General features: G+C 70.5%; 47 protein-coding genes and 1 pseudogene (2 of these 48 running past the window's edge). 25 read left to right on the forward strand and 23 right to left on the reverse strand.

Annotation, left to right across the window (positions count from 1 at the left end; translation table 11 throughout):
- Window positions 1-394 (forward strand): annotated as a pseudogene (locus ACFWI9_RS04580) (cupin domain-containing protein) (it extends 153 nt beyond the left edge of the window).
- On the opposite strand, the gene ACFWI9_RS04585 reads toward ACFWI9_RS04580, so the two are convergent.
- Both ACFWI9_RS04585 and ACFWI9_RS04590 read right to left on the reverse strand, forming a co-directional pair.
- Window positions 369-662: a hypothetical protein gene (locus ACFWI9_RS04585; RefSeq protein ID WP_387159025.1), complete on the reverse strand. Its 294-nt coding sequence runs from the start codon at window positions 660-662 to the stop codon at window positions 369-371. The pseudogene ACFWI9_RS04580 and the gene ACFWI9_RS04585 sit on opposite strands and share 26 nt — an antisense overlap.
- A 230-nt stretch (window positions 663-892) precedes the next feature.
- Complete coding sequence (locus ACFWI9_RS04590; RefSeq protein ID WP_387159026.1) at window positions 893-2,239, reverse strand: YhjD/YihY/BrkB family envelope integrity protein; 1,347 nt, start codon at window positions 2,237-2,239, stop codon at window positions 893-895.
- A 17-nt stretch (window positions 2,240-2,256) separates the two neighbouring features.
- Here ACFWI9_RS04590 and ACFWI9_RS04595 point away from each other — a divergent pair, with 17 nt between their 5' ends.
- The 15 genes from ACFWI9_RS04595 (at window position 2,257) to ACFWI9_RS04665 (ending at window position 15,876) form a co-directional block, all read left to right on the forward strand.
- On the forward strand, window positions 2,257-3,933 hold the full coding sequence (locus tag ACFWI9_RS04595; RefSeq protein ID WP_387159027.1) for an acyl-CoA dehydrogenase family protein: 1,677 nt from the start codon (window positions 2,257-2,259) through the stop codon (window positions 3,931-3,933).
- A gap of 254 nt (window positions 3,934-4,187) precedes the next feature.
- Entirely contained in the window at window positions 4,188-5,483 is a 1,296-nt protein-coding gene (locus ACFWI9_RS04600; RefSeq protein WP_387159028.1) for a GAF domain-containing protein, read from the forward strand.
- A gap of 70 nt (window positions 5,484-5,553) precedes the next feature.
- Window positions 5,554-6,126, forward strand: coding sequence for a GNAT family N-acetyltransferase (locus tag ACFWI9_RS04605; RefSeq protein ID WP_387159029.1), 573 nt, complete (start codon window positions 5,554-5,556; stop codon window positions 6,124-6,126).
- 178 nt (window positions 6,127-6,304) lie between these two features.
- On the forward strand, window positions 6,305-6,388 hold the full coding sequence (locus tag ACFWI9_RS04610) for a putative leader peptide (RefSeq protein ID WP_361290638.1): 84 nt from the start codon (window positions 6,305-6,307) through the stop codon (window positions 6,386-6,388).
- A gap of 126 nt (window positions 6,389-6,514) precedes the next feature.
- Window positions 6,515-8,212 carry a nitrite/sulfite reductase gene (locus ACFWI9_RS04615; RefSeq protein WP_387159030.1) on the forward strand — a complete coding sequence of 566 codons (1,698 nt, stop codon included), beginning with the start codon at window positions 6,515-6,517 and terminating at the stop codon, window positions 8,210-8,212.
- A complete protein-coding gene (locus ACFWI9_RS04620) occupies window positions 8,209-8,397 on the forward strand; it encodes a hypothetical protein (RefSeq protein WP_387159031.1) in 189 nt (62 codons plus the stop codon). The genes ACFWI9_RS04615 and ACFWI9_RS04620 overlap by 4 nt, the downstream gene beginning before the upstream one ends.
- Window positions 8,394-9,113 (forward strand): phosphoadenylyl-sulfate reductase, encoded by a 720-nt coding sequence (locus tag ACFWI9_RS04625; RefSeq protein ID WP_387159032.1) that lies wholly within the window; start codon window positions 8,394-8,396, stop codon window positions 9,111-9,113. Before ACFWI9_RS04620 ends, ACFWI9_RS04625 begins: the two co-directional genes overlap by 4 nt.
- Window positions 9,113-9,697, forward strand: a complete 585-nt coding sequence (gene cysC, locus ACFWI9_RS04630) for an adenylyl-sulfate kinase (RefSeq protein WP_387159033.1) — start codon at window positions 9,113-9,115, stop codon at window positions 9,695-9,697. The genes ACFWI9_RS04625 and cysC overlap by 1 nt, the downstream gene beginning before the upstream one ends.
- A complete protein-coding gene (gene cysD, locus ACFWI9_RS04635; protein ID WP_387159034.1) occupies window positions 9,694-10,632 on the forward strand; it encodes a sulfate adenylyltransferase subunit CysD in 939 nt (312 codons plus the stop codon). The genes cysC and cysD overlap by 4 nt, the downstream gene beginning before the upstream one ends.
- A 2-nt stretch (window positions 10,633-10,634) precedes the next feature.
- Window positions 10,635-11,975 (forward strand): sulfate adenylyltransferase subunit 1, encoded by a 1,341-nt coding sequence (locus ACFWI9_RS04640; RefSeq protein ID WP_387159035.1) that lies wholly within the window; start codon window positions 10,635-10,637, stop codon window positions 11,973-11,975.
- Window positions 11,963-12,085, forward strand: coding sequence for a hypothetical protein (locus tag ACFWI9_RS04645; protein ID WP_387159080.1), 123 nt, complete (start codon window positions 11,963-11,965; stop codon window positions 12,083-12,085). Before ACFWI9_RS04640 ends, ACFWI9_RS04645 begins: the two co-directional genes overlap by 13 nt.
- Window positions 12,086-12,215: 130 nt before the next feature.
- Window positions 12,216-13,325 (forward strand): aliphatic sulfonate ABC transporter substrate-binding protein, encoded by a 1,110-nt coding sequence (locus ACFWI9_RS04650; RefSeq protein ID WP_387159036.1) that lies wholly within the window; start codon window positions 12,216-12,218, stop codon window positions 13,323-13,325.
- A 52-nt stretch (window positions 13,326-13,377) separates the two neighbouring features.
- Window positions 13,378-14,175, forward strand: a complete 798-nt coding sequence (locus ACFWI9_RS04655) for an ABC transporter ATP-binding protein (RefSeq protein WP_387159037.1) — start codon at window positions 13,378-13,380, stop codon at window positions 14,173-14,175.
- Window positions 14,162-15,082 carry an ABC transporter permease gene (locus tag ACFWI9_RS04660; protein ID WP_387159038.1) on the forward strand — a complete coding sequence of 307 codons (921 nt, stop codon included), beginning with the start codon at window positions 14,162-14,164 and terminating at the stop codon, window positions 15,080-15,082. The genes ACFWI9_RS04655 and ACFWI9_RS04660 overlap by 14 nt, the downstream gene beginning before the upstream one ends.
- 5 nt (window positions 15,083-15,087) lie before the next feature.
- On the forward strand, window positions 15,088-15,876 hold the full coding sequence (locus ACFWI9_RS04665) for a sirohydrochlorin chelatase (RefSeq protein WP_387159039.1): 789 nt from the start codon (window positions 15,088-15,090) through the stop codon (window positions 15,874-15,876).
- 85 nt (window positions 15,877-15,961) lie between these two features.
- Here ACFWI9_RS04665 and ACFWI9_RS04670 read toward each other — a convergent pair whose 3' ends face one another.
- Entirely contained in the window at window positions 15,962-16,579 is a 618-nt protein-coding gene (locus ACFWI9_RS04670; protein ID WP_387159040.1) for a DsbA family protein, read from the reverse strand.
- Between the two features lie 68 nt (window positions 16,580-16,647).
- Window positions 16,648-17,172, reverse strand: coding sequence for a hypothetical protein (locus tag ACFWI9_RS04675; RefSeq protein WP_387159041.1), 525 nt, complete (start codon window positions 17,170-17,172; stop codon window positions 16,648-16,650).
- A gap of 179 nt (window positions 17,173-17,351) precedes the next feature.
- Here ACFWI9_RS04675 and ACFWI9_RS04680 point away from each other — a divergent pair, with 179 nt between their 5' ends.
- On the forward strand, window positions 17,352-17,543 hold the full coding sequence (locus ACFWI9_RS04680) for a DUF4236 domain-containing protein (protein WP_387159042.1): 192 nt from the start codon (window positions 17,352-17,354) through the stop codon (window positions 17,541-17,543).
- Here ACFWI9_RS04680 and ACFWI9_RS04685 read toward each other — a convergent pair.
- From ACFWI9_RS04685 to ACFWI9_RS04695, 3 genes are all read right to left on the reverse strand, one after another.
- The gene (locus ACFWI9_RS04685) at window positions 17,540-18,106 is read right to left on the reverse strand and encodes a DUF1697 domain-containing protein (RefSeq protein WP_387159043.1); all 567 of its coding nucleotides are present in this window, start codon (window positions 18,104-18,106) and stop codon (window positions 17,540-17,542) included. The two genes, ACFWI9_RS04680 and ACFWI9_RS04685, sit on opposite strands and share 4 nt — an antisense overlap.
- 81 nt (window positions 18,107-18,187) lie before the next feature.
- Window positions 18,188-19,417 carry a S8 family peptidase gene (locus tag ACFWI9_RS04690; RefSeq protein ID WP_387159044.1) on the reverse strand — a complete coding sequence of 410 codons (1,230 nt, stop codon included), beginning with the start codon at window positions 19,415-19,417 and terminating at the stop codon, window positions 18,188-18,190.
- 860 nt (window positions 19,418-20,277) lie between these two features.
- A complete protein-coding gene (locus ACFWI9_RS04695) occupies window positions 20,278-21,840 on the reverse strand; it encodes a beta-propeller fold lactonase family protein (RefSeq protein WP_387159045.1) in 1,563 nt (520 codons plus the stop codon).
- Window positions 21,841-21,987: 147 nt separating this feature from the next.
- Here ACFWI9_RS04695 and ACFWI9_RS04700 point away from each other — a divergent pair, with 147 nt between their 5' ends.
- Together ACFWI9_RS04700 and ACFWI9_RS04705 are read left to right on the forward strand one after the other, a co-directional pair.
- Complete coding sequence (locus tag ACFWI9_RS04700; RefSeq protein WP_387159046.1) at window positions 21,988-22,839, forward strand: phosphotransferase enzyme family protein; 852 nt, start codon at window positions 21,988-21,990, stop codon at window positions 22,837-22,839.
- Window positions 22,840-22,930: 91 nt separating this feature from the next.
- Entirely contained in the window at window positions 22,931-23,263 is a 333-nt protein-coding gene (locus ACFWI9_RS04705; RefSeq protein ID WP_387159047.1) for a hypothetical protein, read from the forward strand.
- Here ACFWI9_RS04705 and ACFWI9_RS04710 read toward each other — a convergent pair.
- Both ACFWI9_RS04710 and ACFWI9_RS04715 read right to left on the reverse strand, forming a co-directional pair.
- Window positions 23,260-23,997, reverse strand: coding sequence for a 3'-5' exonuclease (locus ACFWI9_RS04710; protein WP_387159048.1), 738 nt, complete (start codon window positions 23,995-23,997; stop codon window positions 23,260-23,262). The genes ACFWI9_RS04705 and ACFWI9_RS04710 overlap by 4 nt on opposite strands.
- Before the next feature lie 54 nt (window positions 23,998-24,051).
- Complete coding sequence (locus tag ACFWI9_RS04715) at window positions 24,052-25,296, reverse strand: SAV2148 family HEPN domain-containing protein (protein ID WP_387159049.1); 1,245 nt, start codon at window positions 25,294-25,296, stop codon at window positions 24,052-24,054.
- Window positions 25,297-25,731: 435 nt separating this feature from the next.
- On the opposite strand from ACFWI9_RS04715, the gene glgX reads away from it, so the two are divergent.
- Both glgX and treY read left to right on the forward strand, forming a co-directional pair.
- A complete protein-coding gene (gene glgX, locus ACFWI9_RS04720; protein ID WP_387159050.1) occupies window positions 25,732-27,852 on the forward strand; it encodes a glycogen debranching protein GlgX in 2,121 nt (706 codons plus the stop codon).
- Window positions 27,853-28,090: 238 nt separating this feature from the next.
- Window positions 28,091-30,433, forward strand: a complete 2,343-nt coding sequence (gene treY / locus ACFWI9_RS04725; RefSeq protein ID WP_387159051.1) for a malto-oligosyltrehalose synthase — start codon at window positions 28,091-28,093, stop codon at window positions 30,431-30,433.
- Between the two features lie 424 nt (window positions 30,434-30,857).
- Here the strand turns inward: treY and ACFWI9_RS04730 are convergent, their stop codons facing one another.
- Window positions 30,858-33,260 (reverse strand): glycoside hydrolase family 65 protein, encoded by a 2,403-nt coding sequence (locus ACFWI9_RS04730; protein ID WP_387159052.1) that lies wholly within the window; start codon window positions 33,258-33,260, stop codon window positions 30,858-30,860.
- Window positions 33,257-34,000 carry an HAD family hydrolase gene (locus ACFWI9_RS04735; protein WP_387159054.1) on the reverse strand — a complete coding sequence of 248 codons (744 nt, stop codon included), beginning with the start codon at window positions 33,998-34,000 and terminating at the stop codon, window positions 33,257-33,259. The genes ACFWI9_RS04730 and ACFWI9_RS04735 overlap by 4 nt, the downstream gene beginning before the upstream one ends.
- Window positions 34,001-34,278: 278 nt before the next feature.
- Between ACFWI9_RS04735 and ACFWI9_RS04740 the strand changes: the two genes are divergently transcribed.
- Window positions 34,279-35,943 (forward strand): serine/threonine-protein kinase, encoded by a 1,665-nt coding sequence (locus ACFWI9_RS04740; protein WP_387159055.1) that lies wholly within the window; start codon window positions 34,279-34,281, stop codon window positions 35,941-35,943.
- A gap of 63 nt (window positions 35,944-36,006) precedes the next feature.
- Here the strand turns inward: ACFWI9_RS04740 and zwf are convergent, their stop codons facing one another.
- The 8 genes from zwf to ACFWI9_RS04780 form a co-directional block, all read right to left on the reverse strand.
- A complete protein-coding gene (gene zwf, locus ACFWI9_RS04745; RefSeq protein WP_387159056.1) occupies window positions 36,007-37,557 on the reverse strand; it encodes a glucose-6-phosphate dehydrogenase in 1,551 nt (516 codons plus the stop codon).
- A gap of 3 nt (window positions 37,558-37,560) precedes the next feature.
- Window positions 37,561-38,592: a phosphogluconate dehydrogenase (NAD(+)-dependent, decarboxylating) gene (gnd, locus tag ACFWI9_RS04750; RefSeq protein ID WP_387159057.1), complete on the reverse strand. Its 1,032-nt coding sequence runs from the start codon at window positions 38,590-38,592 to the stop codon at window positions 37,561-37,563.
- Window positions 38,582-40,261, reverse strand: coding sequence for a glucose-6-phosphate isomerase (pgi, locus tag ACFWI9_RS04755; RefSeq protein WP_387159058.1), 1,680 nt, complete (start codon window positions 40,259-40,261; stop codon window positions 38,582-38,584). Before pgi ends, gnd begins: the two co-directional genes overlap by 11 nt.
- A complete protein-coding gene (tkt, locus tag ACFWI9_RS04760; protein WP_387159059.1) occupies window positions 40,258-42,342 on the reverse strand; it encodes a transketolase in 2,085 nt (694 codons plus the stop codon). The genes pgi and tkt overlap by 4 nt, the downstream gene beginning before the upstream one ends.
- 215 nt (window positions 42,343-42,557) lie before the next feature.
- Window positions 42,558-43,400: a universal stress protein gene (locus tag ACFWI9_RS04765; RefSeq protein WP_387159060.1), complete on the reverse strand. Its 843-nt coding sequence runs from the start codon at window positions 43,398-43,400 to the stop codon at window positions 42,558-42,560.
- A gap of 320 nt (window positions 43,401-43,720) precedes the next feature.
- Complete coding sequence (locus tag ACFWI9_RS04770; RefSeq protein WP_387159061.1) at window positions 43,721-45,817, reverse strand: bifunctional polysaccharide deacetylase/glycosyltransferase family 2 protein; 2,097 nt, start codon at window positions 45,815-45,817, stop codon at window positions 43,721-43,723.
- 975 nt (window positions 45,818-46,792) lie between these two features.
- A complete protein-coding gene (locus ACFWI9_RS04775) occupies window positions 46,793-47,341 on the reverse strand; it encodes a DUF1707 and FHA domain-containing protein (RefSeq protein WP_387159062.1) in 549 nt (182 codons plus the stop codon).
- A gap of 67 nt (window positions 47,342-47,408) precedes the next feature.
- Window positions 47,409-48,782, reverse strand: a complete 1,374-nt coding sequence (locus ACFWI9_RS04780) for a GH1 family beta-glucosidase (protein WP_387159063.1) — start codon at window positions 48,780-48,782, stop codon at window positions 47,409-47,411.
- A gap of 114 nt (window positions 48,783-48,896) precedes the next feature.
- Between ACFWI9_RS04780 and treZ the strand changes: the two genes are divergently transcribed.
- Window positions 48,897-50,648, forward strand: coding sequence for a malto-oligosyltrehalose trehalohydrolase (treZ, locus tag ACFWI9_RS04785; protein ID WP_387159077.1), 1,752 nt, complete (start codon window positions 48,897-48,899; stop codon window positions 50,646-50,648).
- Window positions 50,649-50,703: 55 nt separating this feature from the next.
- Here the strand turns inward: treZ and ACFWI9_RS04790 are convergent, their stop codons facing one another.
- The 4 genes from ACFWI9_RS04790 to ACFWI9_RS04805 form a co-directional block, all read right to left on the reverse strand.
- Window positions 50,704-51,825 carry an aminopeptidase P family protein gene (locus tag ACFWI9_RS04790; RefSeq protein WP_387159078.1) on the reverse strand — a complete coding sequence of 374 codons (1,122 nt, stop codon included), beginning with the start codon at window positions 51,823-51,825 and terminating at the stop codon, window positions 50,704-50,706.
- A 219-nt stretch (window positions 51,826-52,044) separates the two neighbouring features.
- Window positions 52,045-53,457, reverse strand: a complete 1,413-nt coding sequence (locus tag ACFWI9_RS04795) for an MmgE/PrpD family protein (protein WP_387159064.1) — start codon at window positions 53,455-53,457, stop codon at window positions 52,045-52,047.
- A gap of 214 nt (window positions 53,458-53,671) precedes the next feature.
- Window positions 53,672-54,631: a hypothetical protein gene (locus tag ACFWI9_RS04800; RefSeq protein ID WP_387159065.1), complete on the reverse strand. Its 960-nt coding sequence runs from the start codon at window positions 54,629-54,631 to the stop codon at window positions 53,672-53,674.
- 438 nt (window positions 54,632-55,069) lie between these two features.
- Complete coding sequence (locus ACFWI9_RS04805; protein WP_387159066.1) at window positions 55,070-55,693, reverse strand: nucleoside/nucleotide kinase family protein; 624 nt, start codon at window positions 55,691-55,693, stop codon at window positions 55,070-55,072.
- A gap of 88 nt (window positions 55,694-55,781) precedes the next feature.
- Between ACFWI9_RS04805 and ACFWI9_RS04810 the strand changes: the two genes are divergently transcribed.
- A complete protein-coding gene (locus ACFWI9_RS04810; protein WP_387159067.1) occupies window positions 55,782-56,180 on the forward strand; it encodes a VOC family protein in 399 nt (132 codons plus the stop codon).
- A gap of 178 nt (window positions 56,181-56,358) precedes the next feature.
- On the forward strand, window positions 56,359-57,433 hold the 5' portion of the coding sequence (locus ACFWI9_RS04815) for an alpha/beta hydrolase (protein WP_387159068.1). 596 nt of this gene lie beyond the right edge of the window; the window shows 1,075 of its 1,671 coding nt (coding positions 1-1,075); the start codon lies at window positions 56,359-56,361; the stop codon falls past the right edge of the window.

The raw sequence follows: 57,433 nt of genomic DNA on the forward strand, positions 1-57,433 counted from the left end.
CCGGGTCCCCCCGGCGCCGCCACCCTCCCCCCCCCCCCCCCGGTCCAGATCCCCGGCCCCCCCCGGCTCTGGGGTGCTCTCCCTTCGCCAGCCCCGGATCCGGACGCGGGACGACTGGCGGCACTGGGAGTCGCCGGCCGGGCGCCGCACGGTGCGAGCGGAGCCCGGCACGGTCATCGTCGTGCCGCCCGGCTGCCCGCACGCCTTCGCGAACCGCTCGGACGAACCGGCGAAGATGTTCTTCCAGGCGTCTCCGCCACCCGACCACGAGCGCTATTTCGAGGAGCTCCTGGAGATCCTCGACTCGGGCGGCCCGCCCGACCACGAGGCGATCGCCGCGTTGCGCGCCCGCTATGACATCGAGCAGATCACTCCCTTGCGGCACGACGCCTGACACCCGCCCCGGCTCCGTGAAGACCCGTCACCAGGTCGAAGAGCGCGGCCTCGTTGCCCGCGAAGCCCGCTGCCGCGAGGGCCAGGTCCGCCTCGGCCATGGGAGCGGTGAGCGCCAGAGGCGAGGGCGACGCGGGCGATCCGCTGGGTACGGGCGGGGCTGGTGGTCCGGGGGGATCGGTGAGCGCGGCGCGCACGGCGCTGAGCAGCCGCAGATAAGCCTGGGCCGCGGCTCGTTCACGGGACGTCATCACGGTGGTGGCACTCATGGGTGAGCCTCTCCTCTCGGATGGCGCGTCAGCGCGCTGGTACGGCTGGCGGCTGGTCCCACCCTGCCCCATGCCACTGACAACGCCCCCTGCCCCAGGCGTCGTTCGCCTACCGCGCAGCCGGCAGCGCCACCTCGACGCCGGCAGCCGCCGGGCGCTGTCCGCATGGGACCAGTCCGGTCCGACCGCACCGGCTGGGGGCACACCGCGACGGGGACGGCTCGGCCGCCCTATTCCCTCCCGCTGCCGTTGCCGTGGTCCTTGCCGGTGCCGGCGCCGTTGCCTTCGGCCTCGTCCTTGCCGGTGCCGCTTTCCTTACCGGTGCCGTTGTCCTTGCCGGTGCCGTTGTCCTTGCCGGTGCCGTTGTCCTTGCCGGTGCCGTTGTCCTTGCCGGTGGCGTTGTCCTTGCCCCAGTGCTCCCACCCGGTGTGCAGCCGGGACTTCACGTCGTCCGGGGGAAGGAACTTCGACCAGCGCTCCGGGAACTCCGACGGCATGGTGCCGTCGTTGTCCCCCAGGCCGTCGTCCTCGCCTTCGTCCTCCTCTGTGTCCCGATCGGCCCTGTCCTCCTGCGCCGCTGCCGCCGCCTGCGCCCGCGCCACCAGTTCGGCGGCGTGGGCCGCGCGCACACGCTCGTTCGCCGCGCGGGCGGCGGCCGCGGCGGCCGACGGCCAGACGCGGTCGATGGCGGCGTTCACCGCGGCGCCCACCAGGACGGCGAAAGCGGAGATTCCGATCCACAGCAGCACGGCGATGGGCGCGGCGAGGGAGCCGTAGATGGTGGGGCCCTCGACGGTGCTGGTGAGGTAGATCCTCAGCAGGAAACTTCCCAGCACCCACATCGTGAGGGCGACGAGCGCGCCCGGGATGTCCTCCACCCAGGGCGAGCGGACCGGCACCGACACGTGGTACAGCGTGGTCAGGAACGCGATGGAGAGCAGGATCACCACCGGCCAGTACAGGACGGTGACGACTTCCGTGCCGAAGGGCACGAGCTCCACCACCCTGTCCGGTCCCACCACCGCGAGCGGCAGTACCACCGCGCCGATGAGCAGGGCGATGAGGTAGAGCAGGAACGCGAGCAGCCGGGTGGCGACGATGCCGCGCTGCCCGTCGAGGCCGTACATCACGGTGATGGTGTCGATGAATACGTTCACGGCCCGTGAACCGGACCACAGCGCGATCGCGAAACCGATGGAGATCACGTCAGGGCGGCCCACCTGGGTCACGTCCTCCAGCAGCGGCTTGGCCACCTGGGTCACCCCGCGGTCGGAGAGCACCGTCCCCGCGGCCCGCAGGATGTTCTCCTGGATCGAGGCCACCGTGGTGGTGTCGGTCCAGTCGTCGACGTATCCGAGCAGTCCGAGCATGCCCAGCATCAGCGGCGGCAGCGACAGCAGCGTGAAGAACGCCGCCTCCGCCGCGAGACCGAGGATGCGGTACTCGATGCAGGAGTTCACGGTGTCCTTGAGCAGCAACCAGGCCAGCTTCCGCTTTGAGACATTGCGGTAGAGGACCTGGACCCGGTGGAGGCGGCCGGAGGAGGACCGCTCGGGTGTTTCGTTTGCTGCCTGCACCTCCTTACCGTATCGGCATGGCGACCAGCACCCACACCGTGACCAACCAGGCTCCGCCCCTGGTGGGGTACGACGTCTTCAGCTCGGACCGCGCCCTGGCCGAGGCGGTGGAGCGGCATCTCGCGCACCTGTCGGCCGACGCCGTCGGCGAGGCACGGCAGGATCTGGAGCTGCTGGGCCGGACGGCCGGTTCGTCCCAGGCCCAGCGATGGGGCGCGCTGGCCAACGAGAGCCCTCCGGTACTGCGCACACACGACCGCTACGGCAACCGGATCGACGAGGTCGAGTTCCATCCGGCCTGGCACCGGCTGCTGGGCAAGGCTGTGTCCTCGGGACTGACGGCCGCCTGGGGGCGGCCCGGGGGGCACGTACGGCGCGCGGCCGGCTTCCTGGTGTGGTCGCAGGTCGAGGCCGGGCATGGCTGCCCGGTGTCCATGACCCACGCGGCGGTGCCCGCGCTGCGCGCGGACCCGGAGCTCGCCGCACGGTGGAAGCCGCTGCTGACCTCCCGGACGTACGAGAAGGGTCTGCGCCGGCCGTCCGAGAAGCCCGGTGTCCTGTTCGGAATGGCCATGACGGAGAAGCAGGGGGGCAGCGACGTCCGGGCGAACACCACAAGGGCGCGGGCGCTGGCCGTGGACGGCGAGTACGAGCTGACGGGGCACAAGTGGTTCTGCTCGGCGCCGATGAGTGACGCTTTCCTGGTGCTCGCACAGGCGGAGGGCCGTGGCGGGCCGGGGGGCCTGACGTGTTTCCTGGTGCCCCGGGTGCTGGACGACGGTACGCGCAACGTGTTCCGTATCCAGCGGCTCAAGGACAAGCTGGGCAACCGGTCCAACGCGTCGGCCGAGGTCGAGTTTGACGGGACCTGGGCGCGGCGGGTCGGCGGCGAGGGCCGGGGGGTGCGCACCATCATCGAGATGGTGGCGGCGACCCGGCTGGACTGCGTCATCGGTTCGGCGGCGTTGATGCGGCAGGCGGTGGTACAGGCCGTGCACCACTGCGCGTACCGCGGCGCATTCGGCGGAAAGCTGATCGACAAGCCGTTGATGCGCAATGTGCTGGCCGATCTGGCCCTTGAGTCGGAGGCGGCGACGGTGCTGGGGATGCGGCTCGCGGCAGCCGCCGACGCCGCCGAAGCGTCCGGCGGCGGGAGCGAGGCCGAGCGGGCGCTGCTGAGGATCGCGGTGCCGGCCGCCAAGTACTGGGTCACCAAGCGCTGCACTCCGCTCACGGCTGAGGCCTTGGAGTGCCTGGGCGGCAACGGTTACGTGGAGGAGTCCGGGATGCCCCGGCTGCTGCGTGAGTCTCCGCTGAACTCGATCTGGGAGGGCTCGGGCAATGTCCAGGCGCTTGACCTGCTGCGGGTGCTGCGCCGGGAGCCCGGCGCGCTGGACGCGTATCTGCGGGAGATCGGGCAGGCGCGGGGCGCCGACCACCGGCTGGACGCGGCGATCAAGGGAGTGCTGACGGAGCTGGCCGCTCTGGAGACGGCGGAGGTACGGGCACGGCGGCTGGCGGAGCGGATGGCGCTGGTGCTTCAGGGCGCGCTGCTGGTGCGCTGGGCGCCGCCGGAGGTGGCGGACGCTTTCTGCGCCTCGCGGCTGGGCGGGGATTGGGGCGCCGCGTTCGGCGCACTGCCGCATGGGCTCGATCTCACGGCGGTGGTGGAACGGGCCCGGGTCTCTTTCTGAACCGCCGGTCCACAGGGGGACACCGGTGACGGCGATAACGCCTGTACCCCTGGTACGCCTCGCGAAGCCGAGGGTGGTGCTGCGCCGACACGGCACCACCCCCTGCGCACGTCACTCTCACGTATGGGACAGCGGTCCACCAGAGTTGCAGATGGTTGCGGACAGTTGCGCAAGTTATGCGAAGCGGGTCTCCGGACCGGGGCGCGAGCGGCAGGATAGTCCCTGAAGGCATGGGCCCCAAAGGGGGTTGGGCAATGCGGGACTCGGCTCTCGACATCAGGCGGATCGCGGCTATGGACACCGCGCACGCGACCCGGCTGCTCCATCAGGTGCGCGCCGCGATACTGGACGGCCGGCGTCCGCCGATCGCGCCGCGCCCGGTCATCGACGCGTCCTGGCGGCGGATGTTCCGGCTGGGGCTCGACCCCGACCGGGACACCAGCAGTGTGCTGCTCGCCCGGGACGAGCTGGAGCACCGGCGGCGGTCGACGGTGCTCGGGGAGATCATGCAGACCCTGAGCGGCGGCCTGGTTTCGATCGCCGACGCGTCCGTACAGATCATGGTGGTCACGGACGCCCAGGGGCGGGTGCTGTGGCGGGCGGGCAACGCGGGCGTGATCCGCCGGGCCGACACCATCTGTCTTGAGGAGGGCGCGGCCTGGAGTGAGGACTGCACGGGCACCAACGCCATCGGCACCGCGCTCGCCGCACAGCGCCCCGTGCAGGTCCACTCCGCCGAGCACTTCGTAAGGACCCTGCACAACTGGACGTGTGCGGCGGCGCCGGTGCACGACCCCCGCGACGGGCGGCTACTGGGCATCGTGGATGTGAGCGGCCCCGCCTCCACCTTTCATCCCGCGACGCTCGCCCTGGTGGACTCGGTGACCCGGCTGGCCGAGGCGGAGCTCAGAGAACGGCATCTGCGGACCGTCGAGCGGCTGCGTGCGGTGGCCGCGCCTATCCTGTGCCGGTTGCCGGGCCGGGCGCTGGCCGTCGATCCGAACGGCTGGACGGCGGCGGTGACCGGAATGCCGCCGCTGGACCGGTTGCCGTTGCCCAAGTCGTTCCGGGCCGGACGGGTCTGGCTGCCCGCACTCGGCATGTGCACCGTGGAACCGCTGCCGGGCGGCTGGCTGGTGCGGCCCGACGCGGCGCGGACTGGGCCGGACGAGGAGCAGACGAGCCGGGTGGTCCTGGATCTGAGCCGTCCCCGCCGCTGGACGATCGAGGTCAGCGGGCCTGCGGGGAGCTGGGCGCAGGAGCTCAGTCCGCGCCATGCCGAGCTGCTGTTCGTGCTGGCCACCCACCGGCAGGGGCGGACCGCGGCGGAGCTCGCGGCCGACGTGTTCGGCGACCCGACACGTACGGTGACGGTGCGCGCCGAGATGTCCCGGGTACGGCGGACCCTGTCGGGGGTGCTGGCACACCGCCCGTACCGCTTCAGTGAGGGTGTCCAGGTGGAAGTGGTGCGTCCGGGGAACCCGGACGATCTGCTGCCGCACTCGTCGGCGCCCGCGGTCGCCGGGGAGCGGCGGCAGACGCCCAGGTAGCCGCTCGCCCGCCCTGGAGCGCCTTCGGAGCCGTTTGGACCTCGGGCGGCGGCGTGGTTCCCTGGCGGTCATGAGCATCACCGTGACCACCTGGTCCCTGGAGCAGACCTCTCCCCACGATCTGCGCCCCGCCGCCGAGCCCGGCACCGATGTGCGGATCGTCCGGGCGGAGGTGCCGTCGCCCGAGTTCAGCCGGTACCTCTACACGGCGGTCGGCGGGGACATCCGCTGGACCGACCGGCTCGGTCTGACGTACGCGCAGTGGGACGAGATGCTCCGCAGGCCGGGGGTCGAGACCTGGGTGGCGTACGAGAAGGGGACACCCGCCGGTTACCTCGAGCTGGAAGCCCAGGGCGAGGGTGTGGTCGAGATCGTCTACTTCGGGCTGATCCCGGCGTTCCGGGGGCGGCGGATCGGCGGCCATCTGCTGGCGTACGGCACGGCGCGCGCCTGGGATCTCGCGGAGCGCTGGCCGGGGCTTGAGCCCACCAAGCGGGTCTGGCTGCACACCTGCTCCGAGGACGGCCCGCACGCGATGGACAACTACACGAGGCGGGGCTTCGGGCTGTTCGACACCAAGGTCGCGGAAGAGCCCGAAGTCGCGATGCCCGGTCCGTGGCCGGGCGCCGCTGTGGGCGGCTGAGGCGAGGCCGCCGGGGCGGCCGGCGCTGCCTGGAGGCGCCACACGGGGACGGTTCACCGGGAGGGGTGGGAGGGCCTCCGAGGTGATCCGGAACACACTGTCTCGCGATGCGGGACAGTGTTGTCCACATTCTGGATAACGGTGGACTGCGTCCAAAGTAGCGTGCCACGCTTCCGTCATGTCTCGAGCTGGAATTGCCTTGGTGAGTCGGCGGCACGTCGACCTCGGCCGCATGTCCAGCGCCATGTGTCCGGTGCGCTGACAACACAGCACCACCGCGATCCCGAGATATCCCCGCTTTCTGCGCAGCGCTGCGCCACACCCTTGGTCGGTGTTGCCCAAGCGCAGGTCAGAGCCGCCCTCCCGCAGTCCCGAAGGACGTATCGTCATGGCCGCCACCCCGGAGAAGCCCGCCACCGCCACGCCCCGCCGCAAGGCCGGTCGCCACCGCGGCGAAGGGCAGTGGGCCGTGGGTCACTTCACGCCGCTGAACGGCAACGAGCAGTTCAAGAAGGACGACGACGGTCTCAATGTGCGGACACGCATTGAGACGATCTACTCGAAGGCCGGATTCGACTCCATCGACCCCAACGACCTGCGCGGCCGGATGCGCTGGTGGGGTCTCTACACCCAGCGCAAGCCCGGGATCGACGGCGGCAAGACCGCGATCCTGGAGCCGGAGGAGCTGGACGACGAGTACTTCATGCTGCGCGTACGGATCGACGGCGGGCGGCTGACCACCGGGCAGCTCCGGGTGATCGGCGAGATCTCCGAGGAGTTCGCCCGCGGCACCGCCGACATCACCGACCGGCAGAACGTGCAGTACCACTGGATCCGGATCGAGGACGTGCCCGAGATCTGGAACCGGCTGGAGGCGGTCGGCCTGTCGACCACAGAGGCCTGCGGCGACACCCCGCGCGTCATCCTCGGCTCGCCGGTGGCGGGCATCGCCGAGGACGAGATCATCGACGGCACCCCGGCCATCGACGAGATCCAGCGCCGCATCATCGGCAACAAGGACTTCTCCAACCTGCCCCGCAAGTTCAAGTCCGCGATCTCCGGTTCCCCGCTGCTCGACGTGGCCCACGAGATCAACGACATCGCGTTCGTCGGCGTGAACCACCCCGAGCACGGTCCCGGCTTCGACCTCTGGGTCGGCGGCGGGCTGTCCACCAACCCCAAGATCGGTGTGCGGCTGGGTGCCTGGGTGCCGCTGGACGAGGTCCCGGACGTATACGAGGGCGTCATCTCGATCTTCCGCGACTACGGCTACCGCCGGCTGCGCACCCGCGCCCGGCTGAAGTTCCTGGTCGCGGACTGGGGCGTGGAGAAGTTCCGCCAGGTGCTGGAGGACGAGTACCTCAAGCGCGAACTGGTGGACGGGCCGGCGCCCGAGCAGCCTGTACAGCAGTGGCGCGACCACGTCGGTGTGCACCGGCAGCAGGACGGCCGCTACTACGTCGGCTTCGCGCCGCGGGTCGGCAGGGTGGACGGCACCACGCTCACCAAGATCGCCGAGCTTGCCGAGCGGCATGGCTCCGGTCGGCTGCGTACCACCGCCGAGCAGAAGATGCTCGTTCTCGACGTGGACGAGCCTCAGGTCGAGTCGCTGGTGGCCGGGCTTGAGGCGCTCGACCTGCGGGTCACGCCCTCCCCGTTCCGGCGCGGCACGATGGCCTGCACCGGTATCGAGTTCTGCAAGCTGGCCATTGTCGAGACCAAGGCGCGCGGTGCCTCGCTGATCGACGAACTCGAACGCCGTATCCCCGACTTCGACGTACCGATCACCATCAACATCAACGGCTGCCCGAACGCCTGCGCCCGTATCCAGGTGGCGGACATCGGTCTCAAGGGGCAGCTGGTGCTGGACGACAGCGGCAACCAGGTCGAGGGCTTCCAGGTGCACCTCGGCGGTGCGCTGGGCCTGGAGGCCGGGTTCGGCCGCAAGGTCCGCGGGCTGAAGGTCACGTCGGCCGAGCTGCCCGACTACGTCGAGCGTGTGCTGCGCCGCTTCCAGGAGGAGCGCGAGGACGGCGAGCGCTTCGCCACCTGGGTGGCCCGTGCCAGCGAGGAGGCCCTCTCATGAGTGAGCGTGCCGCCCCCTTCTACTGCCCCTACTGCGGCGACGAGGACCTGCGGCCGAGCGAGGAGGGCCACCGGGCCTGGGAATGCGCGGCGTGCAACCGGGCCTTCCAGCTGAAGTTCATCGGGCTGCTCGCCCGGGGCGTGCGGCAGGGCCACACGGATCACACGGGAGGGGAAGGGATATGACGACGGTCAGGGCAGTCAGTACGGTCAGGACCGAGGACGAGCTCAAGGCCCTCGCCGAGCAGGCGGGCCGGGACCTCGAAGACGCCTCCGCCCTGGAGATCCTGGCCTGGGCGGCGGAGACCTTCGGGCAGCGCTTCTGCGTCACCTCCTCCATGGAGGACGCGGTCGTCGCCCACCTCGCCGCGCGCGCCAGGCCCGGAGTGGATGTCGTCTTCCTGGACACCGGCTACCACTTCGAGGAGACCATCGGCACCCGTGACGCCGTGGCCGCCGTGATGGACGTCAACGTCATCACCCTCACCCCGCGCCGGACGGTGGCCGAGCAGGACGCCGAGCACGGCCCGAGGCTGCACGACCGCGACCCCGATCTGTGCTGTGCGCTGCGCAAGGTCGAGCCGCTGGAGGAGGGCCTGGCCGGGTACGAGGCGTGGGCGACCGGACTGCGCCGTGACGAGTCCCCGACCCGGGCGAACACCCCGGTCGTCGGCTGGGACGAGAAGCGCCGCAAGGTCAAGGTCTCCCCCATCGCCCGCTGGACGCAGGACGACGTGGACGCGTATGTCGCCAAGCACGGGGTGCTCACCAACCCGCTGCTGATGGACGGTTACGCCTCCGTCGGCTGCGCTCCCTGCACCCGCCGCGTGAAGGAGGGCGAGGACGCCCGGGCCGGCCGCTGGGCGGGCCGGGGCAAGACCGAGTGCGGGCTGCACGGCTGATGACTCCGACCAGAACGACAACGACGGCCGACGACCGACGGGAGAAGCACGTGACTGGGGCCACCGTCTGGCTCACCGGGCTGCCGAGCGCGGGCAAGACCACGATCGCGTACGCGCTGGCGGACCGGCTCCGTGCCGATGGCCGGCGTGTAGAAGTACTCGACGGCGACGAGATCCGCGAGTTCCTCTCCGCGGGCCTGGGCTTCAGCCGCGAGGACCGGCACACCAATGTGCAGCGGATCGGCTTTGTCGCCGAGTTGCTCGCGTCGAACGGGGTGCAGGTCCTGGTGCCGGTGATCGCCCCGTACGCCGACAGCCGCGAGGCCGTCCGCAAGCGCCATGACGCCGAGGGCACGCCCTATGTCGAGGTGCATGTCGCGACTCCCCTGGAGGTTTGCTCGGTGCGCGATGTGAAGGGCCTGTACGCCAAGCAGGCGGCGGGTGAGATCAGCGGTCTCACCGGGGTGGACGACCCGTACGAGGAGCCGGCGTCGCCGGACCTGCGGATCGAGTCGCACACCCAGACGGTCGAGGAATCAGCCGCGGCGCTTTACGCACTGCTGACCGAGAAGGGACTGGCATGACCACGAGTGTCGACATCGCGAGCGGAGCCACCGGCAGCCCGTACGCGCTGACGCATCTGGACGCCCTTGAGTCCGAGGCGGTGCACATCTTCCGCGAGGTGGCGGGTGAGTTCGAGCGGCCGGTGATCCTGTTCTCCGGTGGCAAGGACTCCATCGTCATGCTGCATCTGGCGCTGAAGGCGTTCGCACCCGCCGCGGTCCCGTTCTCGCTGCTGCACGTGGACACCGGCCACAACTTCCCCGAGGTCATCGAGTACCGCGACCGCACGGTCGCCCGGCACGGGCTGCGGCTGCACGTCGCCTCCGTGCAGGACTACATCGACGCGGGCAAGCTGCGCGAGCGCCCGGACGGGACGCGCAATCCGCTCCAGACCGTGCCGCTGACCGAGGCCATCCAGCAGCACCGCTTCGACGCCGTGTTCGGCGGCGGGCGGCGCGACGAGGAGAAGGCCCGGGCCAAGGAGCGGGTGTTCTCGCTGCGGGACGAGTTCTCGCAGTGGGACCCGCGCCGTCAGCGGCCCGAGCTGTGGCAGCTCTACAACGGCCGGCACGCCCCGGGTGAGCATGTCCGCGTCTTCCCGCTGTCCAACTGGACCGAACTGGACGTGTGGCAGTACATCGCCCGTGAGGGCATCGAGCTGCCCGAGATCTACTTCGCGCACGAGCGCGAGGTGTTCGCCCGCAACGGTATGTGGCTGACCGCCGGCGAGTGGGGCGGCCCGAAGAGCGGCGAGACGCCTCAGAAGCGGCTGATCCGCTACCGCACGGTCGGCGACATGTCCTGCACCGGCGCCGTCGACTCGGACGCCACCACGCTGGACGCGGTGATCACGGAGATCGCCGCCTCCCGGCTCACCGAGCGGGGTGCCACCCGCGCCGACGACAAGATGTCCGAGGCCGCGATGGAAGACCGCAAGCGCGAAGGGTACTTCTAGAGATGACCGGCTCCACCAAGCAGCTGGCCGAGGAGCTGTCGGCCACCACCCTGCTGCGCTTCGCCACCGCCGGATCCGTCGACGACGGCAAGTCCACGCTGGTCGGCAGGTTGCTGCACGACTCCAAGTCGGTGCTGGCCGACCAGCTTGAGGCCGTCGAGCACGCCTCCCGCTCCCGGGGCCAGGAGGCGCCGGACCTGGCGCTGCTCACCGACGGTCTGCGGGCCGAGCGCGAGCAGGGCATCACGATCGACGTGGCGTACCGCTACTTCGCCACAACCCGGCGCCGGTTCATCCTCGCGGACACCCCGGGGCATGTGCAGTACACCCGGAACATGGTCACCGGCGCCTCGACGGCCGAGCTGACCGTGATCCTGGTCGACGCCCGCAACGGTGTGGTCGAGCAGACCCGCCGGCACGCCGCCATCGCCGCGCTGCTGCGGGTCCCGCATGTCGTGCTCGCCGTCAACAAGATGGACCTGGTCGGTTACCAGGAGTCCGTCTTCGCGGCCATCGCCGAGGAGTTCACAGCGTACGCGAGCGAGCTGGGCGTACCTGAGATCACGGCGGTCCCCATCTCCGCACTCGCCGGTGACAACGTGGTGGAGGCGTCGGCGAACATGGACTGGTACGGCGGTCCGACGGTGCTGGAGCACCTGGAGACGGTGCCGGTCAGCCATGACCTCACCTCCTGCCACGCCCGCTTCCCGGTGCAGTACGTGATCCGGCCGCAGACCGCCGAACATCCCGACTACCGGGGCTACGCGGGCCAGATCGCGGCCGGTACGTTCCGGGTCGGCGAGAGCGTGACGGTGCTGCCCTCCGGCCAGACGTCGAAGATCGCCGGGATCGACCTGCTGGGCACGCCGGTGGACGTCGCCTGGACCCCGCAGTCGGTGACGCTCCTGCTGGAGGACGACATCGACATCTCGCGCGGCGACATCGTCGTACCGTCCGGTGACGCCCCCGCCACGACTCAGGACGTGGAGGCGACCGTCTGCCATGTGGCCGACCAGCCGCTGACGGTGGGTCAGCGGGTGCTGCTCAAGCACACCACCCGCACGGTCAAGGCGATCGTCAAGGACATCCCCTCCAAGCTGACGCTGGACGACCTGTCCCAGCACCCGGCGCCCGGGGAGCTGGTGGCCAACGACATCGGCCGGGTGAAGGTCCGCACCGCGGAGCCGCTCGCGCTGGACTCCTACGCGGACTCCCGGCGCACCGGGTCGTTCCTGCTGATCGACCCGTCCGACGGCACCACGCTCGCGGCCGGTATGGCGGGCGAGTCCTTCGCCACCGCCAAGGCCGCTCCCGTCACGGACGCCGACGGATGGGACTTCTGACCGTGTCCACCATGGCCTGCTTCTACGCGACCTTCGCCAAGGAGGGCGGCCGTGTCGGCAGCGGCTCCCTCGGCGCGGGCACGGGCGGGGTGACGCGATGTGTGCGATGACGTACGCGCACCGCTCGCGCGGCCGCACTCCCCGCACCTCCCGCATCCCGTACCGACGACGAAGACGCCGATATCCCGGCCCCGCCCCTTGAGGACGTGACCGCCGGGCCTCCGAGAGGAAACGCCTCCCGTGCCTGCCACCACCCGACCCCGCGCCCTGCGCACCGTCGCTGCCATAGCCGCGCTCCCCCTCCTGCTGACCGCCTGCGGCTACGGTTCGAAGGCCGACGAGACGAAGGACAGCACGTCCGAGGTGGCGGCCGGGGGCCGGAAGCTCTCCGCGGACACCGTGAAGATCGGCTACTTCCCCAACCTGACGCACGCCACCGCGCTGGTCGGAGTCCAGGAAGGACTGATCGCCAAGGAACTGGGCGGCACCAAGCTGACCACCCAGACCTTCAACGCCGGACCGTCCGAGATCGAAGCCCTCAACGGCGGCTCGATCGACATCGGCTTCATCGGCCCCTCCCCCGCCGTCAACGCCTACGCCAAATCCAAGGGCCAAGCCCTGCGGATCGTGTCCGGCTCCGCCTCCGGCGGTGTGAAACTGGTCGTCAACCCGGCCAAGATCAAGACCCTCGACGACATCAAGGGCAAGAAGATCGCCACCCCGCAACTCGGCAACACCCAGGACGTGGCCTTCCTCAACTGGGTCTCCGAGAAGGGCTGGAGGGTCGACGCCCAAAGCGGCAAGGGCGACGTCTCGGTGATCCGCACGGACAACAAGGTCACCCCCGACGCCTACAAGTCCGGTTCGATCGACGGCGCCTGGGTGCCGGAACCGACCGCGTCCAAGCTGGTCGCCGAAGGCGGCAAGGTACTGCTGGACGAGACCGCACTGTGGCCGGACAAGAAGTTCGTGATCACCAACGTCATCGTGTCGCAGAGCTTCCTCAAGGAGCACCCCGACGTGGTCGAGGCCGTACTGCGCGGCACAGTGAAGACCAACGCCTGGATCAAGGCCAACCCGGACAAGGCCAAGGCGTCGGCGAACGCCGCGCTCAAGGAACTCAGCGGCAAGGAACTGGGGCCCGAGGTCATCGACCCGGCCTGGAAGTCCATCCAGATCACGGACGACCCGCTGGCCACCACACTCCAGGCGCAGGCCGACCACGCGGTCCAGGCCGGGCTGCTGGACAAGCCCGACCTGGACGGCATCTACGACCTGACACTGCTCAACAAGGTCCTGAAGGCCCAAGGGCAGCCCGAGGCCGCCGACGCCGGACTCGGCGCCGAGTAGCAGCGCCCCTGCCAACGCCCCATTCCGCTCCCGCTCCCAGGAGGTGACGCCCATGGCCACCACGCTCGCCAAGGCCGCCGACGGTACCGCCGCCACGGTGGTGTCGCACGCCGCCCGTATCGCGCATGTCTCGAAGTCCTTCGCAGGACCGGCCGGACAGCAGCTCGTGCTGGACGACATCAGTCTCGATGTCGCTCCGGGCGAGTTCGTCACCCTCCTGGGGGCTTCCGGGTGCGGAAAGTCCACCCTGCTCAATCTGGTCGCCGGGCTCGACCGGCCGACCGCTGGGTCCATCGAGACCCCCGGCGGGCGGCCGGCCCTGATGTTCCAGGAACACGCGCTCTTCCCGTGGCTGACCGCGGGCAAGAACATCGAACTCGCGCTTCGGCTGCGCGGGGTGCCCAAGTCCGAGCGCCGGGACGAGGCCGAGCGGCTGCTCGGACTGGTCCGGCTCGGCGGTGCGTACCGCAAGCGGGTGCACGAGCTGTCCGGCGGTATGCGCCAGCGGGTGGCACTGGCCCGGGCACTGGCCCAGGACAGCGATCTGCTGCTGATGGACGAGCCGTTCGCGGCGCTCGACGCGATCACCCGCGATGTGCTGCACGAGGAGCTCACCCGTATCTGGCGCGAGACGAACGTCTCGGTCCTCTTCGTCACCCACAACGTGCGTGAGGCCGTACGCCTCGCCCAGCGCGTGGTGCTGCTGTCGTCGCGGCCCGGACGGGTCGCGCGCGAGTGGCGGGTCGACATCCCCCAGCCGCGCCGTATCGAGGACGCCGCCGTCGCCGAGCTGTCCGTCGAGATCACCGAAGAACTGCGTGGGGAGATCCGCCGCCATGGCCAGCACTGACACCAAGCGTGAGCCGTCCACGGCCACCGGCGAGGCGGCGGTCCGGAAGACGGACGACTTCGCCGGGCTTGAGGCCGGTCTTGACGCGCTCGACTCCGTACAGGCCCATCGCACCCCGGTCCGCCAAGTGCTGCTGGGCAAGGTACTGCCGCCCGCACTGGCGGTCATCCTGGTGCTCGCGGTGTGGCAGTTGCTGGTCGCGCTGAAGGTCACCGACGACTACAAGCTGCCGCCGCCGTCCGCGGTATGGGACAGCGTGTCCGGTATGTGGCTCCAGGGCACCCTGCACGAGATCGTCTGGACCAGTGTGTCGCGTGGCCTGCTCGGCTTCCTGCTGGCCCTGGCGATCGGCACACCGCTCGGTCTGCTCGTGGCCCGGGTGAAGTTCGTCCGCGCCGCCATCGGCCCGATCCTGTCCGGGCTCCAGTCGCTGCCGTCCGTGGCCTGGGTGCCGCCCGCGGTCATCTGGCTGGGCCTGAACGACTCGATGATGTTCACGGTGATCCTGCTCGGCGCCGTGCCCTCCATCGCCAACGGGCTGGTGTCGGGTGTGGACCAGGTACCGCCGCTGTTCCTGCGGGCCGGACGGACCCTGGGCGCCACCGGGCTGAAGGGCACCTGGCACATCGTGATGCCGGCCGCGCTGCCCGGCTATCTGGCCGGACTGAAGCAGGGCTGGGCGTTCTCCTGGCGTTCGCTCATGGCCGCCGAGATCATCGCCTCCTCGCCCGAGCTCGGCCTGGGCCTGGGCCAGTTGCTGGAGAACGGCCGCAACAACTTCGACATGCCCGGGGTGTTCCTCGCGATCATCCTCATCCTGATCGTCGGTATCGCCATCGACCTGCTGATCTTCAGTCCGCTGGAGCGTTGGGTGCTGCGCAGCCGCGGTCTGCTCGCCCGGAGCTGATCCCCATGCACGACCCCGTACTGCTGGTCATCGCCCACGGCAGCCGCGATCCGCGGCACGCCGCGACCGTGCACGCCCTGGTGCGCCGGGTACGGGCGCTGCGGCCCGGGTTGCGGGTGTCCACCGCGTTCCTGGACTTCAACGCCCCGGCCGTCCCGCAGGTGCTGGAGCGGATGGCGAACGACGGGGTGCGGGACGTGGTGGCCCTGCCGCTGCTACTGACCCGCGCCTTCCATGCCAAGACCGACATCCCGTCGGTGCTCGACGAGGCCAGAGCCCGGCATCCGCGGCTGCGGATCGTCCAGGCCGAGGTGCTCGGCCCGTCACCGCTGCTGCTCGACGCGGTGGAGCGGCGGCTGTACGAGGCCGGTCTGAGCCCGGCCGACAAGCGCTCGACCGGGGTCGTACTGGCCTCGGCGGGCTCATCCGACCCGGAGGCGATCGCAGTGATCGCTGAAATGGCGCGGGAGCTGCGGCACACCGGTTGGTGCGCCGTGCGGCCTGCGTTCGCCTCCGCCGCTCTACCGCGTACCGAGGACGCGGTGCGCGCGCTGCGCGCCGACGGGGTGCGCCGGGTCGCGGTCGCCCCGTATGTGATCGCCCCCGGCCGGCTTCCGGACCGGATCGCCGACGGCGCCGGGTGTGCGGGCGCTGACGCCCTCGCGGACGTCCTGGGCGCCTCACCCGAGCTGGCCCGGCTGCTGCTCCAGCGCTACGACGAGTCCCGGGCGGCGGCCCGGCTGCTGCGGCTCCCGCTGCGGGCCCGGGTACCGGCGCGGGCGTCGGGGGCCTGACGCCCCCGCCCGCGCGGTTCGCCGGGTGGTGATCAGCTGGTGCGGGCGACCAGCCCGCGCAGGAAAGCAGGGTGCTCGGACACGGTCAGGCGGTGCTCAGCTTGCCGGTCCGGGTGCGCTTCAGCTCGAAGAAGTCAGGGTGGTTGGCGAGCACCCGGAAGCTGTCGAAGAGCTTGCCCGCCTCCTCGCCGCGCGGGATGGAGTTCAGCACCGGGCCGAACCAGACGACTCCGTCCACATGGATGGTCGGTGTGCCGATGTACTCGCCGGACACCGGGTCCAGACCGGCCTCATGGCTGCTGCGCACCGCGTCGTCATACGACTCGTCGTGCGCGGCCGCGGCCAACTCGGCCGGCAGCCCGGTCTCCTCCAGGGCCGCGGCGATCACCGCGTCGAAGTCCTCGTACTCCTGCTGGTGGATCCGGGTGCCGAGAGCCGTGTAGAGATCGCCCAGCACCTGCTCGCCGTGCTGCTCGGCGGCGGCGACCAGGACCCGGACCGGACCGATGGTCCGGTCGACGAGTGCGCGATAGCCCTCGGGGAGCTCATTGCCCATGTTGTGGAAGTAGAGACTCATGGGGCGGAAACGGACACTGATGTCGCGCTGCTGCTCGACCTCCAGGATCCATCGGGAGGTGATCCAGGCGAAGGGGCAGGCGGGGTCGAAGTAGAAGTCGACCTGAGCGGTGTGGTCAGTGGTCATGCAGATGACCCTAGAGCCTGGAGTGACCCAGGACCACGGGCCATTCGGCCGCCGTATCCCCGGGCCATTCAGCCACCGTTTCCCGGGCCACCGGACGGCCGTTCGCGGCCCGTTTCGCGGACATACCCGGCATGCGGCGCGCGCACCTCGACGAAGCGGCGGCCACCCCGTCCCCGGTACATCAGGGCGTCCCAACCGAGCCGGTCCAGGATCCGCGCGCACTCCTCAAGGGCCGCGGGTTCACCGGACGCGGCGCCGCCCCCTGGCGGTCCCAGCCAGTCGACCGCGACGACTCCGGGGTCCCGGTGCTCGTCGCCGGCGGCGGTCCGTACCCGGTATCCGGTCGCCACCCGGCGGCCGGACGCGTCGACCGCGGACGGCTGTATCCCGGCGGCTTCGAGGGCGAGCGCCACGGACCGCACCATCCGACCGTGCTCCCAGGGCGCCGGGGTGGCCTCCGGCTCGGCGGCCGCGGTGTTGGTGAGGCGCCGGATCTGGAGCAGCCCCTCGAAGGCGACCCGCACCTCGGCCGCCCGTGCCCGCACCGCGTGCTCGTCACCCGGCCGCGGTGGGCCGTCGCCGTCGTCGTACATGGGACCGACGATAGGGCGAGCCTCTGACAATCCCCGCTGGCCCATCCGGAGGAGAAGCAAGGGGCGGCCGGGACCGGGCCCGGGGAACAGGACATGTCTGCCCTGCGGTGACAAGGCCGTGGCGATCCGGTGACAGCGGCGCCGGGTTTCTCGCGCACAGTGACGGCAAGGAGGCCGATATGTCGATCTATTACCACAAGCGGATCACCATCATCCCGAGGCTGCTGCACCTGAATCTGAGCGACCGCGGATGGTCGCTGAGTTTTGGTACCCGCCGGGCTCATGTCACCCGGCACAGCGGCGGCCACCACAGCGCGTCCGTGCGGCTGCCTGGCGGGTTCAGCTGGCACCGGAGCTCCCGTCGGCGCTAGACCGTGTCCGAGGCCGCGGTCATCTCCGCCAGTTTGAGGACCGTGTTCCAGTTGCGGCTGGTCGCGACAATCCCCTTGAACAGGCTGGGCCTGGCGAGTTGTTCGGCGAGCTTGGAGCGGCCGAGACCGTCGGGGGCGTAGAGATAGAGCGCGCGGTCACCGAGCCGGAACTGCTCCGGCAGATGGGCGGCCGTGTCCATGCCGGCGAGCCGCTCCGGGTCCACCCGCTCGGAGAAGTAGGTGACATGGAGCTGCCTGCCTTCGAGTTCGGCGGCCGGGAAGGGGCAGTCGTCCACGATCGCGCGCAGATACGGCGCCCCGCGGACCAGGCAGTCGACGGTGAAGCCGAAGTGCCCTTCGATGGCCCGCTCGATGGCGGTGGCGAGCTGCCGCTCGTCCCGTTCCGGGCTGGTGAAGACGGCGTTTCCGCTCTGGAGGTAGCTGCGGACGCCGCCGTGGCCCAGCTCGGTCAGGAGTGCGCGGAGGTCGGCCATGGGGACCTTGCGGTGTCCGCCGACGTTGATTCCGCGCAGCAGCAGTGCATACGCATACGTGTTCGCCATCGGCACACCATAGGACGGCCGCCATGCCCCGTGGGGGAGGGCACGGCGGCCGTCCGTTGACAGCCTGGCGAGGTCGGGCGACTACTCGATGACCTTCAGGAGCTTGTTGGGCGTGCCCTCGCTCGGGTTGCTGATCTTGTCAGGCGTGGCGCCGTCCGTCAGGGCCTTGGCGACCTGCTCGGGAGTGGCGTCCTGGTGTCCGGCGAGGTAGACCGCGGCGGCGCCGACGACGTGCGGGGTCGCCATCGACGTACCGGAGATGGTCTTGGTGCCCTCGTCGCTGTCGTTCCAGGAGGAGGTGATGTCCGAGCCCGGAGCGTAGACGTCCACGACCGAGCCGAAGTTGGAGAAGTCGGACTGCTGGTCGTCCTTGGTCGATGAGGCGACCGTGATGGCCTCCTTCACCCGCGACGGGGAGCCCTGGCCCGCGTCGCTGGACTCGTTGCCCGCGGCGACCGCGAAGGTGACACCCGCGGCGATGGCCTTCTGGACAGCCTCGTCCAGAGCGGGGTCGGCACCGCCACCGAGGCTCATGTTGGCTACGGAGGGGCCCTGGTGGTTCTTGGTCACCCAGTCGATACCCGCGACGACCTGCTCGGTGGTGCCGGAGCCGTTGTCATCGAGCACCCGCACGGCGACGATCTTCGCCTTCTTGGCCACACCGTGCGACGCCCCGGCTATGGTGCCCGCCACGTGGGTGCCGTGACCGTTGCCGTCGTCGGCGTTGTCGTCGTTGTCGATGGCGTCGAAGCCACTGCTTGCTCGGCCCTCGAAGTCCTTGTGCGTGGTGCGGACGCCGGTGTCGATGACATAAGCCGTGACACCCTCGCCGCCGCCGTCGGGGTAGGTGTACTTGCTGTCGCCGGCCGTGTCCGCCTGGTCGATCCGGTCCAGGCCCCAGGACGGCGGGTTCTCCTGGGTGGCGTTGATGGAGAACTTCTTGTTCTGGACGACCTTGTCCACGGCGGGGTCGGCGGCGAGGCGCTTGGCCTCGGTCTCCGAAAGCCCGCTGGCCGAGAAGCCGTTGACGGCCGAGGAGTAGTTGCGCTCCAGCTTGCCGCCGTACTCCTCGGCGAGGTCCTGCTTGTCGGCCTTGGCGCTCATCGCGCTCTTCTGGCCGCCCTCCTTCAACAGGACGACATAGCTTCCGGCGACGGCGCCTTCGGCGTTCGCGCCATAGATCTTGCCCTCCGCGGGTGCGGGGGCGGCTCCGGCGAACGACGCGCCGAATACGGTGACTCCTGCGGCGGCGGCCACGGCACTGATGGCCGCGGTCAGCTTGATCCTGCTCGCGCGCTTGTGAGTTGCCATGAAGAGGGAACTCCTCGTCATCTTTTGTGGGGGGATTGGCCTCCGGCCGGAAGTTCTCCGGAGGTCGCCTCGAAACACTGACCGATTGACGCGCTCAGTTCAAGGGGTTCATGCGCCTGTGACTTACTCAACAAGCCTTCGTAATGAGATATCCACCATGCCCCCTCATGTGGGACGCGAACCCTCTCAAATTCTTTACTTGTTACGGCGATTGGGTCTCGGTGGATGACTGGGCGATGTCCTGGCTGGTGGGACAGGGCGACAGGTCAGACAACCCTCCTGGAAACAAGGGGGTGTCGGCACGCGCACAGCGGGTATACGAGCTCCGTCGATTTCACGCAGGCGGGTGCGGCGGCCGCTTCAATTCGCCAAGTGTGGTGATTCTGAAACGATTTTCATGACTCCGGCGGACCGGCCCGGACCCTACCGCTGCACGCTCTTGCTCAGGCAGATGGAAGACAACCCATAGCCACAGCACTGGTGCATCGCAATGGCTGCTTCGTTGTCCCCGGCGTCATTCAGCCCCGGCAAGGTCCTGCCCTCGCGCGCCGCGAGATGGTGGCCGGCTGCTTTCAGGGACCAACGGGAAGGAACCGAGCCGTGCCCTGACAGGTCCTCTCCCGACAAGCGAGCTCCTCGGACATGAACCTGCCGAGCTACGAGTCGATTCGGCTTCAGACGCCGGTCGCCGCCTGGTACTCCAACGGCGTCCCTTTCCGCGAGGTCGTCTTCTGCGCGTCCGTGCCGCCGCCTGCGGTGCGCTGCAGCACGGACGGTAGGACTCCCCCTGCCGACGCAAAGGATCACCCCCGTGCCGACGGGCCCGGGGGTGATGCGGGTCGAGGCGGCCGCGCCAGGGGCTACCGAGGACCGGGACGGTGGCCGTGGCCGGGGCGTCCGTGGTCCGGGCGTCCGTGGTCCGGGCGTCCGTGGTGCGGCGGCTTCGGCTTGGGGGTGGGCTTGGGGTCGTTCCGCTTGATCGTGGTGGTCATGGTTGCGGTGCTGGTCGCACCGGCGCCGCCGCCCGTGATGGTGGCCGTGTTGGTGACCCGCGTCGGAGCGTTCGCGGCGATGGCGACCGTGAGGGTCAGCGGCGGGTAGCTCGCACCGGCGTCCAGGACGTCGTCCCGGGTGCAGCCGAGCGGGACGAGGGTGCAGGTCCACCCGGTCCCCGAGAGGCTGACGGCCGTCAACCCGGTCGGCAGCGTATCCGCCAGTGTGACCGTGCTCCCGTCGGTGGCTCCATCGCCGCTGTTGGTCGCCGTCAGCGTGTACTTGCCCTGACCACCCGCCGCGAACGATCCGCCCCCGATGACCTTCAGCAGCTCCCACGCGGGAGCCGTCGGGGCCGGCACCGCGCCGACGGCGATCCCGTACGGGGAGGCGCCGACGGTGACCGTGTCCACGACCGTGTTCGTGGCGGTGTCGATCACCGAGACCGTGGTGGAGTTGCCGTTGGCGACGTAAACGCGGGAGCCGTCCGGCGACACGGCGATGCCCTGCGGAGCCGAACCGACAGGGATGGTCGCCACCACTGTGTTCGTCTCCGTATCGATCACGGACACGGTGTCGTCGCCGTTGTCGGCGACATAGACCCGGGAGCCGTCCGGCGACACCGCGATCGCCTGTGGAACGCTCCCGACCGGGACGGTGGCCACCACCGTGTTCGTCGCCGTATCGATCACGGACACGGTGCCGTCGCCGAGGTTGGCGACATAGACCCGGGAGCCGTCCGGTGTCACCACCGCGCTTTCCGGATCGTTGCCGACGGGCACGGTGGCCACCACCGTGTTCGTCGCCGTATCGATCACGGACACGGTGTCGTCCTGGCTGTCGGTGACGTACACCCGGGTACCGTCCGGCGACACCGCTACCCCGAAGGGGCTGTTGCCGACGGGGACGGTGGTCACCACGGTGTTGGTGGACGTGTCGATCACCGACACGTTGTCATCGTCGCCATTGGCGACATAGACGCGGGTACCGTCCGGGGTCACCACCACCCCGCGAGGCCGGTTGCCGACGGACACGGTGGCCACCACGGCATCGGTGGACGTGTCGATCACCGACACCGTGTCCGCGTCGCGGTTGGTGACATAGACGCGGGTGCCGTCGGGTGTCATCGCCACGCCCTGCGGACCGGCGCCGACGGCGATCGTGGCCACCGTCGTGTTCGTGGCGGTGTCGATCACCGACACGGTGCCGTCGACATCGTTTGCGACGTAGGCGTACGTACCGGCTGGCACGGCCTGCGCGGGATGCGTGACCATCACGGGCAGCGCAAGACCGGCCACCAGTGCGAGCCCGGCCACCAGTGCCCGTAGCAGCGCACCCCACCCACGCCGACGGATCTCGCTCCCGGGCGGCGCCAGTGGCGCGATGTCGCCGTCCGTCGCCGGACACATCTCGTCATGACGCGTCGTCATGAGGCCTCCCACACAGCCGGAGCCACTGTCGCCGCCTCGGCATCATCGGATATCCTTGGTCACATTGATCCTGGCATTTCCCTGTATTCACACCTATGTCAACACGCGCACCGTCCATCCCAAGTGCGCAATGCGAGAATCCGGGCCATGGACGAGACACGTGCACGGACAGTGCTCGCCGCGGCGGGACTGCCGGGGCAGGCGGAGCTGCTGGCCCTCGGCGAGAACGCGGTGTTCGAGTCCGGGGACGTGGTGGTGAAGGTCGGGCGGAGCGCCGAGCTGCTCGATCGCGCCGAGCACGAGCTGGCCGTGGCGGAGTGGCTGGAGCAGGCAGGCGTGCCCGCCGTTCGGGCCGCGGAGACGAAGGCCCTGCTGGTGCAGGGGCACCCGGTGACCCTGTGGCTCCGGCTGCCCCCGGCGGTGCGGCCCGCCGAGCCACGTGATCTCGCGCGGCTGCTACGGCTGGTGCACGCGCTACCTTCGGCGCCGTTCTCGCTGCCTCCCCGCGAGCTGCTCGGCGGGGTGGAGCGCTGGCTGAAGCTGGCGGGCACGGCGATCGACCAGGCTGACGCGGACTTCCTGCGGGAGCGCCGGGACGGCTTCGCCGCCGCGGCACGCGAGCTGATGCCGCATCTGCCACCCGGCCCCATCCACGGCGACGCGCTCCCCCGCAATGTACATGTCGGCCCCGCCGGGCCTGTGCTGACCGATCTGGAGACCTTCTCCGCCGACCTCCGGGAACACGATCTCGTCGTGCTGGCCCTCGCCCGCGACCGCTACGGGCTCGCGCCCGCGGCCTACGACGCGTTCACCGCGGCCTACGGCTGGGACGTACGCGACTGGCCCGGCTGCGCCGTGCTGCGGGGCGCCCGGGAGACGGCCAGCTGCGCCTGGGTCGCCCAGCACGCCCCGTCCGACCCCAGAGCCCTGGTCGAATTCCGGCGCCGGGTGGACTCGCTGCGCCGGGGCGACCCCGAGGTCCGCTGGCATCCCCTGTAGGCGGTCGCGGCGGCGCTGAGCATGCGAGAGGCCCCCTCCCCAGCGCCTTGAGTGCTCACGATCGTCGCAACACCCGACCTTCGGGAACGCGATGGACTTCGAAGTCCGCAAGATCCGCTCGGCACAGGGACGCCCTGTGACGTTCGCCCTCGTCGACCTGTTCGGGCTCGTGCTGCTGGGCTTGGCCTTGATCGAGCTCGCCGGGCGGGATCCGAGGGGACCGAAGATCCATCTCGCCGCCGACGTCAACTGCAGCCCGCTTACCTTCGTTCGCACCGCCGGACAGGCCGGTGATGCACCTGCCTGTCCGGCGTCATGGCCCATCTGCGCGATCCCCGACGGCGTCGTCCCGGCCCCGCCGAACGCAGGGGAGCAGCACCGGCGGAGCGACGGACTCGAAGAAGACCGCCCGGACAGGACCTAAGCGGGCCCGACCCCGGCCAGCGCCCTTACCGGCCAGGAGCCGTCCACCACGGCGTCAGGGGTGCCCTTGCGCCGCAGGAAGCCCTGGAAGTCCGCCGCCCAGTCGGCGTACCAGCGGATCTGACGGGAGTGCAGCTCTGCCGGTGCGACCGCCGCCACCGAGGCATGCCGCTCCGCTATCGCGCATGCCACCCTGACCGCCGCCAGCGCGTCCGCCGAGGCTTCATGGGCCTCCTCCAGCACCACCCCGTACTCGGCGCAGACCGCCTCAAGGGTGCGCTTGCCCCGGCGGTAGCGGTCGACGGCGCGGTCGATCGTGTACGGGTCGATGACCGGGCCGATCCCGGAGCCCTCCTGACCCCGCGCCAGCCGCTCGGCGAGCGACGGCAGACCGTGCCGGACCAGCTCGGCGGAGAGCAGGGTCAGGTCGAACGCCGCGTTGTACGCGACGATCGGGACTCCCGCCTTCCAGTAGTCCGTCAGCGTCGCGGCGATCTGCTCCGCCACCTCGCTCGCCGGACGCCCCTCGGCCGCCGCACGCTCGCTGCTGATGCCGTGGATGGCCGACGCCTGCGCCGGGATTCGAATCCCCGGATCAGCGAGCCAGATGCGTCGCCGGACCGGTCGGCCGTCCTCCACGGAGACGACCGCCGCCGTGACGATGCGTGCGTCCAGCGGGTCGGTGCCCGTCGTTTCCAGGTCGAAGCCGACCAGCGGCTCATGGTGCCACGCCATGCGGTGCCCCCTCGTCTGCGGTACGTACGGAACTCTCGCACGTGGCACTGACAGTCAGGACACCGGTCGGGAGTCGCTCCACACCGACTCGAATTCCTCCCGGTAGGTCTGGAACAGGCCGTGCTCGCCCTCCTGCCCCGACCTCACCACGGACGGCCTGCCGCCGCGCAGCACCAGCACCGGGGCTTCCATGCCCCGGGCCCGGCGCAGATACGACTGCACGACCGCCAGCCCGTCGGGGCCGTCACCGTCGACCAGATAGGCCGTGAATCGGGGCGTCTCGTCGAACACGTGGATCTCGAAGGCCCCGGGGTCGCGGAGTCTCGACCTGACCCGTCGCATGTGCAGGATGTTCATCTCGACCGCACGGCCCAGCTCGCCCTTTCTGATGCCCAGTTCCCGCTCGCGCCGCTTGATCGCGCTGCTGGCGGGGTTGAGGAAGAGCAGCCGCACCCGGGCGCCCGCCTCAGCCAGCCTGACCAGTCGCCGCCCCGAGAAGTTCTGCACCAGCAGATTGAGGCCTATCCCGACGGCGTCGAGCCGCCGGGCGCCCCCGAAGAGGTCCTCGGCGGGAAGCTGCCGCTGGAGCCGCACCCGGTCGGGGTGTACGGAGACCACGTCCGCGTAGCGGTCGCCCACCAGGTCCTCGACCGCGTCGACCGGCAGCCGGTCGGCGGACGGTACCCCCGCTCCGCTGCCGAGGATCTCGAGGAGACGGGCCGAGGCACGTTCGGCCTGGGCCAGGACGGCCTCGTTCAGGGCCCGGTTGCGGGAGACGACGTTCCGCGTCACCTCGAGCTCGTCCAGCGCCAGCTCCACCTCGCGCCGTTCGTCGAAGTAGGGCTCGAAGCAGGGCCAGTGCTGGACCATCAGCTCCCGTAGCTGCGGGAGGGTGAGGAAGCTGAGCACATTGTCGTCGGCCGGGTCGAGCAGGTAGCCCTTGCGGCGCGAGACCTCCCGTACGGCGACGGCACGCTGCACCCACTCCTGCCCCGCCGGGCCCGCCGCGGCCACCACCCAGTCGTCGCCGTGCACCGGCTCGTAGACGGGCATCAGCACGGCGGCCACGACCGCGCGCAACCGCTGTTCGACCAGATTCAGCCAGATGTAGGCGCGCCCCGCCCGCTGGGCACGGGTGCGCACCTCGCTCCAGGCCTCCGTGCTCCAGTCCAGTTCGGGTCCGATGTGAGATGTCATCTCGACCGGCCTGGCCAGCGATACCGCGCCGGGCGGGACATCGGCCGAGTCCCCCTCATGACCTGCGTCACCGGGGGGTAGCTCCAGCCCTCCCGAGCTCACCCGCGCACCGCCTTCCCGGTCCCCTCCAACGATCAAGGAAGGGTACTCCGCCCGTGGGACGAGGTGCATCCGGATCCCATGGCTCTTTTCCCAACTCCCGGAGACAAGCGCACCGTTCCAGGTTGCGAGATGGCCCGGAACGGGAGGGTTCATAGCGATACGCCCCCACGCGCGCCCCTGCCGCAGGCTTGGCGCACGCCGGGCAGACCGTCGTACCGGAGCTCCCCCGGCACGGGCTACACGACGGTACGGCGTTGACGGGGTCACCGGTTCGGGGGGCTCGGCACTTCCACGCGCGCCTCCCGGCGTTTACCCGCTCTTTGACCGGGTCACCCGGTAGGACGGTGGTAAGTCCTAGGAGCTCGCCCCAGTTTCGGGGAGGATCTGGCCGAAGTGGTCCCCCGCACCCGGATCAGAAGTGGAAGAGTCTTATCTATGCAGGTCTGGCCGGGACAGGCGTATCCCCTCGGTGCCACCTACGACGGCGCCGGCACCAACTTCGCGGTCTATTCGGAGGCCGCGCACCGTATCGAGCTGTGTCTGCTGCACGACGACGGCTCGGAGACGGCGGTGGAGCTCCGTGAGACAGACGCGTTCGTGCGCCACGCGTATCTGCCGGGTGTGATGCCCGGTCAGCGCTACGGCTTCCGGGTGCACGGACCGTACGAACCGGAGCGGGGGCAGCGGTGCAACTCCGCCAAGCTGCTCCTCGATCCCTACGCGCGTGCGATGAGCGGACGGATCGACTGGGGCGAGGCGGTGTACGGCTACCACTTCGGCCGCCCGGACTCGCGCAACGATCTCGACTCCGCCCCGCACACGATGGCCTCCGTCGTCGTCAATCCGTACTTCGACTGGGGCGACGACCGCCCGCCGCGTACGGACTACCACCGCACGGTCATCTACGAGGCCCATGTGAAGGGCCTGACGATGCTGCACCCGGCGCTGCCACCCGAGCTGCGCGGCACCTACGCCGGGCTGGCCCACCCGGCGGTGATCTCGCATCTCACCGAACTGGGGGTGACGGCACTCGAGTTGATGCCGGTGCACCAGTTCGTGAACGACAACCGGCTGGCGGACTCCGGTCTGAGCAACTACTGGGGTTACAACACCATCGGATTCTTCGCCCCGCACAACAGCTATGCCTCCTGGGGCGACCGCGGGCAGCAGGTGCTGGAGTTCAAGTCGGCGGTCAGGGCCCTGCACCAGGCGGGCATCGAAGTGATCCTGGACGTGGTCTACAACCACACCGCCGAGGGCAACCACCTGGGGCCCACGCTGTCGTTCCGCGGCCTGGACAACGCCTCCTACTACCGGCTGTCCGAGGACAAGCGCTACTACACGGACACCACCGGCACCGGAAACTCCCTGCTGATGCGCTCCCCCCACGTACTCCAGCTGATCATGGACTCGCTGCGCTACTGGGTCACCGAGATGCATGTGGACGGCTTCCGCTTCGATCTCGCCGCCACCCTCGCCCGGCAGTTCCACGAGGTGGACCGGCTGTCGTCGTTCTTCGACCTGGTCCAGCAGGATCCGGTGGTCAGCCAGGTGAAGCTGATCGCCGAACCGTGGGACGTCGGCGAGGGCGGCTACCAGGTGGGCAACTTCCCGCCACTGTGGACCGAGTGGAACGGCATGTACCGGGACACCGTGCGGGACCTGTGGCGTGGACAGCCGCGTACGCTGGCCGAGTTCGCCTCCCGGCTCACCGGCTCGTCCGATCTCTACCAGGGAGACGGGCGGCGCCCGCTGGCCTCCGTCAACTTCGTCACCTGCCACGACGGGTTCACCCTGCGGGACCTGGTCTCGTACAACGAGAAGCACAACGGGGCCAACGGCGAGGGCAACCGGGACGGCGAGAGCCACAACCGCTCGTGGAACTGCGGCGCGGAGGGCGACACCGACGACCCCGGGGTGCTGGAGCTGCGGGGCCGCCAGATGCGCAACTTCATCGCCACCCTGATGCTGTCCCAGGGCGTGCCCATGCTCAGCCACGGCGACGAGTTCGGCCGCAGCCAGCGCGGCAACAACAACGCCTACTGCCAGGACTCCGAGCTGTCCTGGGTGCGGTGGCCCTCATCGACCGAGGAGGAGCCGGGCTCGCTGCTGGCCTTCACCAGGGCGATGGTGTGGCTGCGCCGCGACCACCAGGTGTTCCGCCGCAGGCGCTTCTTCCACGGGCGGCCCGTGGAAGGCACCCATGACGAGCTCTCCGACATCGCCTGGTTCACCCCCGAGGGGGTGGAGATGACCCAGCGGGACTGGCAGGCGGCCCACGCCAGGGCGCTGACGGTGTTCCTGAACGGGCATGCGATCTCCGAGCCGGGGCCGCGTGGTGAGCGCATCTCGGACGACTCGTTCCTGCTGATGTTCAACGCGAGCGGCGACGATCTGGACTTCGCGGTGCCCGTCAACCACGGCCGGCAGTGGCAGGTGCTGGTGGACACGGCGCGGCCGGACGGGGTGCCACCTGGGCAGGGACCCAAGGTGGCGGCCGGTGAGCGGGTGCCGATGGTCGGGCGGAGCCTGGTGGTGCTGCGCCGCCCGGCGTAGGGTCTTTCGTTTGCATCAGGCCGGATCAGTGCGCGGGGTCTGGTGCATGGGGTCTCTCCCCCCGGCGGAGACAGGGGGAACGGTGCCAGGGCACTCGAGCCCGGCAAGATCCAAACGAGAGACCCCAAACACATACGGACGGTTCTCTTGGTCGCATCAGGTGAACGTGTCCGGTTCCGGGCACCCCCGCGACCTGCGAGATGACACAGACGGCGCCGATGCGGGTACGTACGTTCGCATGACGCCCACCGCCACCTACCGGCTCCAGCTACAGCCCGCCTTCCCCTTCGGGGCCGCCGAGGAAGCAGTGCCGTATCTCGCCGGCCTCGGGGTCTCCCATCTGCATCTGTCTCCGGTACTGGAGGCGGTGCCTGGCTCGGGGCACGGCTATGACGTCGTGGACCACTCCCGGGTACGGGAGGAGCTCGGCGGCGAGCAGGGACTGCGGGCGCTGGCCGCCACCGCGAGCGAGCACGGCTTGGGTCTGGTGCTCGACATCGTGCCCAACCACATGGCAGCGGCGCCGCGGCACAACAGACCCCTGTGGGAGACCCTGCGCGAAGGGCCGGAATCGCCGTACGCACGCTGGTTCGACATCGACTGGGACGCGGGCGGCGGCAAGGTGCTGCTGCCGGTGCTGGCAGGGCGGCTCGGTGACGAACTGGCCGCACCGGACGCGCTGCGGGTCGAGGGGCGCGAGCTGCGCTACGGGGACGAGCACCGCTTCCCGCTGCGCGAGGGCACCGAGGGGCTGCCGCTGCCGGAGCTGCTGGACGCGCAGTGGTACCGGCTTGGCTGGTGGCGGCTGGCCCGTACCGAGCTCAACTACCGGCGGTTCTTCACCATTTCCGAGCTGATCGGGGTACGCGTGGAGGACCCCGAGGTGTTCACGGCCACCCACGCCAAGATCCTCGAACTTGTACGGGACGGGGTGGTGGACGGACTGCGGATCGACCACCCCGACGGGCTCGCCGACCCCGAGGGGTATCTGCGCCGCCTGGACGAGGCGAGCGGCGGCTGCTGGACCGTGGTGGAGAAGATCCTCACCGGCGCCGAGCGGCTTCCGACGTCCTGGCCGGTCGCCGGGACGACCGGCTACGACGCGCTGTACCGGATCGACGGGGTGTTCACCGACGAGGACGGGGTCGGGGAACTGCTGGGCGCCTACCGGGACTTCGCTGCCCCGGCGGGCGACCGGGGCGGCTACTGGGGCGCCACGGCGCGCCGCGCCGCGTACAAGGTGCTGACCCAGGAGCTGGTGGCGGAGACCGAGACCCTCGCCCGGCTGGCGGAAGGGGTGTGCGCGACGGACCCCGGCCTGCGCGACCACGCGCCCTGGGCGCTGCGTACGGCGATCCGGGAACTGCTGGTGCGGATGCCGGTCTACCGGACCTACCGCACGGGCGGCGAGGAGGTGCTCACGGCAGACCTGGCGGCGCGCGCCAAGGCGGTCTTCGCCGTCCCTGAGGAGGCGGACGCGGTGGATGTGGTCCGGGACTTGGCACTGGGCCTCGGACGGACCGGGGACGGTCCCGCGCAGTCGGCGTTCCGGGCGCGCTTCGCCCAGACCTCGTCGGCGCTGCGCGCCAAGTCCGTCGAGGACACCGCCTTCTACCGGTACGCACCGCTGCTGTCCGCCAACGAGGTGGGCGGGGATCCGGAGCGCCCCGCGGTGAGTCCCGAGGACTTCCATGCCTACTGTGCCCGGATCGCCAGGGACTGGCCCGCCACGGGCACGGTGCTGTCCACCCACGACACCAAGCGCAGCGCGGATGTCCGGGCCAGGATCGCTGTGCTGTCCCAGTGCCCGGAGCGCTGGCAGCGGCTGCTGACCGAGCTGTCAGCGGTGGCCGCGCCGGATCGCCAGCTGGCGTGGACGGGCTGGCAGACGGCGTTCGGCCTCGGCATCCCGCGCGAGGACCGGATCGGTCCTGCGCTGCTGAAGTCCGTACGGGAGGCGGGGCTGCACACCAGCTGGACCGAGCCCGATCCGGGCTACGAGCGCGCGGTGGAGGAGTTCGTGGCGGCGGGGCCCGCCGGACCGCCGCTGTACACCCTGGCGGAGTTCACCCGCGGACTCGACGAGCACGTACGGGCGAACGCCCTGGGCGGCGCGCTGGTGCAGCTCACCATGCCGGGAGTGCCCGAGCTGTACCAGGGCACCGAGCACCGGTATCTGGCCCTGGTCGACCCGGACAACCGGGAGCCCTTCCGGGAGCGGCCGGCGGACGAGAAGGCTGAGCTGACGCGTGCGGCACTGGGGCTGCGGCGCCGGCGGCCCGAGGTGTTCGGCACACCGGGCGGCTACACGGCCCTGCCGGCCACCGGACCGGCGGCGGATCACTGTCTGGCGTTCAGCCGCGCGGGCGAAGTGGTGACGGCGGTCACCCGGCTCTCACTGCGCCTGGAGGAGGCGGGTGGCTGGTGCGGTACGTCGCTGGCGATTCCGGCCGGCCGTTGGTCCGATCTGCTGCGCCCCGGGCGGAAGTTCACCGGAGGCGTGGACGGTGGTGGCGTATCCCTGGAGGAACTGTTCGCCGATCGGCCGGTGGCCCTTCTGGAACGGGTCACCGGGAACTGAGCGCATGGCAGGCGCCCGGAGCGTGGCACGGGCGGGTGAACGGGAGAGGCCCGGTCCGGTCCGGCGACGGACCGGGGCAACCCCGACCATCCAGTCCGGCATGCGGGTCCCCCGGACGAAGTCTCGGGAAGTCTGAGGCCGGACACACCAGCCCACCGCGGGGAGGTGGCGGTACATCGCGACACCCCGGCGCCCCGCGCAACGGAACCGCACGGGACCGGGACGCTGTGGGACCGGGACGCTGTGGGACCGGACCGGGGACAGGCGCCGGGGCACCCGGACCGGGCCAGGGCGGACCGCCGGGCCGGGCGGCACCCCAGGCCGGGGGCAGGCGCCAGGCATCACGCCTCGGCCCCGAGGGGCCGGGGGAGGTCCTATGCACCTGACCCCGCTCCCCGATCCGGCCTGCTCCAAACGAAAGGCCCTAGCCGCCCGCCTCCCCGCCTACGGGCTCCATCCCACCCATCCGGTCGGCCGGGCGGCGCCCCTTGGGCTGCTGCGGCTCCGGCTGGGTCGGCACATGTGGCAGCGGAAGCCGCATCGGCTCTCCGGCCTTCACGGTGAACAGCTCACCGTGGTGCAGCAGCGTGAGCGGCTCTCCCTCCGTCAGCGTGTAGTGCGCCCCGGAGTGCCGGATGTCCACCCGCAGGGCGCGGCCACGGATGAGTACGGTGAACTTCACACCGGTCAGCGCCTCCGGCAGCCTCGGCGCGAACCCGAGGCACCCCGGCTTGCCCTCCCCCGATGAGTGGTGGTGGCGCAGCCCGCCGAAGCCGATCACCAGGGCCATCCAGGTCCCCGCGAGGGATGCGATGTGCAGTCCGTCGCGCGTGTTGTGCTCCAAGTTCTCCAAGTCCATCAGGGCGGCCTCGCCCAGGTAGTCGTAGGCCAGCCTCAGATGGCCGGTCTCCGCCGCCATCACGGCCTGGCAACAGGCCGAGAGCGAGGAGTCCCGGACGGTCAGCGCCTCGTAGTAGGCGAAGTTGCGCGCCTTCTGCTCCGGCGTGAAGTCCTCACCGCAGGTCGCCATGGCGAACACCAGGTCCGCCTGTTTGACCACCTGCTTGCGGTAGAGGTCGAAGTAGGGGAAGTGCAGCATCAGCGGATACTGCTCGGGGCTCATCGACTCGAAGTCCCAGCGCTGGAAGCCGGTGTACCCGGCCGACTGCTCGTGCACCCCGAGCGTCTCGTTGTACGGCACGGCCATCCGGGCGGCGGCGTCCCGCCAGGCGGCCGTCTCCTCCTCGTCCACGCCCAGTTCCTCGGCCCGGTCGGGGTGGCGTGTCGCCGTCTCGGCCGCGACCCGGAGATTCCGCCGCGCCATCAGGTTCGTGTACAGGTTGTCGCGGGCGATGGCACTGTACTCGTCAGGGCCGGTGACCCCGTCGATATGGAACACGCCTTCCGCGTCATGGTGGCCAAGCGACCGCCACAGCCGGGCGGTGTGCACCAGCAGTTCCAGGCCGGGCCCGCGCTCGAACGCCTCGTCGCCGGTGGCGTTCGCATAGCGGGCCACGGCATAGGCGATATCGGCGTTGACATGGAACGCGGCCGTGCCCGCGGGCCAGTAGGCGGAGCACTCCGCACCGGTGATGGTCCTCCAGGGGAACGCGGCGCCCTGGAAGCCGAGCTGATGGGCCCGGTCCCGGGCGGCGGGGAGGGTGGTGTGGCGCCACTCCAGTACGGGAGCGACGGACTGGGGCGCCGTGTAGGTCAGCATCGGCAACACGAAGGACTCCACGTCCCAGAACGAGTGCCCGTCGTATCCGGTGCCGGTGAGGCCCTTGGCGGGGATGGGCCGCCGCTCCCCGCGCGCGGCGGCCTGGAGCACGTGGAAGAGGGCGAAGCGCACCGCCTGCTGGATCTGCGCGTCACCGTCCACCTCGACATCCGCGCAGGACCAGAAGTGGTCCAGATAGGCGCGCTGTTCGGCGAGCAACCCGTCCCAGCCGGTGCTGCGGGCAGCGGCCACTGCCGCGTGCACCTGGTCGTGCAGCGCGGTCAGCGAGCGCTCCGCCGACCAGCCGTAGCCCACGAACTTCACCAGCCGCAGCCGGCTACCGGGGGTCAGCGTGGCGGTGACCGTGAGCCTGCTGACGTCCGGTTCGCTGTCAGCGGACCAGCTCGTTCCCTCGGGGCCCTCGATGATGTGGTCGGCGCCGACGGCCACTCGCTGGCCGCTGCTCCTGGTCCGGTGCACCAGCCGCAGCCGGGTGTCGCGGGCGAAGTCCTCCTCGGCCTCCAGCGGGGAGTCGATCGCGGCGGCGACCCTCGGGTCGCCGGTGTCGTGCGGGATCGCCTCGTTGGCGATGAGCTCCGACTGAACGGCCACGGTGGACTCGCCGTTGAGCACCTCCACCTCGTAGGCGACCGCGGCGATGGCCCGCTGGGTGAAGGACACCAGCCGCTGCGAGGTGATGCGTACGGAACGCCCGGCGGGCGTGGTCCACTCGGCGGTGCGGCTCAGCACTCCGGATCGGAAGTCCAGGACCCGTTCATGAGCGTTGAGTTCGCCGTACCGCAGGTCGCAGGGGTGGTCGTCCACCAGCAGCCGGATGATCTTCCCGTCGGTGACGTTGATCAGCGTCTGGCCGGACTCCGGATAGCCGTATCCGGCCTCCGCGTAGGGCAGCGGATGCAGCTCGTGCACACCGTTGAGATACGAGCCGGGCAGCCCGTGCGGCTCCCCCTCGTCCAGATTGCCGCGCCAGCCGATATGGCCGTTGGACAGGGCGAACACCGACTCGCTCTGGGCGAGTACGTCGAGGTTCAGCTCGGTCTCGCGCAGGCACCACGGTTCGACGGCGAAGGCGTAGTGGGTGATCATCGCGACTCCAGCAGTTCGGAGAGGTCGTCCACGACGATGTGCGCGCCGTGCCGCCGCAGTTCCTCGGCCTGGCCGGTCCGGTCCACCCCCACGACAAAACCGAAGCCCCCGGCCCGGCCGGCCTCCACACCGGCCAGGGCGTCCTCGAAGACGGCCGCCGCCGCCGGCTCGACGCCGAGGGCGCGGGCCGCGGTCAGGTAGGTGTCGGGGGCGGGTTTGCCGCGCAGGTGCCGCTCCCGGACGGTGATCCCGTCGATACGCTCCTCGAAGAGGTCCTCGATACCGGCGGCGATCAGCACATCGCGGCAGTTGGCGCTGGACGAGACCACCGCGCGGTGCAGACCGGCGTCCCGGACGGCGCGTACGTAGGCCACCGAGCCCCCGTAGGCCTCGACGCCCTGTTCGCGGATACGGCGCAGCACCATCTCGTTCTTGCGGGTGCCCAGACCGTTCACGGTCTCCTCGCCGGGGCCGTCGTCCGGCGTGCCTTCGGGCAGTTCGATCCCGCGCGAGGCGAGGAAGGTGCGGACCCCGTCCTCACGGGGCAGTCCGTCCACGTACTGGTCGTAGTCGCGGACGGCGTCGAACGGCTCCAAGGGGACACCCTCCCGCTCGGCGCGGGTACGCAGATAGGCGTCGAACATCTCCTTCCACGCGGCGGCGTGCACCTTCGCGGTACGGGTGAGCACTCCGTCGAGGTCGAACAGGCAGGTGCGAACGTGATCCGGAAGACCGAGCATGCATCCGAGGCTAGTGCCGCGACCGGAAAGGTGCTCCGAGGCTCGCGGCGGCCGGTGCGGCGCTTGCCGGACGGTGGGACTCCCTCACGGAAGCCGGGGGTTCGACGGGTACCGCCACGGGGCGGGACCTTGTGCGACGCGACCCGGGGGCACACCGGGTCGGTCCGTTGAGGCAGAATCTCGGATTGTCGAAGGCCTGACGCAGGTGACTGTCCTGGCGTGGCCACGGAGCACGGCAGGCGTGGGGACGGGGAATGGCCGGACCGGAAGTTCGGGGCTTGGCCGCTGGCCGCTATCAGCTGAACGAGCTGATCGGACGCGGTGCCATGGGGGCGGTGTGGGCCGCCCGGGACGTGAAGCTGGAGCGCGCGGTCGCCGTCAAGGAGATCCGGGCGCGCGTCGATCTCGACCCCGAGGAGTGGCGTCGGCGGGCGGAGCGGGCATTGCGGGAGGCCAGGGCCGCGGCACTGGTCCAGCACCGGAACGTGGTCGGGATCCACGATGTCGTCATGGACGACGACCGGCCGTGGATCATCATGGAACTCGTGACCGGACGTTCCCTCGCCGAGGAACTGACGATCGGTCGTATGGCGGTCGGCGATGCCGCCCGCATCGCCCGCGAGGCACTGGAAGGCCTGATCGCGGCCCACGCGAGCGGTGTGGTGCACCGCGACGTGAAACCGTCGAACCTTCTGCTGGCCCGGCCTGACGGGCGTACGGTGCTGACCGACTTCGGTATCGCCGCAGTGACCGGTGCGGACACCCTGACCGTGCCCGGCTCGATGATCGGCACACTCGACTACCTTTCGCCTGAACGCGTCCAGGGGCTGAGGGCCGTGCCGGCGTGTGATCTGTGGTCCCTGGGAGCCACCCTCTACGAAATGGTCGAGGGACGCTCTCCGTTCCGCCGCAACAGCGAGTTCGCCACACTCCAGGCCGTGCTCGACGGCACGTACGAGCCGCCCCGGCACGCCGGTCGCCTCGGCGAGGTCATCGACGGCCTGCTCACCAAGGACCCGGCGCAGCGGATCACGGCGTCGACGGCCCGGTCCCTGCTGGTCGCCGCCGAACGCGAGGCGGACACTCAGCGGCCGCACGAGCCACTCACACTCCGCGTCACAACGGAGCCGATCCGGACCGCGACAGCGGCTCGCGGCTCCGGCGACCGGCAGCGATCCGGGAGCGGCACCGGTTCGGCCTCCGAGCAGCACCCGCCCACCGAACCTCAGGGCGACCGGCACAGACCCGGCCGGCCCGCGGAGACCGCCCCGGTCCCGCCCGAGGCCACCGACCCGACAGGGACACCCGGTCGTGCCTCCCGCCGACGCTGGATCATCCGTACCCTCATCGGCGCGACGGCCATCGCCCTTGCCGCAGCAGGCGTCTACGCCATCCCTCCCCTGCTGGCCCGGCAGTCCCCGACCCCCCGCGGCAGCCAGGCCGCATCGCCGGAGTCACCGGCGGCCGCCGCCCGCCCCGGGTTCCGCGCGATCAGCGATCCGGCCGGGTTCACCGTGGAGATCGGCGAGGACTGGACCGGACCGTACGCGAACAAGCGCCGCGTCTTCTACTACTCGGCGGACAAGGCCTACGGGCTCGGCGTCCATCTGAATCCGCCGGACGGAGCGGGGGACCCATACGCCGAGCTCTCGGCACAGGACAACGACGGCACCGGCCGGTCCCCGGTCGGCGACTATCCGCAGTACCGGCGAATCAGCCTGGAGCGGCTGGAACACAACGGCGCATCCGCCGCTCTGTGGGAGTTCACCTGGTACGACGCTGCCTCGGACAGCCGCCGTCGCTCGATCGATCTGCGGTACACCAAGAACGGGCGGACCTACGACTTCTGGGTCGCCGGTCCCGAAAGCGCGGTCCCCGACATCCGGAAGTACTTCGAGGCGGCTCGGGAGACCTTCTCCCCCACTCGGACAGAGCAGGGATAGCCGCGGGGCGGCCGGGCGGCCACCCCGGCGGATCGGCGCGCGGTGACCGGCGCCGATCGCCAGTCACTGATGATCCGGCAGGCTCCAGTGGTAAGGGGCGATCAGCCGGTTGATGCTCTCGGGTCCCCAGGAGCCCGGGAGATACGTCTCCACAGGGCGCGGGTGCTCCAGGAGCGGGGCGGACGCCGCCCACAGGCGCTCGATCCCGTCGGCACGGGTGAACAGCGACTGGTCGCCGAGCATCGCGTCCAGGATGAGGCGCTCATAGCCTTCGAGGGCGTACATCGCGTCGAAGGAACCGGCGTAGTCGAACACCATCTCCGCCTCGTCCAGGCGCATCGCGGGCCCGGGCTCCTTCACCAGGAAGCGGATGGCGACCCGGCCGGGGTCGGCGAAGTCGATCACCAGCTCGTTGTTGCGGCGCTCACCCGCGGAATGGCGGGCGGAGAACGGGAACATCCGCAGCGCCGGTTCCCGGAACCCCAGGGTGACGACATGCCGGCCCTCGGCGAGCGACTTGCCCGAGCGCAGGTAGAACGGCACGCCGGCCCACCTCCAGTTGTCGAGCTCCACGCGCAGGGCCACGAACGTCTCGGTGTCGGATCGCGGGTCCACCCCGGGCTCGCCGCGGTATCCCTCGTACTGGCCGCGGACGACATGCTCCGGGTCCAGTGGCCGCATGGTCTCGAAGACCTTGGTCTTCTCGTCGCGCAGCGACTTGGCGGTGAGACTGGTGGGGGGTTCCATCGCCACGAAGCCGAGCAACTGGAAGAGATGGGTGACGATCATGTCCCGGAACGTGCCGGTGCCTTCGAAGAACTGCGCGCGGCCCTCGATGCTGAGCTTCTCGGGCACGTCGATCTGCACATGGCTGATGTGGTCGCGGTTCCAGACCGGCTCCAGGAAGCCGTTGGCGAACCGCAGCGCGAGGATGTTGTCGACCGACTCCTTGCCGAGGAAGTGGTCGATCCGGAACACCCGGGACTCGTCGAAGACGGCATGGATGGTGGCGTTCAGGGCCTGGGCCGACGCCAGGTCCGTGCCGAACGGCTTCTCCACGATGACCCGTCCGTTCTCGGCGAGACCGGTCTTGCCCAGCACCTCGATGACGGACGGGAAGGCCTTCGGTGGCACGGCGAGATGGAACAGGCGCCGCGGGGAGCCCCCGATGGCCTGCTCGGCGACCCTGACGGCCGCGAGCAGCGGGCCGGGGTCGTCGGGGTCCTCCGCACCGAAGCTCAGGGCGTCCTCGAACCGCTGCCAGTCCTCGCCCTCGGGCTTGGAGCTGCCGAACTCGGCGACCGCCTCGCGGGCGTGCTTGCGGAACTCCGCGTCGCTGAGCGCCGCCTGGGCCGGGGCGGAGCCGACGATACGGTAGCGGGCGGGCATCAGCCCTGCCTTTGCGAGGTGGAACAGACCGGGCAGCAGTTTGCGCTTGGCGAGGTCGCCGGTCGCACCGAACAGCACGATGACGTGGTCGTCAGGGACCGGGACGCCGTTCGCCGACCGTGCCGCGGACTGGTGGGCCGTTCCGCTCGCCTCCTCGTTCGCCGTCAGGCCGGCCGACTGGCTTCCGGCCTCGTTCGCTTCCTGTGTGTGTGCCGGACCGGACATCACTCACCCCGCCTTCTCGGCGTGACCGCCGAACTCGCCGCGCATCGCCGAGAGCACCTTGTCGGTGAACTCGCCGAGCCCGCGCGACTCGTAGCGCTGGATCAGCGCCGCGGTGATCACCGGCGCAGGCACGCTCTCGTCCACCGCCGCCAGCACCGTCCAGCGGCCTTCGCCGGAATCCGAGACCCGGCCGGCGAACTCGTCGAGCCCCGGGGAGCGGGCCAGGGCGTCGGCGACCAGGTCGACCAGCCAGGAGCTGACCACCGAGCCGCGCCGCCACACCTCGGCGACCTCGCCCACGTCGATGGTGTACGGGTACGCCTCGGGCTCGCGCAGCGGGGCCGTCTCGGCATCGACGGTGCGGCTGGTGAGTCCCGCGTCCGCGTGCTTGATGATGCTGAGGCCCTCGGCGATGGCGGCCATCATCCCGTACTCGACACCGTTGTGGACCATCTTCACGAAGTGGCCGGCGCCGCTGGGTCCGCAGTGCAGATAGCCCTCGGGTGCGGTGCCGTCGGCCTGGGTACGGCCGGGTGTGGGCTCGGCCAGGCCCTTGCCCGGGGCGATGGTGCGGAAGATCGGGTCGAGCCGGGCCACGGCCTCGTCATCGCCGCCGATCATCAGGCAGTAGCCGCGCTCCAGGCCCCAGACACCGCCTGAGGTGCCGCAGTCGACATAGTGGATGCCGCGTGGCGCCAGTTCCCGCGCGCGGGCCATGTCGTCGCGGTAGTACGAGTTGCCGCCGTCGATGACGGTGTCACCGCTGTCGAGCAACCCGGCGAGTTCGTCCAGGGTCTGCCGCACCACGCCGGCCGGCAGCATCAGCCAGATGTCGCGCGGCTGCTCCAGCTTGCCGACGAAGTCCTGGATGGACGTGGCCGCCGTCGCGCCCTCGCTTTCGAGCTCCTTGACGGCCTTGGTGTCCAGGTCGAAGACGACGCAGTGGTGGCCGTCGCGCATCAGCCGGCGCACCAGGTTGGCTCCCATCCGGCCGAGGCCGATCATGCCGAGTTGCATGGGGGTGTCAGTGGTCATGGCCGACCCCGTTCTCGTGACCGTTCCGATGTCCGTTTCCGTGCCCGTTCCTGAGGGCGCGGTAGTGGCGGATCAGTGCGTTGGTGGACGAGTCGTGGTGCAGTTCCGGCTCACGGTCCGCGGTGAGTTCCGGGATGATCTCGGCTGCCAGGACCTTCCCGAGCTCGACGCCCCACTGGTCGAAGGAGTCGATGTTCCAGACGGTGCCCTGAGTGAACACGTTGTGCTCGTACAGCGCGACCAGCCGGCCCAGCACCCTGGGCGTGAGCTTCTCCGCCAGCAGCACGGTGGACGGCCGGTTGCCCTCCATCACCCGGTGCGGCACGACCTCGGAGGCGGTGCCTTCCGCGCGCACCTCCTCCTCGCTGCGGCCGAAGGCGAGTGCCTGGGCCTGGGCGAAGATGTTGGAGGACAGGATGTCGTGGTGGTCGCCCAGCGGGTTGAGGCTCTTGCCGAAGCCGATCAGGTCGACCGGGATCAGCCGGGTGCCCTGGTGCATCAGCTGGTAGAAGCTGTGCTGCCCGTTGGTGCCCGGCTCACCCCAGTAGACCGGCCCGGTGTCGTAGTCGACCCGCTCGCCGCCGAGGGTCACGTGCTTGCCGTTGGACTCCATGGTGAGCTGCTGGAGGTAGGCGGGGAAGCGGCTCAGATACTGCTCGTACGGCATCACGCCGACCGTCTGGGCGCCGAAGAAGTCCGCGTACCAGACGGCCAGCAGGCCCATCAGCACCGGCAGGTTCCGCTCCAGCGGGGCGGTGCGGAAGTGCTCGTCCATGTCGTGGAATCCGGCGAGCATCTCCCGGAACAGCTCGGGGCCGATGGCCAGCATGGTGGACAGGCCGATGGCCGAGTCCATCGAGTAGCGTCCGCCCACCCAGTCCCAGAAGCCGAACATGTTGTCGGTGTCGATACCGAAGGCGGCGACCCGTTCGGCGTTGGTGGACACGGCCGCGAAGTGCCGGGCGACGGCCTCCTCACCGAGCCGGCCCACCAGCCAGTCCCTTGCCGAGTGGGCGTTGGTGAGGGTCTCCAGCGTGCCGAAGGTCTTGGACGAGACGATGAACAGGGTCTCGTCGGGTGCCAGGTCGCGCAGCGCCTCCACGAGGTCGGTGGAGTCGACGTTGGAGACGAACCGGAACGTCATGTCCCGGTTGGTGTAGTGGCGCAGTGCCTCGTACGCCATCACGGGGCCGAGATCGGAGCCGCCGATGCCGATGTTGACGACATTGCGGATCGGCTTCCCGGTCGCACCCCGCCACTGCCCCGAACGCACCCGCTCGCTGAACGCGGCCATCCGGTCGAGCACGCCGTGCACCTCGGCCACGACGTCGGTGCCGTCGACGACCAGGGAGCTGCCGCGGGGCATCCGCAGGGCGATGTGCAGCACGCGCCGGTTCTCCGACACGTTGATGCGATCGCCGCGGAACATCTCGTCCCTGTGGTGTTCGAGGCGGGACTCGCGGGCGAGGTCCAGCAGCAGTCCCATGGTCTCGTCGGTCACCAGGTGCTTGGAGTAGTCGAGATACAGCCCGGCCGCTTCGGCGCACAGCCGCTCGCCGCGGCCGGGGACCTCGGCGAACAGCGACCGCAGATCACGTGCGGCGATCTCCTCGCGGTGGCGTTCAAGCGCCTGCCACACGGGGCGCTTGCGGAGCAGAGTGGCCGTCATCGGGTCATCGCCTCCTGCCGGCGCGCGATCACTTCGCGCGCTGCCTGGACCACCCGCTCGGGGGTGAAGCCGAACTTGGTCAGCAGTTGTTTGAGCGGCGCGGAGGCACCGAAGGTGTGCATACCGATGAGCGCTCCGCCGTCGCCGACATAGCGGTCCCAGCCGAAGGTGGACGCCTGCTCGATACCGACCCGCGCGGTGATGTGCGGTGGCAGCACCTGGTCGCGGTACTCCCTGGGTTGGCGGTCGAACAGCTCCCAGCAGGGCATGCTCACCACCCGCGCCTGGATGCCGTCGGCCGCCAGCTCGTCCCGGGCGGACAGCGCGAGATGCACTTCCGAGCCCGTGGCCAGCAGGATCACGTCGGGCTCTCCCGAGCCCGACGGCGCGTCTGCCAGTACGTAGGCGCCCAGGGCGGTTCCGGACGCGGCGGCCACCCTGGACCGGTCGAGGGTGGGCAGCGCCTGGCGGGAGAGCACCAGCGCGGCCGGTTCACGACGCAGTCCGGCGATCAACCGCCAGGCCTCGGTGACCTCGTTGGCGTCGCAGGGGCGGAACACCAGGAGACCCGGCAGCGCCCGCAGCCCGGCGATCTGCTCGACCGGCTGGTGGGTGGGGCCGTCCTCACCGACACCTATCGAGTCATGGGTGAAGATGTGCACCACCGGGATCTCCATCAGCGCGGACAGCCGGATGGCTGCCTTGGCGTAGTCGGAGAAGATCAGGAACCCGGACCAGTACGACCGCAGTTTGGTCAGCGCCATGCCGTTGGCCAGGGCAGCCGACGCGTGTTCCCGTACCCCCAGATGGAGATTGCGCCCATACGGCTCGTCCGGCTCGGAGTCACCCGCTCCGTCGAAGATGAGGCGGGTCTTGGTGGACGGGGCCAGATCCGCGGAACCGCCGATCACCCAGGGCACCCGCTCGGCGAGCGCGTTGAGCACCTGCCCCGAAGACTCCCTGGTGGCCAGCCCCTTGGGGTCGGCCGGGAAGTCGGGGAGCTTGCTGTCCCAGCCGTTCGGCAGCTCACGGCGCTGCATGCGCTGGATCTCGTCGGCGAGCCCCGGCCAGGCCGCCCGGTAGGCCTCGAACCGCTGCTCCCAGGCACGGCGCAGATCGGCGCCCCGGGCGCCGATGCCCTGCTCGAAGCCCGTACGAACCTCGTCGGGGACCCAGAACTCGCGGTCCTCCGGCAGTCCGAGAAAGCGTTTCGCCGACCGCACCCCCTCGGGTCCGAGCGGTGATCCATGGGCCTTGGGTGAGTCCTCCACGGGGGAGCCGTAGCCGATGTGGCTGTGCACCAGGATCAGGGTGGGCCGCTCGGTCTCGGACCGGAAGGTGTGGAAGGCCCGGTCCACGGAGTCCAGGTCGTTGGCGTCGGCGACGGTGGTCACGTTCCAGCCGTACGCCAGGAACCGTGCGGCGACGTCCTCGGTGAAGGCGATTCCGGTGTGGCCCTCGATGGTGACCCGGTTGGAGTCGTAGATCCAGCACAGGTTGGCCAGTTGCTGGTGTCCGGCGAGGGACGCGGCCTCCGACGCGATGCCCTCCATCATGCAGCCGTCGCCGGCGAGCGCGTACACGTCGAAGTCGAAGAGCGGGAAGTCGTCGCGGTTGTAGCGGGCCGCCAGCCAGCGGCCCGCCATCGCCATTCCCACGGAGGTCGCGACACCCTGCCCCAGCGGCCCTGTCGTGGTCTCCACCCCGCTGGTCCACCGGTACTCGGGGTGCCCGGGGCAGCGGGAGCCGAGCTGCCGGAACGACTTCAGGTCGTCCAGGGTGACCGCGGGGCGCCCGAGTATCTCGTAGTCCGGGTCGACCGCCCGTACTCCGGTCAGATGCAGCAGGGACCAGAGCAGCGTGGAGGCGTGCCCCTCGGAGAGCACGAAGCGGTCCCGGTTGGGCCAGATCGGGTCCTCGGGGTCGAACCTCAGATACCGCTGCCAGAGCGTGTAGGCGACGGGCGCGATACCCATGGGCGTGCCCGGGTGCCCGGAAGCCGCCTTCTCCACGGCGTCCATGCACAGACCGCGGATGGTGTTGACCGACAGCGTGTCCAGGTCGATGTCCAGGGTGGTCATATGCGCTCCCGTTTCCGGCAGGTACGGCGGGTACCCGGGCTCGGCGGAGTGATGCGGGGCTTGGGGGTGCGGGCGGGTCACCGGCGACGGACGTCCCGGAGTTCCCCGCCCGCCGCACGGCACGGACGGTCCTCATGCCAGCCTGACCGGACCACCCGGTCCCGGGCCTCACCCGGGAGGGGTGAACAGGCGGGGTGTCCGCGTCAGCTTGGGGGTCAGGAGTGCGGTACGACGGCCACCGGGCAGCCGGCGTGGTGCAGCACCGCGTGCGCGACGGAACCGATGTGGGATCCCCTGGCCGCCCGGCGACGGCCCACGACCACCAGCGCGGCGTGCGCCGCCGACTCCACGATCCGGTCGGCGGGACGGCCGGGCGCCGCGTCCTCGGTCACCTCGACCCGCGGGGACTTGTCCCGGTAGGGGCGTACCGCCGCCGCCAGCTCCGACTCCCGTTCACCGCTTACCTCGGCCTCCCGGTGGTGGAAGGCGGGGGCGTGCCAGCTGTGCAGGATGTGCAGCGGGGCGTCGTGCTTCGCCGCGAAGTCGAAGGCGAACTCCAGCAGCTCGGCTCCGCCGTCGCCGTGTCCGATATCCAGACCGACGACGATCTTTCCCCCCTCGGCAGGGCCATCCTCCCCGTATCCCGGCCGGACCAGCACCACAGGGCGCTTGGCGTCCGCAACGACCTCCTGTCCCACCGAGCCGACGACGAACCCGGAGGCACTGCCGAGCGCGGACGAACCGAGGACCAGCAGCTCCGATTCGGCACCGACACCCACCAGCAGCCTGGCGGGGGCGTCCTCGGTCTCCTCCGGCGATGCGCTGACCCCGGGCCTGCGCGTACGCGCCCGCTGCTCGGCGGCCGCCAGCAGACTCCGGTCCTCCTCGGCCTGCGCCTCCCTCGTCGGCTTCACGGCCTGGAGCCGGTGCTCCTGCCAGCGCGACGCGTACACCAGGCGCAGGCTCGTGCCCCGCAGCGCGGCCTCGTCGGCCGCCCAGTCGATGGCCGCCATGCTCTCGCCGGAACCGTCCACTCCCACAGCGATGGGTAGGGACATGGTGGTCCTCCTTGCCTCGGGGCACGTGCGCAGCGCCGCCTCACGGACCACCGCGCACAAGGACGCCTCATCACGAAGCTACCGAGGAGGGGCGGCCGCCGCGATTCAGAGCGTCACGGACGGTGAGCGGGCGCCGGTGCCCGGCCGGTTCAGAGTGCCGTCCGGCACTGAGGTGCAGCACCACCCGCCGGACGGGCAGCACCGGAGCCGGTCCCTGCGGCGTGCCGTATGGCCCGGCGGCGGCGCCTTGACGAGTGCCACCGCGTCGGAATCGGGGCCCGCCGCCCGTCGCAGCAGGTACTTCCAGCGGGGCGACGGCGTCACACGGGGGCGGTTCGGCGGTCCTCCAGGGTGTCCGTCGCCGAGCCGGTGCGCTGCATGCGCTGCCAGCGCATGCGGTTCCCCACCAGGGCCGTAACCACCGATTGGACGACGACGAGATACATCAACTGGCGGTAGACGAATATCTGGAGCGGCAGCGTCCACAAGGGTTCGAACTTCTCCCGGTCCAGCCGCAGCGCGTACACGGCGCTGAAGACCTGGACCGCGGTGAAGGCGAGCCAGACGGCCAGCGCTTGGCCCGCGCCCTGGAACAGCAGCCCGTACAGGGCGAAGACATCGACAAGCGGTGCGAGCAGCGGCAATACCGTCTGGAACAGCAAGAGATAGGTCAGGCCGCGGCGCCCGAGCTTTCCGCCGGCGCCCCGTTCCAACAGTGCGCCGCGGTGCTTCCACATGGCCTGGAGCGTGCCGTAGCACCAGCGATAGCGCTGCTTCCACAGTTGGCGCACCGTCGACGGGGCCTCGGTCCACGCTACGGCCGATTCCTCGTAGACGACACGCCAGCCGGCCCGGCACAGGGCCATGGTGAGGTCGGTGTCCTCGGCGAGCGTGTCGTCGCTGACGCCGCCGGCACTCAGGAGCGCTTCGCGACGGAATGCCCCGATCGCGCCTGGAACGGTCGGCATGCACTCAAGGACGTCGTACATACGGCGGTCGAGGTTGAAACCGATGACGTACTCGAGATGCTGCCAGCGGCCCAGGATCCCCTGTCGGTTGCCCACCTTGGTGTTGCCGCTGACGGCGCCGACGCGTGGATCGGCGAGCGGTTGGATCAGATTGAAGACCGCGTCGGGTTCGAAGACGGTGTCCCCGTCGATCATCACGACGATGTCGAAGTAGGCCCAGGCGAGACCTGTGTTGAGCGCTGCGGCCTTCCCGGCGTTGGCTTGGCGGATGACCATCACCCGACGATCGTCGATCGCCTCGGCGATCTCGAAGGTCCGGTCGGTGGAGCCGTCGTCGACCACGACGACCTGCACGGCCTGGTGGGAGGAGGCAAGCAGCGAACGTACCGTCGCCTCGATGCCCGCTTCCTCGTTGTACGCGGGCACGATCACCGAGACCGGGGCGGTGAGTGGCGGCGAGAACGGGGTGCGGCGGCGCCCAGCCCGGCGGGAGCGGCGGGCGCGGGTCCGCTCCACATGGACTCGGGCGACCGTGAACAGCATTACGAGGCGCGCTCCGGTGAGCACGCCGGCGGTCAGCAGGAGCCAGGTCATCGCATCGGCGAAGGCCCGCGACAGCTGCTGGGCGCGGACGACAGCGATACCTTTCCACTCCGTGACCGTCGCGACCCGGTAGGCGGTGCTCGGCAGACCCAGCCCCGTGCCGACCGTCGCGAAGGCGGTCCGCCTGTGGCGTGGGTCGGACAGCAGCCGCTCGGTCTCCGCGAGGGCCGCGCTCGAGCCGGTGAACTGCAGGACCGCGCCTTCAGCCGCGCCCTGGCCTGGCGCGTCTGCGGCGACGATGACGTAGCCGTCAGCGACAGCGTTCCGTGCGGCCTCGGCCATGTCGGCGCAGAGCGTATCGACACCCGCCGTGTGCGGCAGGCGCAGGAGGTGGGTACCGATACCCGCGGTGCCCGCGAGGACGTTCTGGGTAAGGGCGAGCTCAAGCCGCGCCCTGGGTTGGGAGATCTCAGCCAGGTTGGCGTCGGTGTACGTGTGGGAGCCGATCTCATGGCCCTCGTCCCGGATCCGGCGTACCAGGTCGGGATGGGCTGCGGCCTGTGTGCCGGTGAGAAAGAACGTGGCCTTGGCGCCATGCCGCTTGAGCAGGTCCAGCAGGGCCGGGGTCCAGTCGGGGTGGGGTCCGCCGTCGTAGGTGAGCGCGACGGTACCGCGACGCATGGAGGAACCGGCGATCTCGCCGGTGCTGGGGTCCTCGCGCAGGACGGGACCGGCCGAGAACTCGGGATCCGCGGTCGCGGGACATCGTGCTGTGAGTGGTGCAGTCGAAGCTATCTCATGCCGTCCGTATCCGCTGAACAGCAAGGCGGTGGCGGCGACGGCAAGCGTGAGGCTGAGGAGCAGCCAGTGGGCGCGCGGTTCGCGACGCAGCGCGTGACGGGTCACTTCGGCCCCTTACCTGTCGCGCCGGGGCTGCGTCGCGGGGCGTTGCCGGAGTTGCCGGGTGGGGCGCTCGCCTCCGGGGCCGCGGTGGGTTCCGATGTGGCGGTCGGCTCAGGGGCGCCGCTCACTTCCGGTTCGGCGGCTTCCGACGGGGCACCGGCTTCGGAGCCTGTGACGGCCGACGGTGCCACCGCGTCCCCGACTTGCTCCGCATCCTCGGCTTCACCGCCGGAGGGCTCGCCGGACTCGTCAGTGGAAGGGGCCGGATCATCGGCCGTGGGGGCGGGCCCCTGCCTGTTCTGGCTCCAGGGCAGTGGCCCACCGGCCGGCCCGGTACCGAACAGCCCGGCCAGGATGACCGCAACGAAACAGACGCATGCGGCACCAAGGGCAATCGACATATACCCGACGAGGCGGCGCCGGCGCCCCGAGGCGTCGACAAAAACTGGCTTCTTCTGACGAGTCACAGCGGCGCATTCTACGGAGTACAGAATTCCGCTTAGCAACACGCGTCCATATCCGGCATTCCGACCCCGTTCTGTGATAAGTGGCGGCTCAGTCGTCCATAACGGGAGGGAGCTGTCGCGTCCTGTCGCCGGCGGTGCTGACCAGGATGGATGGAAACGTGGCGAGAACACCTGCCAGGCGGCACAAGAGGGCTGACGGGCTTGTGGCCCGGCGGCGGGACCACCGGTGGGCACACCTGCGACGAGGCGGGCCGCTTGTCTGCGGATGGCCGGCGGCTCGGACCAGGTCCCCCGTCGACCCGGGCCACCCTGGCGTTGATGGGGCGGGCGAACTGGTGGCTGCCGAGGTGGCTTGATCGTCGGCTGCCCCGCATCGGAACGCACCACGATCTCCTACCGCATCAGCCCGGCGCGGCACTCACCCCGAAGCCGGGCAGCAGCTGACGGGCGGCGGCGAGGCTGGTCAGCGAGACCTCCGGGTTGAGATCGCCACCCCCGGCGATCGCCGGACTCAGCGCGCCGCGAGGCGGAAGCTCATACGGCCGAAGCCCACCACGTCCCCGGCCTGGACCACGACCGATCCGGTCACCCTGCGGTCGTTGACCGTGGTGCCGTTGGTGGAGCCCAGGTCGCGCAGCACCCACAGCCCGCCGCGCAGCGACAGTTCGGCGTGCAGCCGGGAGACGGACTCATGGCTGAGCCGCAGTCCGTTGGACGGGTCACGGCCGATACGCAGGGGACAGGGCCCGGGTTCGGGGAGCAGAAGCGGGGGCAGTTTCTCCGCCTGCCAGGCGCGGCCGAGGCGTACGGAGAACGCGGATACCCGCCCGACCGCGCCGAACAACTTCTTCGCCAGCCGTCCCTCGGTGCGCAGATCGGCGGTGAGCGCCCGCAGTTCGTCGGGGGTGCTCGCAGCGAGGGCGAGCTCCACCCGCCGCACGAACGTGTCGTGGGACAACCTGCCCTGGACCGCGCCCTCCCGGAGTCTGCCCAGGGCACGGTCCCGGTCCGCGTCCGAGACGCGGGCGGGATACACCGGGAACTCGAAGGACGACGTCACAGGGATGATTGTCGGGCCGGAGGCCCCGGGGTGTCCAGAAGCGCCGGTACGGTGGGCGGCCCGCCGGTCAGTGCCCCGCGCGCTGGGCGCGGATCACGTCCCGATACCACGCGTAGGACGCTTTCGGGGTGCGTTCGAAGGTCTCGTAGTCGACATGGACCAGTCCGAAGCGCTGGGACGCCCCCTCCACCCACTCGATGTTGTCGGTCAGCGACCAGACGAAGTAGCCGCGTACGTCCACGCCCGACTCGATCGCCTGGTGCAGCGCGCGCAGATGTCCGTCCAGGTAGGCGATGCGGCGGCTGTCGTCGATACCGTCGTACGAGCATCCGTTCTCGGTGATGTGGACGGGAGGCAGCCGGTCCCCGTAGCGCTGCCTGAGCGTGACGAGGAGTTCGCGCAGTCCGTCGGGGACCACGGGCCAGCCGAAGTGGGTGCGTTCGGCGCCCTCGACCTCGCGGAGTCCGAAGGGGAGTCCCTCGGGCATCCCCAGACCGGAGTACGAGGCGAGGGCGTCCGGTGCCGGGGCGCCGACCAGCATGGGGCTGTAGTAGTTGATGCCGTACCAGTCCAGGGGCTGGGAGATCACAGCGAGGTCGTCGGCGACCGGCCCGGGCATCAGGCCGTCGAAGCCCTCCGGGTAGCGGCCCTCCAGGAGCGGGTCGGCGAAGAGCCGGTTGGTGAGGGTGTCGTAGATCTCCGCGCCGGTGCGGTCCTCTTCGCTGTCGCTCGCGGCATGTACGGGTGAGTGGGAGACCGCGAGGCCTATGTTCGCGGCGCCGGCCGCACGCAGGGCCTGCACGGCGAGGCCGTGGGCGAGCAGTTGGTGGTGGGCGGCGGGCAGGGCGTCGAAGAGGAGCTGCCTTCCGGGGGCGTGCTCGCCGAGTGCGTAGCCCAGCAGGGTGACCTCGGCGGGCTCGTTGATGGTGATCCACATGGGTACGCGGTCGGCGAGCCGCTCGGCGACGGCGGCGGCGTACTCGGCGAAGCGGGCGGCCGTGTCGCGGTTCAGCCAGCCGCCCGCCTCGTCTAGGGGCAGCGGGGTGTCCCAGTGGTAGAGGGTCGGCGCGGGGGTGATGCCTTGGGCGCACAGTTCGTCCACGAGGCGGTCGTAGAAGCCGAGCCCTGCCGGGTTGACGGAACCGGTGCCGCCGGGGATCACCCGGGGCCAGCTGACGGAGAAGCGGAAGGCGCCCGCGCCGAGCCCGGCGAGGAGTGCGACATCCTCGCGGTAGCGCTCGTGGAAGCCGGTGCCGCGGGCGGCGTCGGCGCCGTCCTTGATGCGGCCGGGCTGCGCGGCGAAGGCGTCCCAGCCGGACGGGCCCTTGCCTTCGGCGTCGGCGGCGCCCTCGGTCTGGAAGGCGGACGCGGACGCTCCCCACAGGAATCCGGGCGGGAAGGAGGGCAGCGCGGCGGCGGGCGGTACGGGCTGCGGTGTCATGGCCCGGACCCTAGTACCGGCGGGTAGCCGTCCTCCAGACCCGGGAACTTGTCAGGATGGATGCGAGTGCCACCGATGCGGAACTGACGGACCGACATGACAGGGGATACGCCAGTGCTGTTCGAGGTGTGGGCGCCGCACGCCCGGGACCGGGTCGTGCTGTGGCTGGACGATGTACGGCAACCGATGAGCCGCGATCCCGAGCGCGCGGGCTGGTGGACCGCGGAGGCCGACGCGGCCGACGGCGCGCGCTACGGCTTCCTGCTGGACGACGGACCGCTGCTGCCGGACCCGCGTTCGCGCCGCCAGCCCGACGGCCCTGACGGGCAGAGCGCGGTGGTCGCCCCGGACTCGTACGCCTGGTGCGACGACTGGCCGGGCCGGGGCCTGGCGGGCGCGGTGCTGTACGAGCTGCACGTGGGCACGTACACCCCCGAGGGCACCCTGGACGCGGCTGCGGCCCGGCTGCCCGAGCTGGTGGATCTCGGCGTCACCCATGTGGAGCTGATGCCGGTGTGTCCGTTCCCCGGGGTGCACGGATGGGGATACGACGGTGTGGCACCTTGGGCCGTGCACGAGCCCTACGGCGGCCCCTTGGCGCTCAAACGCTTTGTCGACACGGCGCACGGTCTGGGGCTCGGGGTGGTCCTGGACGTGGTGCACAACCATCTGGGGCCTTCGGGCAACCATCTGCCGTCCTTCGGCCCGTATCTCACGGACACCCACCACACGCCGTGGGGCTCGGCGATCAACCTGGACGCGGCCGGCTCGGACGAGGTGCGCGCCTATCTGGTGGGCAGCGCGCTGGCCTGGCTGCGTGACTACCGCGTGGACGGGCTGCGACTGGACGCGGTCCACGCCCTCGTGGACAACCGCGCGCTGACCTTCCTGGAGGAGCTGTCGGCCGCGGTGGACGCCTTCGGCGCCGACGCACACCGTCCGGTGTTCCTGATCGCCGAGTCGGACCTGTGCGATCCGCGGACGACCACGCCGCGCGACGAGGGCGGGCTCGGGCTGCACGCACAGTGGAACGACGACTTCCACCACGCCCTGCACACCGCGCTGACAGGCGAGTCCCGTGGCTACTACGCGGACTTCGCCCGTGCCCCGCTGGCCGCGCTCGCCAAGACGTTCGGTCATGTGTTCTTCCACGACGGGACGTACTCGGCCTTCCGGGGGCGTACCCACGGGCGTCCGGTGGAACTGAGCCGCACTCCGGCGCACCGCTTCCTGGGCTATGCCCAGACCCATGACCAGATCGGCAACCGGGCCATGGGCGACCGGCTGTCCGCGCGGCTCTCCCCCGGGCTGCTGGCGTGCGCTGCGGCGCTGGTGCTGACGGCACCGTTCACCCCGATGCTGTTCATGGGAGAGGAGTGGGGGGCGTCCACGCCCTGGCTGTACTTCACGGACCACACCGATCCGGAGCTGGCCGAGGCCGTACGGCAGGGCAGGCGGCGGGAGTTCGCAGGGCACGGCTGGTCGGCGGACGACATCCCGGACCCGCAGGAACCGGCGACACGGGAACGCTCCTGCCTGGACCGCGGTGAGCGGGAGCGGGAGCCGCACGCCCGGCTGCTGGCCTGGTACCGCGAGCTGATCGCCCTCCGCCGCTCCCAGCCGGACCTGTCGGACCCCGATCTGGCGGCGGTACGGGTCGCCTACGACGAGGAGGCGCGCTGGTTCGTGTTCCGGCGCGGGGACCTCAGGGTCGCGGTCAACCTCGGCGAGACCCCGGCCGCGATCCCGCTGGGCGCGGGTCAGGCGCGGGTGCTCGCGGTGTGGAACGGGGTGCGGACTCCCGGGCCTGACGGGCTGCTGGAGTTGCCGGGCGAGTCGACGTGCGTGGTGCTCATGGACGGATAGGGGCCCATCCGACGTGTCGCGGGTGCCGGGCGGCGAGATCATCCGGCTAGCCGGCCTACTCGACGAGCGCCAGTTCGCGAGGGGTGTTGTTGAAGCGCCTTCCACCGCTTCCGGTGACGGTGACGATGTCCTCGATGCGTACCCCGAAGCGGCCCGGCAGGTAGATCCCCGGCTCGATCGAGAAGCACATCCCGGGCACCAGGGGCTGCTCCTCGCCCTCGATCATGTACGGCGGCTCATGGGTGGTGACGCCGATTCCGTGGCCGGTGCGGTGGATGAAGTACTCGCCGTATCCTGCCGATTCGATGACCGCGCGGGCCGCCCGGTCGATGTCCTGGCACAGCGCCCCGGGGCGTACGGCGTCGAACCCGGCCTGCTGGGCGGCGCGCACCACGTTGTGGATGTGTGTCTCCTCGGTGGTCGGTTCACCGACATGGACGGTGCGGCTGGTGTCGGAGCCGTAGCCGTCCTTGAGGCCGCCGAAGTCCAGGACGACCATGTCGCCCTGCTCGATGACCCGGTCGCCGGCCTCGTGGTGCGGGTTGGCGCCGTTCGGTCCTGATCCGACCACGGTGAAGTCCACCTGTGAGTGCCCGAACCGCAGCAGCAGCGCGGCGAGGTCGGCCGCCACCTCGCTCTCCCGGCGGCCGGCGAAGCGGACTTCGAGGATCTCCTCGTACGCCCTGTCCGCGGCGGCTCCGGCCGCCTCGAGGCGGGCCAGTTCGGCCGCGTCCTTGACCGCGCGCAGCATGGGCAGCGCTTCGGTGAGCGCCACATAGGAGCTGCCCGGAACCCGCCGTTGCAGTCCGAGCAGATGCATGGCCCAAGTGTTGTCACTGACTCCGTAACGCCCCGTGCCGCCCAGCAGCGCCCCGGTGACGGCATACGGATCCTGTCCGTCCGTCCAGTCCCGCAGCGTGACCGCGTCGGCGCCCGCCGTACGGCGGGCGTCCGGCGCCTCCAGGGTCGGTACGACCAGCACCGGATCCCGGCCTTCGGCGAGGTGGAGGAGGGTGAGCCGCTCGGTTGACACCGGCCGGTAGCCGGTCAGATGGACCAGATCGGGGCCGGGGGCCACGAGCAGCCCGTCGAGCCCGGCCTCGGCTGCGGAGCGGGCGGCGCGGGCCATCCGTGCCCGGTAGTCCTCGGCGGTGAAGGGGTCGTCAGGTGCGTTCATCGTGGTCACGGCGGGCTTGGACTCCTCATCGGCGACGGGGGATCACGGGCCGGGCGGCGGCTAGGGATCAACCTGGAGGCCCCCGCGGTGATTTTCAATACCACCGGAGCTCGGCCTTGCGGACACCGCTGGCCGGGGGACGTGTTCCTGTGCGGCCGGCCGACGTGCGTGGACCGGCCGCACAGGAGCTTCGGAGTTTCCCTTGAGCCAGGCCGGCCCTCAGGTCGCCGCCGGGTACGGCACGCGTGCGAGGAGTCCGGTGAGATCGCGTGTGGTGGAACCGGCGATGTTCCTGATGACGTCCTTGATCTCTCCGGCAAGGCCGGGATCGACCTTGCCCGCTACGAGACGGTCGTACTTGCCGGCCGCGTCGTCCCAGGTGAAGGGGCGACTCGGGAGTCCGGGGTAGTCATCGACCCCGTGGGTGAGGACGGTGCCGTCCTGGAGCCGGACGGTGATGTGCGCCGGCATCAACTCGGGGTAAGCACGCGTGAAGTCATGCCCCGGTTTGACGACGACCTTGGACAGCAGTTGCTGTACGTCGTCGCGGGTGATGCGCTCCGGAAGGAACTGAGCGGGCATCACGTCTCCGTCGAGGAGCGCCACGGCGAGCAGATACGGGAGGCTGTGGTCGGCCTGTTCCTTCGTCGTGACCGTCGTGGCCGCTCCCCCGTACAGTCCCCCGCCGGTGAAGTCGAAGGTGATCTGGGGTACGACTGCCTCGATGGAGACGATCTGCGCGGGGTCGAGCGGCTGCCGCCCGCGGAGTTCCACCATGCAGTGGATCGCCGACTGCGTGTGGATCTCGGCGTTGTACCGCTTGATGGCGCTCGTGACGATGCCTTCGTACTTCTCGTTGGCCCAGTCGACCACGATGGGCCGGTGCAGCAGATTGTCGATGCCGTTGGGGCCTTCGACGATGGCCAGCGGGCCCTCGATCCCGCGACGGGCGAGGAACAGCGCGTTCATCGCGCCCAACGCGGACTGGGCGGAGGCGAGCCCCTTCCACTGGGACAGTGGCTTCGCCCGGATGTTCGCGAACGAGGCTCCGCTGGCACCGGCCATGGCCATCGCGTGTGCGAGCTGCTCCGCTTCCATGCCGAGGAGCCGCCCGGCCGCGGCAGGCACGGAGAACGCGAGCTGGGCGGTGTGGTCGAAGCCCCGCGTCATGAAGTTGGCGTGGTCGACGAGCCTGGACTGGATCGTGTAGCTGACGGCGAGGCCCAGCATGAGCTCCCGGCCGCTCGCGTCGGCGAGATCCGCCGCGGTGAGCACGCCGCCGAAGTTGTCCGCGGTGTGACAGGTCTCCGTCGGTGCGAGGAAGTTCTCCATGATGTCGACGTAGCGCACCAGCGCCGTGTGCCAGAACGACGCGTACACCGGGTTCGAGGTTCCGCCCCCGATGAGCCGGCAGGCCCCTCCGTCGGCGAACTCACGTACCTGTTCCCGGCAGGCGTTCACCGGTGTGGCGCCGAGAGCGGCGATCGAGCAGGCGACACAGTCGAGGATGTGGGTCGGCAACTGCTCGATTGAGGTCTTCGAGAGGTCCTCGTAACGCGCACGGTGTGCGTACGCGGCGATCTCCTCCACCACCGTCGGCTTTGGCTCGAGTGCGTTGGCTGGGGCGGCCATGGGCTTCTCCTCGCGGACTCGTACAGTCAGGACGGTGCGCGTTCGGCCACGCATCCGCGGCCGAATACCTGGACGAACGGGAGTCCGACAGCCGTCGAGCGCGCCGAACGGCATGATGTGTCCACATTCTTGCCCCACCGATCGCCGGGGCCGGTGCTTCGAAACCGTCCGGCGTGCTTCGCCACTCGCATGGCGCAGCGCGACCGGGCGAGGGTCAGTCCGCGCCGGGCCCCCGGCCGATGAGCCGCTCCAGCAGATCCTGGAAGTCGCCGTCCACGACGATCCGCAGTCCCTCGCCGTCTTCGGTGCGGTCGCTGAGCTGGGTGAATGTGCCGCCTCGCCACCAGTACACGTACGGGGTGATGGCGCCGGGCGTGTCGGCGTATCCGGAGGCGGCGAAGGCGGCCATACCGTTCAGTGACGGGATGATGCCGGCGTCACGGATGACATGGAACGCGACCTGGTGCCGGAACGGCAGTGCGACCAGCGCGCCGTCGGCGGTGATGTGCTGCCCGGTGACCTGGTGGGCGAGCGTGTCGAGCGCCAGGACCCGGCTGGCGGTGTAGAACGAGTCGCCGACGACCACGTCGAAGCGCATCCCGCCCGCGTCATCGACCACCTCATGGCCCTCCACCGGTAGGCCGCGAAGGTTCGCCATCGCACGTTCCCTGAGCTCCTCGATCCGCCCGAGCGGCTCAAGGGCCTCATCGGTGAGCATCATGACGCTCTCGGGGAGGTCGAGCGCGAGCACCTCGCACAGCCCGGGCGCGAGGTGCCGCGCATAGCCGAAGGTCTGGGGATCGAGACCGTCCGAGCCGATGACCCTCGGATAGAGCTGGGCGCGGATCTGCTCCGGTGGCAGGGTGTCCAGGGCCGACGGCGCGTCCATGGTGCGGAGCACCGTGGCGACATGCCCGCGGACCACCTCGGGCCATACCCGGGGGCCGCGGTCGTCGTTGTGGCACACGGCAGCGAGATTGCCGAGTCCGAACTGGCGGCCGGAGCTGTCGGTCACCACGTCCGAGTAGACGGTGACCTCGAGGCCCTGCTCGGCGAACGCTTCCCGGACCTGGCCACGGAAGCGCGCAGCCTCGCCGACCGAGAAGAACGCGAACTCCTCGTCGCGGGGCACGTCGTCGCCGTCTCTCCTGGGTCCTCGCCGGAACAGCCCCACATCAGCCCCCGCTCGTCGTGTGGTACTCGGTTTCCCGCGTGTGCTCTGGTTTCGAGCCTACCGACCCACCCGGCCCGGCGCGCTCTCCGGGTGCGGGGCACCGCTGGTCCAGCGGTCAGGTCCTGTCCGGGCGATCTTCGAGGATGTGCCCACGGCGTCAGATGCACGGGGCCTCCCCGACCCCCTGGGAACCGAGGTCGGGGTCTCCCCCACGAAGGATCTGATCGTGTGCCGCGCGCCTTCCCTGATGGCGGGTCGGCTCCGCTCGAGGACGCCCGTGCCGAACGCCGCCGACAGACCGACACCACTCGCGCCGCGTCGGGCCCGAGCCGAGCGGAACGGTCGGTCTCGCCAGGGGGAGATGCCCTCCGCGTGCTGCCGCGTCCTTCGAACCGGGCCCCCTGCCCGCGGTGCCCTTTGGACTTGCAAGGCGCGTCCCTAGTCCATCCGTACGGTCAGCTGGGCCCGGTGCCTGCCGTGCGCGACCAGCCGGGCGTTGGCCTCGTCGGAGTCCCTGACCCAGCGCTCCGCGTGCGGGCGGTCCTTACCGAAGCGCACATGCCGGTCGACCAGGCGCGGCAGTCGCCGCCGGGCGTCGAGCTCCAGGTACCAGACCTCGTCGAGGAGGCCGCGGACCTGGGCCCAGGGCCCCTCGTCGTGGAGCAGGTAGTTGCCCTCAGTGATGACCAGCGGGACACCCGGGCTGATGGGGATACTGCCCGCCACGGGCTCCTCCGTCTCGCGTACAAAGGCGGGCGCGTACACCGTTCCCCTCTCATCGGCTGCCCGCAACCGGGCCAGCAGCGAGATGAACCCGGCGGCGTCGAAGGTGTCGGGCGCGCCCTTGCGGCCCGCCCGTCCAAGCCGTTCGAGCTCCGCCTGCGCCAGATGGAACCCGTCCATGGGGACGAGCACGGCGAGCCCGTCCAGTCGCGCCACGAGCTCCCCGGCGAGCGTCGTTTTCCCGGCTCCCGGCGGCCCGGCGATCCCGAGGATCCGGCGCCCGCCTGGCCGCGCCAGTCGCCTGGCCCGGGCGGTGAGCTGGTCGATCGAGGGGTCCATGGCAGGCATTGTGCCCGCGTGCGGGGATACTGGCGCCCAGGCGGCAGCCCCCGAAGATCCCTCGGCATCCCCGGCTAGGAGAGCCCTCATGTCCACGCCCCGGCGTCGTATCGCCCTGGTCACGTTGGTCGTCCGCGACTACGACGAGGCCATCGCCTTCTACCGGGACGTCCTCGGTTTCAGCCTTGTCGAGGACACGGACCGAGGCAACGGCACGCGCTGGGTGGTCGTCCGGCCCGGGGAAGGCGGCGGCAGCGATCTGCTGCTCGCCAGGGCGGCGGGTGACGCTCAGCTCGCCGCCGTCGGCGCACAGACCGGTGGCAGGGTCGGCTTCTTTCTGCACACCGACGACTTCGCCCGCGACCACGCCCGGATGACCGCCGCCGGAGTGCGCTTCCTGGAGCAGCCGCGCCATGAGGTGTACGGCACGGTGGCCGTGTTCGAGGACCTCTACGGCAACCGCTGGGATCTGCTCCAGCCCGCGTAGGGCGTGGCCGGCGGGACGGCTCGGACCTCGCTTCCCGTCCCAGAGCCGCCGGAGACAGCCGCCGTCCGAACTCCCGTTCTGCCGTGCCCGGTCACACCGTGTCAGGCGTACCCGGCCGTGACTCCATTCGGCGGCGGGCCGCTTGCGGGTCCATCAGACCTGCCATGGGATCGGATGCATGCACATACCCGGAGCGATATCCGGCCGCGGGCGTTGTGCCGTGGTCACCCTCGCGGCGGTGCTCTGCACGGCGATGCAGTCCCCGGTGTACGCCCCGACGCACGCCCCACCGGAACACTTCCGGGCCGGAGGACCCGTCCCACCCCCCGTCAGCAGCGTCAACACTCAGACGCTGGACTGGAAACCCTGCTCCGAGGCTCCCGGTTTCGAGTGCGCCACCATCCGCGTGCCGCTCGACCACCGCGCTCCGGGCGGGCGCACCATCGAACTGGCCGTCATCAAGCGGAAGGCGACCGGCCCCGGGCGGCGTGTCGGCACGCTCTTCTACAACCCCGGGGGCCCGGGCGGAGGGGGTACGGAGGATCTGCCGCTGTCCTATGAGGCCTTCCCCGAGGAAGTGCGCCAGCGCTTCGACATCGTCAGCTGGGATCCGCGCGGGGTCGGATCGAGTACGGCCGTGCGCTGCTTCGACTCCCCGCAGGAGGCGTACGAGTGGGCGGCGCGGAGCGCAGGCGGCTTCCCGGTCGACGCTCAGGAGCGGAAGGTCTGGTTCGACGAATACGCCGACCTGGCCAGGCGCTGCGAGAAGCGCGACCCCGAACTGCTGCGGCATGTCTCCACGGCCGACACGGCCCGCGACCTCGACCGGCTGCGGCAGGCAGTGGGCGAGCAGCGGCTCAGCTTCTTCGGGGTGTCGTACGGGACGCTCCTGGGCGCCACCTACGCCAACCTCTTCCCCGACCGGGTCCGCGCCATGGTCCTGGACGCCAATCTGGACCCCGGGGCCTGGTTCGGCCGCGGCGCGGACGGCGAGCCGCTGCTGACCACCTTCCAGCGCACGGACTCCGACCTGAGCGCCGCAGCGACCCTGCGGCGGTTCCTCGACCTCTGCGGGCGGACGGACACCGAGCACTGCGCCTTCTCCGCGGGCAGCCCGAGCGCGACCCGTGCCAAGTACGAGCAGCTCCTGCGGCGGCTGGAACAGCGGCCCGAGAGCAGCCGGGGCGAGCAGGAGGGCTGGACCTACGCCGTCGCCGTCGGCACCACTTTCGAACACCTCTACACCGTGCATC

The organism is Streptomyces sp. NPDC127084, assembly GCF_042724175.1.
In the GTDB taxonomy this organism is placed as follows: domain Bacteria; phylum Actinomycetota; class Actinomycetes; order Streptomycetales; family Streptomycetaceae; genus Streptomyces.

Excerpts from the sequence above, each read along its gene's own strand:
- ACFWI9_RS04585 (WP_387159025.1), bottom strand. The coding sequence starts at position 662 with ATGAGTGCCACCACCGTGATGACGTCCCGTGAACGAGCCGCGGCCCAG.
- ACFWI9_RS04595 (WP_387159027.1), top strand. The coding sequence starts at position 2,257 with ATGGCGACCAGCACCCACACCGTGACCAACCAGGCTCCGCCCCTGGTG.
- ACFWI9_RS04600 (WP_387159028.1), top strand. The coding sequence starts at position 4,188 with ATGCGGGACTCGGCTCTCGACATCAGGCGGATCGCGGCTATGGACACC.
- ACFWI9_RS04605 (WP_387159029.1), top strand. The coding sequence starts at position 5,554 with ATGAGCATCACCGTGACCACCTGGTCCCTGGAGCAGACCTCTCCCCAC.
- ACFWI9_RS04610 (WP_361290638.1), top strand. The coding sequence starts at position 6,305 with ATGTCTCGAGCTGGAATTGCCTTGGTGAGTCGGCGGCACGTCGACCTC.
- ACFWI9_RS04615 (WP_387159030.1), top strand. The coding sequence starts at position 6,515 with ATGGCCGCCACCCCGGAGAAGCCCGCCACCGCCACGCCCCGCCGCAAG.
- ACFWI9_RS04620 (WP_387159031.1), top strand. The coding sequence starts at position 8,209 with ATGAGTGAGCGTGCCGCCCCCTTCTACTGCCCCTACTGCGGCGACGAG.
- ACFWI9_RS04625 (WP_387159032.1), top strand. The coding sequence starts at position 8,394 with ATGACGACGGTCAGGGCAGTCAGTACGGTCAGGACCGAGGACGAGCTC.
- cysC (WP_387159033.1), top strand. The coding sequence starts at position 9,113 with ATGACTCCGACCAGAACGACAACGACGGCCGACGACCGACGGGAGAAG.
- cysD (WP_387159034.1), top strand. The coding sequence starts at position 9,694 with ATGACCACGAGTGTCGACATCGCGAGCGGAGCCACCGGCAGCCCGTAC.
- ACFWI9_RS04640 (WP_387159035.1), top strand. The coding sequence starts at position 10,635 with ATGACCGGCTCCACCAAGCAGCTGGCCGAGGAGCTGTCGGCCACCACC.
- ACFWI9_RS04645 (WP_387159080.1), top strand. The coding sequence starts at position 11,963 with ATGGGACTTCTGACCGTGTCCACCATGGCCTGCTTCTACGCGACCTTC.
- ACFWI9_RS04655 (WP_387159037.1), top strand. The coding sequence starts at position 13,378 with ATGGCCACCACGCTCGCCAAGGCCGCCGACGGTACCGCCGCCACGGTG.
- ACFWI9_RS04660 (WP_387159038.1), top strand. The coding sequence starts at position 14,162 with ATGGCCAGCACTGACACCAAGCGTGAGCCGTCCACGGCCACCGGCGAG.
- ACFWI9_RS04665 (WP_387159039.1), top strand. The coding sequence starts at position 15,088 with ATGCACGACCCCGTACTGCTGGTCATCGCCCACGGCAGCCGCGATCCG.
- ACFWI9_RS04670 (WP_387159040.1), bottom strand. The coding sequence starts at position 16,579 with ATGACCACTGACCACACCGCTCAGGTCGACTTCTACTTCGACCCCGCC.
- ACFWI9_RS04675 (WP_387159041.1), bottom strand. The coding sequence starts at position 17,172 with ATGTACGACGACGGCGACGGCCCACCGCGGCCGGGTGACGAGCACGCG.
- ACFWI9_RS04680 (WP_387159042.1), top strand. The coding sequence starts at position 17,352 with ATGTCGATCTATTACCACAAGCGGATCACCATCATCCCGAGGCTGCTG.
- ACFWI9_RS04685 (WP_387159043.1), bottom strand. The coding sequence starts at position 18,106 with ATGGCGAACACGTATGCGTATGCACTGCTGCTGCGCGGAATCAACGTC.
- ACFWI9_RS04690 (WP_387159044.1), bottom strand. The coding sequence starts at position 19,417 with ATGGCAACTCACAAGCGCGCGAGCAGGATCAAGCTGACCGCGGCCATC.
- ACFWI9_RS04695 (WP_387159045.1), bottom strand. The coding sequence starts at position 21,840 with ATGACGACGCGTCATGACGAGATGTGTCCGGCGACGGACGGCGACATC.
- ACFWI9_RS04700 (WP_387159046.1), top strand. The coding sequence starts at position 21,988 with ATGGACGAGACACGTGCACGGACAGTGCTCGCCGCGGCGGGACTGCCG.
- ACFWI9_RS04705 (WP_387159047.1), top strand. The coding sequence starts at position 22,931 with ATGGACTTCGAAGTCCGCAAGATCCGCTCGGCACAGGGACGCCCTGTG.
- ACFWI9_RS04710 (WP_387159048.1), bottom strand. The coding sequence starts at position 23,997 with ATGGCGTGGCACCATGAGCCGCTGGTCGGCTTCGACCTGGAAACGACG.
- glgX (WP_387159050.1), top strand. The coding sequence starts at position 25,732 with ATGCAGGTCTGGCCGGGACAGGCGTATCCCCTCGGTGCCACCTACGAC.
- treY (WP_387159051.1), top strand. The coding sequence starts at position 28,091 with ATGACGCCCACCGCCACCTACCGGCTCCAGCTACAGCCCGCCTTCCCC.
- ACFWI9_RS04730 (WP_387159052.1), bottom strand. The coding sequence starts at position 33,260 with ATGATCACCCACTACGCCTTCGCCGTCGAACCGTGGTGCCTGCGCGAG.
- ACFWI9_RS04735 (WP_387159054.1), bottom strand. The coding sequence starts at position 34,000 with ATGCTCGGTCTTCCGGATCACGTTCGCACCTGCCTGTTCGACCTCGAC.
- zwf (WP_387159056.1), bottom strand. The coding sequence starts at position 37,557 with ATGTCCGGTCCGGCACACACACAGGAAGCGAACGAGGCCGGAAGCCAG.
- gnd (WP_387159057.1), bottom strand. The coding sequence starts at position 38,592 with ATGACCACTGACACCCCCATGCAACTCGGCATGATCGGCCTCGGCCGG.
- pgi (WP_387159058.1), bottom strand. The coding sequence starts at position 40,261 with ATGACGGCCACTCTGCTCCGCAAGCGCCCCGTGTGGCAGGCGCTTGAA.
- tkt (WP_387159059.1), bottom strand. The coding sequence starts at position 42,342 with ATGACCACCCTGGACATCGACCTGGACACGCTGTCGGTCAACACCATC.
- ACFWI9_RS04765 (WP_387159060.1), bottom strand. The coding sequence starts at position 43,400 with ATGTCCCTACCCATCGCTGTGGGAGTGGACGGTTCCGGCGAGAGCATG.
- ACFWI9_RS04780 (WP_387159063.1), bottom strand. The coding sequence starts at position 48,782 with ATGACACCGCAGCCCGTACCGCCCGCCGCCGCGCTGCCCTCCTTCCCG.
- ACFWI9_RS04790 (WP_387159078.1), bottom strand. The coding sequence starts at position 51,825 with ATGAACGCACCTGACGACCCCTTCACCGCCGAGGACTACCGGGCACGG.
- ACFWI9_RS04795 (WP_387159064.1), bottom strand. The coding sequence starts at position 53,457 with ATGGCCGCCCCAGCCAACGCACTCGAGCCAAAGCCGACGGTGGTGGAG.
- ACFWI9_RS04805 (WP_387159066.1), bottom strand. The coding sequence starts at position 55,693 with ATGGACCCCTCGATCGACCAGCTCACCGCCCGGGCCAGGCGACTGGCG.
- ACFWI9_RS04810 (WP_387159067.1), top strand. The coding sequence starts at position 55,782 with ATGTCCACGCCCCGGCGTCGTATCGCCCTGGTCACGTTGGTCGTCCGC.